At 58.8% G+C, this 48099-nt stretch carries 49 protein-coding genes and 4 pseudogenes (1 of these 53 only partly in view); 34 read left to right on the forward strand and 19 right to left on the reverse strand.

Annotation, left to right across the window (positions count from 1 at the left end; genetic code table 11):
- From HX790_RS25400 to HX790_RS25460, 13 genes are all read left to right on the forward strand, one after another.
- On the forward strand, positions 1-1266 hold the 3' portion of the coding sequence (locus HX790_RS25400) for a phage tail tape measure protein (protein ID WP_176992400.1). 2043 nt of this gene lie to the left of the window's left edge; the window shows 1266 of its 3309 coding nt (coding positions 2044-3309); its start codon lies beyond the left edge, outside the window; its stop codon occupies positions 1264-1266.
- Positions 1267-1268: 2 nt separating this feature from the next.
- Positions 1269-1607 (forward strand): phage tail protein, encoded by a 339-nt coding sequence (locus tag HX790_RS25405; protein ID WP_176992401.1) that lies wholly within the window; start codon positions 1269-1271, stop codon positions 1605-1607.
- 10 nt (positions 1608-1617) lie between these two features.
- Positions 1618-2367 carry a phage minor tail protein L gene (locus HX790_RS25410; RefSeq protein ID WP_176992402.1) on the forward strand — a complete coding sequence of 250 codons (750 nt, stop codon included), beginning with the start codon at positions 1618-1620 and terminating at the stop codon, positions 2365-2367.
- Positions 2368-2369: 2 nt separating this feature from the next.
- Entirely contained in the window at positions 2370-3125 is a 756-nt protein-coding gene (locus HX790_RS25415; RefSeq protein WP_176992403.1) for a C40 family peptidase, read from the forward strand.
- Positions 3122-3703: a tail assembly protein gene (locus HX790_RS25420; RefSeq protein WP_176992404.1), complete on the forward strand. Its 582-nt coding sequence runs from the start codon at positions 3122-3124 to the stop codon at positions 3701-3703. The genes HX790_RS25415 and HX790_RS25420 overlap by 4 nt, the downstream gene beginning before the upstream one ends.
- A gap of 57 nt (positions 3704-3760) precedes the next feature.
- Entirely contained in the window at positions 3761-7549 is a 3789-nt protein-coding gene (locus HX790_RS25425) for a DUF1983 domain-containing protein (protein ID WP_176992405.1), read from the forward strand.
- Positions 7550-7885: 336 nt separating this feature from the next.
- Positions 7886-8569, forward strand: coding sequence for a hypothetical protein (locus HX790_RS25430; protein WP_218174730.1), 684 nt, complete (start codon positions 7886-7888; stop codon positions 8567-8569).
- 22 nt (positions 8570-8591) lie between these two features.
- Positions 8592-9122 carry a hypothetical protein gene (locus HX790_RS25435; protein WP_176992407.1) on the forward strand — a complete coding sequence of 177 codons (531 nt, stop codon included), beginning with the start codon at positions 8592-8594 and terminating at the stop codon, positions 9120-9122.
- A complete protein-coding gene (locus tag HX790_RS25440; RefSeq protein ID WP_176992408.1) occupies positions 9122-9412 on the forward strand; it encodes a hypothetical protein in 291 nt (96 codons plus the stop codon). Before HX790_RS25435 ends, HX790_RS25440 begins: the two co-directional genes overlap by 1 nt.
- Positions 9409-9663, forward strand: a complete 255-nt coding sequence (locus HX790_RS25445; RefSeq protein ID WP_176992409.1) for a hypothetical protein — start codon at positions 9409-9411, stop codon at positions 9661-9663. Before HX790_RS25440 ends, HX790_RS25445 begins: the two co-directional genes overlap by 4 nt.
- A gap of 378 nt (positions 9664-10041) precedes the next feature.
- Positions 10042-10470, forward strand: a complete 429-nt coding sequence (locus tag HX790_RS25450) for a structural protein (protein ID WP_176992410.1) — start codon at positions 10042-10044, stop codon at positions 10468-10470.
- Positions 10467-11006 (forward strand): lysis system i-spanin subunit Rz, encoded by a 540-nt coding sequence (locus HX790_RS25455; protein ID WP_176992411.1) that lies wholly within the window; start codon positions 10467-10469, stop codon positions 11004-11006. Before HX790_RS25450 ends, HX790_RS25455 begins: the two co-directional genes overlap by 4 nt.
- Before the next feature lie 236 nt (positions 11007-11242).
- Entirely contained in the window at positions 11243-11416 is a 174-nt protein-coding gene (locus HX790_RS25460) for a hypothetical protein (protein WP_176992412.1), read from the forward strand.
- A 61-nt stretch (positions 11417-11477) separates the two neighbouring features.
- Here HX790_RS25460 and HX790_RS25465 read toward each other — a convergent pair whose 3' ends face one another.
- On the reverse strand, positions 11478-12557 hold the full coding sequence (locus HX790_RS25465) for an acyltransferase (RefSeq protein ID WP_176992413.1): 1080 nt from the start codon (positions 12555-12557) through the stop codon (positions 11478-11480).
- Positions 12558-12849: 292 nt separating this feature from the next.
- Between HX790_RS25465 and HX790_RS25470 the strand changes: the two genes are divergently transcribed.
- Together HX790_RS25470 and HX790_RS25475 are read left to right on the forward strand one after the other, a co-directional pair.
- Positions 12850-13389 (forward strand): glycoside hydrolase family 19 protein, encoded by a 540-nt coding sequence (locus HX790_RS25470; RefSeq protein WP_176992414.1) that lies wholly within the window; start codon positions 12850-12852, stop codon positions 13387-13389.
- Positions 13386-13916 (forward strand): lysis system i-spanin subunit Rz, encoded by a 531-nt coding sequence (locus HX790_RS25475; protein ID WP_176992415.1) that lies wholly within the window; start codon positions 13386-13388, stop codon positions 13914-13916. The genes HX790_RS25470 and HX790_RS25475 overlap by 4 nt, the downstream gene beginning before the upstream one ends.
- Here the strand turns inward: HX790_RS25475 and HX790_RS25480 are convergent.
- Positions 13897-14256 carry a hypothetical protein gene (locus HX790_RS25480; protein WP_176992416.1) on the reverse strand — a complete coding sequence of 120 codons (360 nt, stop codon included), beginning with the start codon at positions 14254-14256 and terminating at the stop codon, positions 13897-13899. The genes HX790_RS25475 and HX790_RS25480 overlap by 20 nt on opposite strands.
- A gap of 79 nt (positions 14257-14335) precedes the next feature.
- A complete protein-coding gene (locus HX790_RS25485; protein WP_099489483.1) occupies positions 14336-14545 on the reverse strand; it encodes a hypothetical protein in 210 nt (69 codons plus the stop codon).
- Positions 14546-14873: 328 nt separating this feature from the next.
- Between HX790_RS25485 and HX790_RS25490 the strand changes: the two genes are divergently transcribed.
- Complete coding sequence (locus tag HX790_RS25490) at positions 14874-15449, forward strand: hypothetical protein (protein ID WP_176992417.1); 576 nt, start codon at positions 14874-14876, stop codon at positions 15447-15449.
- Positions 15450-15561: 112 nt separating this feature from the next.
- On the opposite strand, the gene HX790_RS25495 is transcribed toward HX790_RS25490, so the two are convergent.
- The gene (locus HX790_RS25495; RefSeq protein WP_176992418.1) at positions 15562-16767 is read right to left on the reverse strand and encodes an integrase arm-type DNA-binding domain-containing protein; all 1206 of its coding nucleotides are present in this window, start codon (positions 16765-16767) and stop codon (positions 15562-15564) included.
- A 258-nt stretch (positions 16768-17025) separates the two neighbouring features.
- Positions 17026-18105, reverse strand: coding sequence for a patatin-like phospholipase family protein (locus HX790_RS25500; protein ID WP_176992419.1), 1080 nt, complete (start codon positions 18103-18105; stop codon positions 17026-17028).
- A gap of 171 nt (positions 18106-18276) precedes the next feature.
- Between HX790_RS25500 and HX790_RS25505 the strand changes: the two genes are divergently transcribed.
- From HX790_RS25505 to HX790_RS25515, 3 genes are read left to right on the forward strand one after another with little or no spacing between them, the layout of a single operon-like run.
- On the forward strand, positions 18277-18600 hold the full coding sequence (locus HX790_RS25505) for a PepSY domain-containing protein (RefSeq protein WP_017135294.1): 324 nt from the start codon (positions 18277-18279) through the stop codon (positions 18598-18600).
- Entirely contained in the window at positions 18600-19268 is a 669-nt protein-coding gene (locus HX790_RS25510; RefSeq protein ID WP_017135293.1) for a response regulator transcription factor, read from the forward strand. The genes HX790_RS25505 and HX790_RS25510 overlap by 1 nt, the downstream gene beginning before the upstream one ends.
- Complete coding sequence (locus HX790_RS25515) at positions 19265-20578, forward strand: sensor histidine kinase (RefSeq protein WP_099550064.1); 1314 nt, start codon at positions 19265-19267, stop codon at positions 20576-20578. The genes HX790_RS25510 and HX790_RS25515 overlap by 4 nt, the downstream gene beginning before the upstream one ends.
- 109 nt (positions 20579-20687) lie before the next feature.
- On the opposite strand, the pseudogene HX790_RS29935 reads toward HX790_RS25515, so the two are convergent.
- Positions 20688-21197 (reverse strand): annotated as a pseudogene (locus tag HX790_RS29935) (methyl-accepting chemotaxis protein); the annotation flags it as partial.
- A 348-nt stretch (positions 21198-21545) separates the two neighbouring features.
- A pseudogene (locus HX790_RS29940) lies at positions 21546-22835 on the reverse strand (HAMP domain-containing protein); the annotation flags it as partial.
- A gap of 308 nt (positions 22836-23143) precedes the next feature.
- Here HX790_RS29940 and HX790_RS25525 point away from each other — a divergent pair.
- The 3 genes and pseudogenes from HX790_RS25525 to HX790_RS29950 all read left to right on the forward strand — a co-directional run bounded on the left by HX790_RS25525 (position 23144) and on the right by HX790_RS29950 (position 26389).
- Entirely contained in the window at positions 23144-24463 is a 1320-nt protein-coding gene (locus HX790_RS25525) for a Na+/H+ antiporter family protein (RefSeq protein WP_169987274.1), read from the forward strand.
- A gap of 246 nt (positions 24464-24709) precedes the next feature.
- Positions 24710-25531: pseudogene (locus tag HX790_RS29945) on the forward strand (cache domain-containing protein); the annotation flags it as partial.
- Between the two features lie 102 nt (positions 25532-25633).
- The gene (locus HX790_RS29950; protein ID WP_371318509.1) at positions 25634-26389 is read left to right on the forward strand and encodes a methyl-accepting chemotaxis protein; all 756 of its coding nucleotides are present in this window, start codon (positions 25634-25636) and stop codon (positions 26387-26389) included.
- Between the two features lie 65 nt (positions 26390-26454).
- Here the strand turns inward: HX790_RS29950 and yegQ are convergent, their stop codons facing one another.
- A complete protein-coding gene (yegQ, locus tag HX790_RS25535) occupies positions 26455-27768 on the reverse strand; it encodes a tRNA 5-hydroxyuridine modification protein YegQ (protein WP_138454146.1) in 1314 nt (437 codons plus the stop codon).
- Between the two features lie 266 nt (positions 27769-28034).
- On the opposite strand from yegQ, the pseudogene HX790_RS25540 reads away from it, so the two are divergent.
- Both HX790_RS25540 and HX790_RS25545 read left to right on the forward strand, forming a co-directional pair.
- A pseudogene (locus HX790_RS25540) lies at positions 28035-28481 on the forward strand (thioredoxin family protein); the annotation flags it as partial.
- Between the two features lie 93 nt (positions 28482-28574).
- On the forward strand, positions 28575-29642 hold the full coding sequence (locus tag HX790_RS25545) for an AI-2E family transporter (RefSeq protein WP_017135286.1): 1068 nt from the start codon (positions 28575-28577) through the stop codon (positions 29640-29642).
- A 31-nt stretch (positions 29643-29673) separates the two neighbouring features.
- Here the strand turns inward: HX790_RS25545 and HX790_RS25550 are convergent, their stop codons facing one another.
- The 3 genes from HX790_RS25550 to HX790_RS25560 form a co-directional block, all read right to left on the reverse strand.
- Positions 29674-29856 (reverse strand): hypothetical protein, encoded by a 183-nt coding sequence (locus HX790_RS25550; RefSeq protein WP_017135285.1) that lies wholly within the window; start codon positions 29854-29856, stop codon positions 29674-29676.
- Positions 29857-29946: 90 nt separating this feature from the next.
- Positions 29947-30141 carry a hypothetical protein gene (locus tag HX790_RS25555; RefSeq protein ID WP_010211349.1) on the reverse strand — a complete coding sequence of 65 codons (195 nt, stop codon included), beginning with the start codon at positions 30139-30141 and terminating at the stop codon, positions 29947-29949.
- Between the two features lie 257 nt (positions 30142-30398).
- Positions 30399-30752 carry a hypothetical protein gene (locus HX790_RS25560; protein WP_017135284.1) on the reverse strand — a complete coding sequence of 118 codons (354 nt, stop codon included), beginning with the start codon at positions 30750-30752 and terminating at the stop codon, positions 30399-30401.
- Positions 30753-30908: 156 nt separating this feature from the next.
- On the opposite strand from HX790_RS25560, the gene HX790_RS25565 reads away from it, so the two are divergent.
- Positions 30909-31727: a shikimate 5-dehydrogenase gene (locus HX790_RS25565; RefSeq protein ID WP_017135283.1), complete on the forward strand. Its 819-nt coding sequence runs from the start codon at positions 30909-30911 to the stop codon at positions 31725-31727.
- 120 nt (positions 31728-31847) lie between these two features.
- On the opposite strand, the gene HX790_RS25570 is transcribed toward HX790_RS25565, so the two are convergent.
- Positions 31848-32498, reverse strand: coding sequence for a YceH family protein (locus HX790_RS25570; RefSeq protein ID WP_099550060.1), 651 nt, complete (start codon positions 32496-32498; stop codon positions 31848-31850).
- A 117-nt stretch (positions 32499-32615) separates the two neighbouring features.
- Between HX790_RS25570 and HX790_RS25575 the strand changes: the two genes are divergently transcribed.
- Positions 32616-33125: a DUF1993 family protein gene (locus tag HX790_RS25575; RefSeq protein ID WP_017134564.1), complete on the forward strand. Its 510-nt coding sequence runs from the start codon at positions 32616-32618 to the stop codon at positions 33123-33125.
- A gap of 68 nt (positions 33126-33193) precedes the next feature.
- Here the strand turns inward: HX790_RS25575 and sstT are convergent, their stop codons facing one another.
- A complete protein-coding gene (gene sstT / locus HX790_RS25580) occupies positions 33194-34414 on the reverse strand; it encodes a serine/threonine transporter SstT (protein ID WP_017134563.1) in 1221 nt (406 codons plus the stop codon).
- Positions 34415-34656: 242 nt separating this feature from the next.
- Here sstT and HX790_RS25585 point away from each other — a divergent pair, with 242 nt between their 5' ends.
- On the forward strand, positions 34657-35814 hold the full coding sequence (locus HX790_RS25585) for an MFS transporter (RefSeq protein ID WP_017134562.1): 1158 nt from the start codon (positions 34657-34659) through the stop codon (positions 35812-35814).
- 126 nt (positions 35815-35940) lie between these two features.
- Here the strand turns inward: HX790_RS25585 and nhaR are convergent, their stop codons facing one another.
- On the reverse strand, positions 35941-36843 hold the full coding sequence (gene nhaR, locus HX790_RS25590) for a transcriptional activator NhaR (RefSeq protein ID WP_017134561.1): 903 nt from the start codon (positions 36841-36843) through the stop codon (positions 35941-35943).
- Positions 36844-36977: 134 nt separating this feature from the next.
- On the opposite strand from nhaR, the gene HX790_RS25595 reads away from it, so the two are divergent.
- The 4 genes from HX790_RS25595 (at position 36978) to mnmH (ending at position 40238) form a co-directional block, all read left to right on the forward strand.
- Entirely contained in the window at positions 36978-37229 is a 252-nt protein-coding gene (locus tag HX790_RS25595; RefSeq protein ID WP_017134560.1) for a hypothetical protein, read from the forward strand.
- A 28-nt stretch (positions 37230-37257) separates the two neighbouring features.
- A complete protein-coding gene (locus HX790_RS25600) occupies positions 37258-38007 on the forward strand; it encodes a TerC family protein (RefSeq protein ID WP_017134559.1) in 750 nt (249 codons plus the stop codon).
- 93 nt (positions 38008-38100) lie between these two features.
- Complete coding sequence (selD, locus tag HX790_RS25605) at positions 38101-39135, forward strand: selenide, water dikinase SelD (RefSeq protein WP_176992420.1); 1035 nt, start codon at positions 38101-38103, stop codon at positions 39133-39135.
- Positions 39135-40238, forward strand: a complete 1104-nt coding sequence (mnmH, locus tag HX790_RS25610) for a tRNA 2-selenouridine(34) synthase MnmH (protein WP_176992421.1) — start codon at positions 39135-39137, stop codon at positions 40236-40238. Before selD ends, mnmH begins: the two co-directional genes overlap by 1 nt.
- Before the next feature lie 117 nt (positions 40239-40355).
- Here the strand turns inward: mnmH and HX790_RS25615 are convergent, their stop codons facing one another.
- On the reverse strand, positions 40356-41411 hold the full coding sequence (locus HX790_RS25615; RefSeq protein ID WP_169987056.1) for a permease: 1056 nt from the start codon (positions 41409-41411) through the stop codon (positions 40356-40358).
- Between the two features lie 199 nt (positions 41412-41610).
- A complete protein-coding gene (locus HX790_RS25620; protein WP_169987058.1) occupies positions 41611-42312 on the reverse strand; it encodes a histidine phosphatase family protein in 702 nt (233 codons plus the stop codon).
- Positions 42313-42563: 251 nt separating this feature from the next.
- On the opposite strand from HX790_RS25620, the gene HX790_RS25625 reads away from it, so the two are divergent.
- The 3 genes from HX790_RS25625 (at position 42564) to hemB (ending at position 45198) form a co-directional block, all read left to right on the forward strand.
- Positions 42564-43262, forward strand: coding sequence for a glutathione S-transferase N-terminal domain-containing protein (locus HX790_RS25625; protein WP_176992422.1), 699 nt, complete (start codon positions 42564-42566; stop codon positions 43260-43262).
- Positions 43263-43265: 3 nt separating this feature from the next.
- Positions 43266-44108: a PhzF family phenazine biosynthesis protein gene (locus HX790_RS25630; RefSeq protein WP_017137780.1), complete on the forward strand. Its 843-nt coding sequence runs from the start codon at positions 43266-43268 to the stop codon at positions 44106-44108.
- Positions 44109-44223: 115 nt separating this feature from the next.
- Complete coding sequence (gene hemB, locus HX790_RS25635) at positions 44224-45198, forward strand: porphobilinogen synthase (protein ID WP_017137781.1); 975 nt, start codon at positions 44224-44226, stop codon at positions 45196-45198.
- A 75-nt stretch (positions 45199-45273) separates the two neighbouring features.
- Here the strand turns inward: hemB and HX790_RS25640 are convergent, their stop codons facing one another.
- The 3 genes from HX790_RS25640 to HX790_RS25650 form a co-directional block, all read right to left on the reverse strand.
- A complete protein-coding gene (locus HX790_RS25640) occupies positions 45274-45687 on the reverse strand; it encodes a hypothetical protein (protein WP_176992423.1) in 414 nt (137 codons plus the stop codon).
- A 209-nt stretch (positions 45688-45896) separates the two neighbouring features.
- Entirely contained in the window at positions 45897-46277 is a 381-nt protein-coding gene (locus HX790_RS25645; protein WP_176992424.1) for a hypothetical protein, read from the reverse strand.
- Positions 46274-48099: RHS repeat-associated core domain-containing protein (locus HX790_RS25650; RefSeq protein WP_176992425.1), on the reverse strand; the 1826-nt coding region annotated here is incomplete at its 5' end. The genes HX790_RS25645 and HX790_RS25650, both read right to left, overlap by 4 nt.

Consider the following 48099-nt stretch of genomic DNA (forward strand, 5'->3'; position numbering starts at 1 on the left):
GACTATGCCAAGCAACGGTCGGTCCTGATCAATCAGGAAAAGGACGATGTTACCGCGGCGTACCAGGCTGAGATTGATGCCCTCGAGGCGGCGAAAGGTAAGAAGTCCACGACAGCGGCGCAAAGCATCCAGCTTGACCAGAAGATCGCCGATGCTCGCACTGGAATGGTTAAAGCTCAAAAGGATGCCGACAGTCAGCTGACGATCATTGCCACAAGCGAGAAGGGTCGCCTTGAGCAACTGACGGCCGCCTCGGAGGCGTACGTCAATCAGCTGGAGCGACAGCGGGCCGCACTGGAAGCGGCCGGCTCTCGCGCTGCAAATGGCTTGGGTCTCGGCGACCGCGAGGCGGGCCTGCAAGCCACCCTCGACGCGACCACTGACAAGTTCAACGACGAGCGCGCCAAGCTTCTGGATCGCCGCAAGACTGCGCCTGACAAGTACAGCCAGGAAGACTACTTACGGGACCTGTCCAGCCTGGAAGATGCGGAACGGAAGTACCGCGACACAGTGGTCGACAATTACGACCAGATGTCGGAGGCCCAGGGTGATTGGCGTAGCGGGGCCACCTCGGCTTTCCAGAACTACGTGCAGTCTGCCAACGATGTGGCCGGCCAGACTAAGAGCCTGTTCACGAATGCTTTTTCAAGCATGGAAGACGCGGTCGCGAATTTTGCCATCACCGGCAAACTTTCGTTTTCCGACTTCACCAAGTCGATCCTGGCGGACATGGCGCGCATCGCTACTCGGCAAGCGGCGTCCAGCATTTTTTCCAGCCTGGCGGGCAGTGCCCTAGGAGCTTATTTCGGTGGCGGCGGTGCTGCGGCAGGCGCTGGCAGTTTCGGTTCAAGCATCGGCAGCGCTATCACTGCCAACGCCAAGGGAGGCGTCTATGACTCGCCAAGCCTGTCGAGCTTCAGTAACCAGGTGCACGACAAGCCGCAGATGTTCGCTTTTGCAAAAGGCGCCGGCATCTTCGGCGAGGCCGGGCCGGAGGCGATCATGCCGCTGACCAGGACGGCGGGCGGCGAGCTTGGGGTTCGGGCGCTGGGTGGCGGTGGCGGCGGGGGAGGTGGTGGCAACACCTACAACTTCCCGGTCTCGGTTTCCGTGCAAACGACCGGCGACGGCGGCAACGCAACGCAGGAAGACACCACTCAACTGGGCAAGGGCATTCAGCAGGCAGCGAAGACCGAGGCGGAAACCGCAATTGCCAAGGGCCTTCAGCCTGGCGGCTCAATCTGGCGCGTAATCAACGGGAGGTAACCATGGCGATTGAGACATTCACCTGGGCCACCCAGAACGGGGAGGCACCCGATATTACCTATCGGGTGCGCACCTCGCAGTTCGGGGACGGCTACAAGCAAGAGGTCGGGGATGGGATCAACAACAAAGTCGATTCCTACCCGATCACCCACACGGGCGGACAGGCAAGAGCGCTGGAGATTATGGCGTTTTTCGATCGGCACCAGGGCGCCACGGCATTCCTGTGGACCACGCCATTGGGTCAGCTTGGCCTGTTCACCTGCAAGAACCCAACCCCTACGCCCATGGGCGGGGGCGTATTCAAAGTGACGGCGACATTCGAGCGCGCCTTCCACCCGTAAAGGTAAATCCATGTCGCTGATCAATGCTATCCAGACTCTTGAGCCTGGTAACGAAGTCATGCTGTTTGAACTGGACGGCAGCGATTACGGCGCCGATGTATTGCGCTTCCATGGCCACGCTATCCCACATTCACCTGCCGAACTGATCGCCGCCGGCGGTGACGCCGACCAGTTACCGGCTAAGTCGATCTGGTGGAAGGGTGAGGAGTATGGCGCCTGGCCCATGCAGTACGAGGGCAGCGAGGCGAATGGTGACGGCACCGCGGTACGTCCAAAGCTATCGGTAGGTAACGTAAATGGGCGAATCACCGCGCTTTGCCTGGCCTTCGAGGACTTGCTCGAGTTCAAGCTGACCATCCGCAATACGCTGGCCGAGTTCCTCGACGCGGTGAACTTCGAAGGTGGAAACCCGACGGCCGACCCTACCCAGGAATCGATCGAGGTCTGGTATGTCGACCAGAAGACCAATGAGGACGGCGAGACGGTCAGCTGGGACTTGGCCAGCCCGGGCGATGTCGGCGGCGAAACGATTGGCCGGCAGATGACCACGCTATGCCACTGGTGCCTCACCGGTGGCTACCGTGGCCCGAACTGCGGATACACGGGGCCATACGTTACAAAGGATGGCGTGGTAACCGATGACCCTGAGCAAGACGAGTGCGACGGCACTCTTGGCAAGGGCTGCGACCCGCGCTTCGGCGCGGACAACCCTTTGCCATTCGGCGGTTTCCCCGCTGTTTCCTTGATCGCCCGGAGCTGAATATGCGCAAAAACATTATTGCGGCCATCCAGGCGCACGCGGCGGCCGAGTACCCGAAAGAGTGCTGCGGGGTGGTTCTGGCCGTGGGCCGGGCGCAGAAGTACTTCCCGTGCCGGAACATCGCCACGGAGCCGAACGAAGAGTTCCGGCTTGAGCCAGAGGACTACGCCACGGCGGAAGACCAAGGCCAGGTGATTGGCATCGTCCACTCGCATCCTGACGCCACCAGCAGGCCGTCATCGCGCGACCTGGCGATGTGCGAGGCTACGGCCTTGCCTTGGCACATTCTGTCGTGGCCTGAGGGCGACCTCCGCACGATTACACCGACCGGCAGCACGCCGCTGCTCAAGCGCCCGTTTGTTCATGGTGCTTGGGATTGCTGGCAGGTCTGCGCTGATTGGTACCAGCGCGAATGGGGGCTTGAGTTTGAAGCTTTCCAGCGCGCCGATGGCTGGTGGGAGAGTGCGGAGAACGCCAGCCTGTACGAGCGGCACTACAAGGCCGCCGGGTTTGAGCAAGTCGACAGCCCACGGCGCGGCGACATGATCGTGATGGAGGTAGGCCGCACGGCTCACCCAAACCACGCAGGCATTTACCTAGGGACTGACCCGGCGCTGCCAGGCGAAGAGTCCGGTGTATTCGGCCCCGGGCCTTTCGCCCTGCACCACCTGTATGGCCGACCATCAGAGGTGATCGTCTACGGCGGTCCTTGGCTACAGCGCACACGTTTAATTCTTCGACACAAGGAGGCTCGATGAGCGCCATCGTTTATTCGCCGATGACCACTATCAAGCTGTCGGGCTCGCTGGCGCAGAAGTTCGGCCGTCTGCACCGACGCCAGGTTGGCTCCGGTGACACATGGGAGGTTTTCAGGGCGCTGAAGGCAACCATTGAGGGATTTGAGACTGAGATCCGGCGGCTTGATCGTCTGGGACTTCGATTCGCCATCTTCCGCAACCGGAAGAACGCCGGACCTGATCAGTTCGGCATGGGCGGCACCAAAGAAATTCGGATTGTGCCGGTGGTAGAGGGTGCAAAGCGCGCGGGCCTGCTCCAAACAATCATTGGTGTCGTGTTGATCGCCGCTTCGTATGTCACCGGCGGCTCGACGCTGGCTACGGGCATCGCGCTTGTGGCTGGCGGTGTTGTCCAGATGCTCAGCCCGCAAGCCGCCGGATTGAAGCAAAGCGCATCGCCCGAGAATCAGCCGAGCTACGCGTTCGGCAGCGCGAAGAACACCACAGCAAGCGGCAATCCCGTCCCGATCTGCATCGGTGAGCGGCGGTGGGGCGGGGCAATCATCTCGGCATCGATCTATGCCGAGGACAAAACGTAGGCACAACGCACCAAACAAGCCGGCCATGAGCCGGTTTTTTATTGCCTGGAGGAAAGCATGGGCGCAGCACACAAGCTGGATATTCACGGCGCCAAAGGTGGCGAGAGCAAGCCAAAGTCACCTGTAGAGTCACCCGACAGCCTGCGCTCGACCAACGTGGCCAAAATCCTGATCGCCGTGGGCGAGGGCGAATTCGACGGCACACCCACAGCGCGCGATATCTTCCTCGACAACACCCCAATCCAGGATGCCAGCGGCAACTACAACTTCACCAACGTGAAGTGGGACTGGCGGCCGGGTTCTGTCGAGCAGACCTACATCCCGGGTATTCCGTCTGTCGACAACGAGACTTCGCTGAACATCGAGCTGCGCAGCGGCACGCCGTGGGTTCAGTCGCTGACCAATCTACAACTGTCGGCAGCACGTATACGCCTGGCCACGCCGCGACTGGCGAGCCAGGACGAAGAAGGGAACATTGGTGGTTACAGCATCCAGTACGCGGTCGACGTGGCCACCGATGGTGGGGCCTATCAGGAGGTATTGGTTGGCGCTATTACAGGCAAAGCCACCACTCGCTACGAAAAGTCCATGCGTATCGATTTGCCGCCGGCCACCAGTGGATGGCTGATTCGCGTTCGCCGCATTACCCCAAACCAGAACACCGACAAGATTGCAGATAGCCTGTTCATCGCCGGCTACACCCAGGTGATCGATGCAAAGCTGCGCTACCCGAACACCGCGCTACTTTTTGTGCAATTCGACGCCGAGCAGTTCACCAACATCCCGGCGGTCACCGTGAAGTGCAAGGCCCGCCGCTGGCAGGTGCCGAGCAACTACGACCCGGTGGCCCGCACGTACTCTGGCGCCTGGGATGGCACCATGAAGGAGGCGTGGACGAATAACCCCGCCTGGGTCACATACGGCATCTGCACCCAGGACCGTTTTGGCCTTGGCCGCCGCATCAAGCCATGGATGGTGGACAAGTGGGAGCTGTACCGCATCGCGCAATACTGCGACCAGATGGTGCCGAACGGTGCTGACGGCGTTGAGCCGCGCTTCCTTTGTGATATGAACCTGCAGGGTAAGGCTGACGCATGGTCACTGCTGCGCGACATCGCCGGCATTTACCGCGGCATGACGTACTGGGCCCAGGGCCAACTGGTCATGCAGGCCGATATGCCTCGGGCGCAGGACATCGACTACGTTTTCACTCGCTCCAACGTCATCGACGGCAAAATCTCCTATGGCAGTGCTTCGGCCAAGACACGCTTCACGCGCTGCCTCGTCAGCTATGACAACCCGCTGAATAACTACGACACCGACGTCACGGTCTATTCAGATCTGCCGCTACAGCGCCGCCTGGGCGACAAGCCGACTGAAATCAGTGCCATCGGCTGCACTCGGGCATCTGAGGCTCAGCGTCGCGCCAAATGGCTGGTGCTGAGCAACAACCAAGACCGGACTATCAGTTTCAGGACCGGCATGGAAGGCCGCATCCCGCTGCCAGGCTTCATTATCCCCGTAGCCGACTCACTGCTGGCTGGTCGGGAGATCGGCGGGCGCATTGCGGCGGCGGCGGGGAAGGTCATTACCCTGGACCGCGACACACTGGCCAAGGCCGGTGACCGGCTGGTTATTAACCTTCCCGGCGGGCGAGCGGAAGGGCGTACCGTGGAAAGCGTGAGCGGCCGCAACGTAACTGTGACCGTTGCCTACAGCGAGGCACCAGCTGCACAACTTCAGTGGGCAATCGACGCTGACGACCTGGCAATCCCTCTTTATAGGGTGATGAGGACTGCAAGGACGCCAGAGGGCGATTACGACATCAGCGCCTTACAGTACGAGCCCGGCAAGTTCGCAAGCATCGACACCAGCGCACGCCTCGAAGAGCGTCCGATCAGCGTGATTCCGATCACGGTGGTTCCGGCTCCATCGAGCGTGACCATCACTTCGAACGTATCTATCGACCAGGGCTTGGCCATCAGCACCATGAACATCTCGTGGCCCGCCGTCGCTGGCGCAGTCGCCTATGACGTGGAGTGGCGCAAGGACAGCGGCAACTGGATCAAGGTGCAGCGTACCGGCTCGACGAGCGTGGACGTCACCGGCATCTATTCGGGCGCCTACCTGGCCCGTGTTCGTTCGGTGAGCGCCTTTGAGATTTCTTCGATCTGGAAAAGCTCCAACCTGACCAACCTCAAAGGTAAAGAAGGCTTGCCGCCGGCGGTGTCGTTCCTGACCACCACCAGCCTGGTCTACGGCATCGGCATCCAGTGGGGATTCCCGCCGGGCGCTGAGGACACTCAGCGGACTGAGCTTTGGTACAGCCAGTCGCCTGACCTGGGCGCCGCGACCAAGCTGAGCGACTTCAGCTACCCGCAGGCCAAACACGAAATGCAGAACATCTTGGCGGGTGCAAGCCTCTATTTCTGGGCGCGCCTGGTGGATCGCACCGGCAACGTCGGTCCGTTCTACCCGATCCCCGGCGCAGTGAATGGCCGGGCCAGTTCCGACCAGACCGAGTACGACAAGTACTTCGCTGAGAAGATCGGCAAGGGGGCGCTGTACCAGAGCTTGAGGGAAGAGATCGAGCTGATCACTGGCGATGGCCCCGGCTCTGTGAATGAGCGCCTTGAGGAGGCCAAGAAGGAGTTTAACGATCTCATCAACGAAATCGTTGACGCTCTGGAGTATGACCCGGCCAAGACCTACACCAAGGGCGAAATGGTCCGTGTTGGACAACATCTGTTCCAGGCGACTAAAGCGGTACCGGTCAATACCACTCCGCCGAACGCCAGCTACTGGTTCGACATGGGCACCATCGCCGAAACCAACGAAGCAATGGCCCTGGAGATCAGCAAGAACAAGTCGGCCATTGATAACGTGGACGGGAAGGTCACAGCCACTGCTGAAAAGCTGGACGGCGTTTACGCGACGATCAAGGCAGATTCGGCAGGGGACGAGTCCGGCAGTGCAGGGGACACCACTACATCCGTCGGTGCCTGGTCGCTGATGTCTGTGATTGCTGATCGGGACTTTGCACAATCGCAACGGACAGACGGCCTAGAGGCAAAGGTAGGCCAGAACTCGGCGAGCATCATCGACGTGGCCAGGGCATCGGCGAACGCTACCGAGGCTGTTGCATCTAGAGTTACAGCGATGGACGCCAAGGTCGAGAGTAATGCTGCGGCTTTCAAGCATGAAACAACCGTCTTGGCCGATGCTGATAAAGCACTGGGTGAAAAGATAGAGACGGTACGTGCTACAGCGGGCGCCAATGCCTCTGCAATTCAGGACACGAACAGGGTCATGGCTGATGCGGATAAAGCCCTGGGCGAGCAGATTAGAACTGTCCGTGCCACTTCGGGCGAGAATACGGCTGCAATTCAGGAGACCAATAAGGTTGTCGCCGCAACCGGTGACAAGGTGTCGGCAATGGTCACTCTCAAGGCTCAGACCATCGTTGGTGGTAAGGCGGTAACTTCCGGGTTTGCGTTTGGATCGGATGGTGAGCAGGCAGAGTTTCTGATCTTTGCTCAGCGATTTGCCGTGGTCGATGAAGTAAGTGGTGCTGTCGTACCGATGTTCGTGGTCCAGAACAATCAGGTGTTCATCAATCAAGCGATCATCAACAAAGCATTTATTCAGGAGATCATCCTGGGTATGACGTTGCGCTCTGAATCCGTCGACTCAAAAGGTCGCCCGCTGCTGGAAATCAATGTCAAGGCGGGGACATTCACGCTGCGCAGCTCTGGAGCTGGCGGGTCATCACTTCTCAATAACGACGGGCTGTCTGTATTCGACGCTGGCGGCGTTAAGAGGACTATGGTCGGGAGGCTTTCATAATGGACGAATACGGGCTTTGGACATGGGGGGCGTCCGGAGAATCGCAACTCTCCCCAACCGCATTTACTATGAGGGTGGCATACACTGCTGACATAAACCCAAGCACCTACCCAGCTGGAAAATACTTTGATATTTCTATTGAGGGGGTTAGCTCGAGTAACTCCGCTGCTTTTTGCATCCCGAAGAAATCAATAGATAGAAGCTCTGATAAGCAACTTGAGCCAGAAGTTATAAATGGCGGCGTCAGAGTGTGGCGTACTATACGGGGCGATCCATATGGCACATCTTCATATTCTATTACCGGAATGCGATTGGTCGTGGTGAGATTTAAATAAAATGACAGATTCGTATGGGTTGATGTTCCAAAATGCTGATGATAATCGGGTGATTCTAGACTCTGAATTTGTACGGTTATCTATTCTGTACTCTGGAACCTATGCGCCTAACGGTGCGAACGGTATAGCTCAAGTCTATTTTCCTAGTCCAATAACGACACAAGAACAGCCGTTTGTTTTCATAAGGCCAGATCCGGCTAATGGTCCGATTAGCATGCTTCCAGCCCTGTTTGGCTCCCCCGGAAATTGGACTGGTTTTGGTATTGGTAAGTACAGTTTGTATAATATAAATCCTGCTGGAAAGTGGTACGTTGCTGGATTCGGTGCAAAGCCTATAAGCGAATATGGCTTAAGGCTCTCTTCATCCTCAGGGGTGACATTGTTTGATAGTGGTACACCAAGTGCTCTTTTTGTAAGAAGTACTAATGCTTGGACTTATACTGGCTGGGACTATGACGCTCAAGGAGTTACTCGGTGTTATTTTAAGGCGCCATTTGTTTTGGGTGGCGGCGAATATGTATTAATAAATAACCTCGAGATGCCTCTTTGCGGTTCGGAATTTCGACCAAGGCAGCTATATTTTGTTTGGGATTATCCAAATAATCAAATTATTGCAATTACGTTAGGGGTAGGGAATACAACGTATTTAGGTATTCCCTTAATGATTGGCAAAATGGTTATGTGATATTTATTAGAGGAGTTATTAAATGGCAAGACAAGAAATCATCCTAGGAGCACCGCCCCAAGGTATTGGAGGCGATCCTCCGCGTACCGCAAGCACCAAGATCAATGCAATGACGCAGGAGATTTATGACCGCCTAACTAAGCTGGGAAGCGCATCGAACGCGGCCTTGGTTGGAACTGTGGCGCAGTCCGGTGGTGTGCCCACAGGGGCAATAATTGAGCGGGGGAGCAATGCCAACGGGCAATTCACAAAATACGCAGACGGGACGCTGATCTGTTGGGATGCAGTGGGCTTCTCCGCTGGCACCACTGTAGGAGCGGGCAGCATCTTTCAGTCGCCACCGGTTCCAGCAAGGTCATTCCCGGCCACCTTTGCATCGCCTCCGAAGATTTTCATTACCGCGAGCTGTGCGTTGGCTGTCTCTGTTTGTGCGATTAGCGGTGATGGCAACGCTCCAAGCTGGCCCCCGGCGGTGTGCCAGGGGCCGTACAACACCGGCTCAACTTTTTACCAGGGCATCATGAATTACTTGGCTATTGGGAGGTGGTACTGATGATTATCAAGCTTTCACCGCAGCGCAGGGATGACGAGCTTTCAGTCAGCAAGCGTAGCGACGTACTGACAATCAACGGTGAGCGCTTCGATTTTCGCGGCATCCCAGAAGGGGCGGTACTTCCGGCCTCGGCCGTGGAGTGCGATTTCGTGGTGGGCGATGTGACGAGGATCAGCGGAGAGCTGATTGTGACGCTGACACTGCCAGTAGGCGCCGAAGCGAATTATGCCGCCAGGTTCCCAGAGGACATCGTTAATCCACCGGACGGCAACTTGAGGCTTCCAGTATGAGTAACATCGATTTTGGCAAGATGAAAACCGCCGAGCAGCTACTCATCGAAGCTAAGCAGGCTGAGCTTGATTCCCTACTTAAGGCTCGGAAGGCTGCGTACGTTTCTGAGTCTGATCCGCTTCGGCTTGAGGCCGACTACGACGCGATGAGCCATGGCCTTGAGCCGGACTATGCGAAGTGGTTTGCGTCAGTTGCAGCCATTAAGGCGCGCTTCCCGCTACCCGCTGGCGATGACACCACCGAATCCTGATCACCAACCGAACACCACGGCCGCCTCGAGCGGTTTTTTTTCGCCTGTAGAAAGGATTCGGAACGCTGCAAGTGTTAAAGGCTGCTACCACGAATGAAAAAATGGCCAGGAAGCTTGGTCCACCAAGAAGGTGGCGGGGTATAACAGCCGGGCTGATTGGCAGGGGTTGCATTGCAACTGATCTGGAGTCCTCCTGCCTTAATGTCGGGGCCGTCTTGTCCGCCGTTGTACGTTTCACAGCCGCCAAGAGTAAAGACGGTTAAGAGAAGTATTCCGTATTTCAAGGGATCCATTCCTGTTCGCTCCGATAATTCACCGCAGTATATAGAAAGCGTATCGCCCGCCAAGTCGCGGGCTTTTTTTCGCCTGGAGAAAAGTATGCCGATCACTGAAACCCGTGGGGTACGCAACCGAAACCCCGGCAATATCGATTACAACCCGGCTAACCATTGGCAAGGACAGCTTGGCATGGAGGTCGGCGTACCGAGACCACGCTTCGCCCGTTTCGATACGCCCGAGAACGGCATTCGAGCCCTTGGCCGGGTTCTGCTGACCTATCAGCGCAAGCATGGGCTCAAGACCGTGAAGGCAATCATTGGCAGGTGGGCGCCGTCGGTAGAGAACGACACGGCGGCATACGTGCGCGCCGTGGAGGCGAACACCGGCACCAGGCCGGGTGCCGAGATCGACTTGAGCATGCCATCGCTCATGGCCGGTTTCGTCAGGGCGATAATCCATCATGAAAACGCGGGGTATGCCTACCCTGACGCAGTGCTGGCCGAAGGCGTGCGGCGGACGCTGGCATGACGCCGGTGCAGAAGCTGGCCGGGATGGTGCTGCTGATCCTGGTACTGATGGCGGTATCTGCTGGTGCTGCCTGGCAGGTGCAGGATTGGCGCCTGGGCAAGCAACTCGCCGAGCAGCTCACCGAGCAAGGTGCAGCGCATCAGAAAGACCTCGACGCAATCACCAGTGAGGCCTGGCGTCAGCAGCAGGCCGAGCAAGACAAGCGCTTGGCCACCGAGCATCAGCTCGCCACCCAGGACCAACAACACACAAAGGAATTATCCGATGCCCAGCGCAACCAGGCTCTGCTGCGTGACCGCCTTGCTACTGCTGATGTGCGGTTGTCAGTCCTCCTCGACGCCACGGATTCAGCCAGTGGCTGCGAAGTGCCTACCGCTCCCGGCGCCGCCGGCGTGGTTCATGCAGCCCGTCGAGCCCAACTTGACCCAGCGCATGCTCAACGAATTATCGCCATCACCGACGACGGGGATAACGCCTTAATCGCGCTGCGGGCGTGCCAAGCGTACGTAAGGGGAGTTAGCGGGGAGCCTAAATAAAAACCACCCGCCGAGCGTGGGTGGCTGTCAGATGTTACTTACCTTTTGGTGTGGCATTTCCCCTGCCGCCGCCAGATGGGTTACCTGTGGTGCTGGGAAGGTTTGGAACTGCTGGCGCTTCGCAAGGATATGCAACCATCTTCATTAACGGCGCCTCAAGAAAGATTCAGGTTTACGCAATGCCGTAACTACCGATTAAAAAATTTAACGCAATCACAATCTCAAGGACACACAAAATGCAAACTGTGAAGTTGGGACTTCCGCTGGAAAAAGTTCAAGTCGTAATGAACGCGCTATCTCAGCTTCCATGGATTACTGCAAATCCGGTTATTTCTGAAATCGATCAACAGGTAAAGCCACAGGTAAATGCCCAGCCACAGGGCGGCGTTACGGAACAGGCAGCGCAGTAAATTTTTATTTGTTTATGACCAAGGATAAAGGCGCCCATTGCGGGCGCCACGGTCTAAGGAGTTAACTGTTTGTTTTCACAGGGTCAAGCTTCCTGCCTTTGGTTGAAGATCTGAAATACCATTTCTCAAAGATCTGGTAGGACAGGTAGGAGGCGATCAGGGTTAGCACGAATGTGGTGATGAAGCAAAGGACCGCTCCACCAATCGACGCCGGCCATGGGGTCAGCTTGTAAAGCACTAGGGAGCCGATGACAGAGTGGTACAGGTAGATCGAATAAGACAGGGTGCCCAGCTTCCGAAATGCTGGCATCGACAGTATGTTTCCCAGCAATGATGGTCCCCACACCAAGCGTATAAACAACAATGACGCGCACGGTATGAACAGCCAGTAATAGGTGAGATAGGGTAGCTGCATGACTGCTTTCAATACTCCGCAACCGATGAAGGCTGGCAGCACGATTGCCATCGGCAGTTTGGCCGCAACGGATTTCAATGTGCTTTCGGAAAGCGTGCCGATGAGCGCACCGGCAAATAGCGCATTGAAACGAATCAGTGAGTCAGGAATAAGGAGCGCAGCAGAGAGCATAAGAATCGATGCCGCTACCCATGACGGAATCACCCGTGAGAACAGCGCCAGGACCGGGATCACAAAGTAAAAGGCGAACTCATAACCGAGTGACCAGGAAACGTGGTTATAGGGCATTACGCCAAATTGTGGGAACGCATTCAGAAATATCATATTGTAGGCAAAGTCGATAGGCTTCCATGGCCAGCCAAAGACATTTATTACTATGGCAGCAGTGATGACTAATGACGCAAGGAAAGCTGGGTAGATCCGCTTGAATCGTGCAGAAATAAAGGACTGATACGAAAAACTTTCTTTTGAAATTATCCTTGCCATTAAGAATCCGCTGATTATAAAAAATATATCAACGCCGTGGTTTCCGTCAGCGAGGTAATACAAAAATGAAAGACTTTGCGAATTAGATGAATAGCCGAATTCGCTGGCCGGGACCTTAAAGTACTCAAGCACTATTCCGGAAAGGATATGCTCAACGAACACGATGAAGGCGGCGTAGAACCTGATCCCATCGATAACTGGGTATGAAAGGTTCCTGATAAGCGTCTGGTTGGTTGTCATTTCCTATGGTCCAGGCAGGCGAAGCCGGGGAATGTATACGATTTAGGGTTGGTTGTAACGACCGTGAAGAATTTCTTCGGCGTGCTGATTGGCTGTTATTCGTCGGCAGGACGCCGGTGATGGAGTGGAGGACTGGTACAAATTCCCGTGCAATTCAATGGAGACTATCCCTCGACAAGTGCCAAACGCCCGTCAGCGACACACAGGACATACACAATAAATTTTCATTCGTAGTATTCGCCGAACGCCCATGCCCGCCAAGTCGCGGGCTTTTTTTCGCCTGGAGAAAAGTATGCCGATCACCGAGCAGCAACTGCTGCAGATCCTCCCGAACGCCGGCCGCAATGCCGGCGTTTTTGTTCCTGTGCTGAATACAGCCATGGGACGTTACGGCGTTGTCGGCAACCTGCGTGTGTCTGCGTTCATTGCCCAGGTCGGGCATGAGTCTGGCCAGTCGCGCTACGTGCGCGAGATCTGGGGGCCAACGGTGCAGCAACTCGGCTATGAAGGCCGTGCTGACCTGGGCAACACCGTGAAGGGTGATGGCTCCAAGTTCCGTGGCCGTGGCCGTGGCCTGATCCAGATCACTGGTCGAGCGAACTACGCGGCGTGCGGCGAAGCCCTGGGCCTGGACCTGATCAATCAACCGGAGCTGCTCGAGCAGCCACAGCACGCCGCGATGTCTGCCGCGTGGTTCTGGTCGACGCGCGGGCTGAACACCCTGGCAGACCAGAAGGACTTCGCGAAGATCACCAGGCGCATCAATGGCGGACTCACCGGCCAGGACGATCGCCTGGCGCTGTACGACAGGGCGCTGAAGGTGCTGGCATGACGCCGGTGCAGAAGTTGGGTGGGATGGTGCTGCTGGTACTGGTGCTGATGGCCGGTACAGCCGTCGCCACCTGGGAGGTGCAGGACTGGCGTCTGGGCAAGCAACTCGCCAAGCAACTCGCCGAGCAAGGTTCCGCGCACCAGAAAGACCTCGACGCAATCACCAGCGAGGCATGGCGTCAGCAGCAGGCCGAGCAAGACAAGCGCTTGGCCACCGAGCATCAGCTCGCCACCCAGGACCAACAGCACACCAAGGAATTATCCGATGCCCAGCGCAATCGGACTCGCGTGCGTGACCAGCTTGCTACTACTGAACTGCGGCTGTCAGTCCTTCTCGCCGCCACGGATTCAGCCAGTGGTTGCAACGTGCCTACCGCCCCCGGCGCCGCCGGCGTGGTTCATGCAGCCCGTCGAGCCCAACTTGACCCAGCGCATGCGCAACGAATTATCGCCATCACCGACGATGGGGATAACGCCGTGATCGCGCTGCGTGCGTGCCAGGCGTATGTCAGGGCTGTGGTCCCCTGAGCACGCTCAGCTCCAGCAATAGGCGCTGATTCTCCATGAGCAGCAGATCCCGCTGGCCGGAGACCGAATTGAGGGCACGGACCTCGCCTTCCAATTCCCACGCTTCATGATTCAGTCGGGCGATGTTGTCGAGTGCCTTCTTGAGTTCGGCCTCGGCCGAGGCCTTGCCGGTGGAAAGCAGGTCGCACATCTGCACCAGCCCGGCAATATTGCGGCGCGCCTCGGTCAGCCGCTTCTGGGTCGCGGTCAGCTCGTCCTCGAGCAGGGCGCACTGGTGTTGGTACATTTCCAGAGGCGTAGGGCATCCAAGCCACTCGCAGGTGTCTTTGTCGAGGTTCATGGTGAATTAATCCGAATGCTGTATGTGCATACAGTAATCGAGGTGTTGCTGGGGCGCGATTCGAGGCGACGAGAGGCAGTTAGTCTGGCGCCATGAGAACGGCCAGGGTCAGCTTGATGAACTCTTCGTTCTCATCGATGGTGTGCAAGGCGCCGCGCACATTCTCAGCCACGTCGGCGGAGCCGCGCTGCTCTACCCAGTTTGCTATTTCCACGATGGACGCCTCAAGGGCCAACTGGTTTTCGTAAAGCTTTGAGAGCAGTGAAGGGAGTAGGTCTGAGTTTGGCATTGGCGTTCCTCTGGTGGAGTGAACAGCTTAGCAGCCGGTGTTATTTGGGAGGGTAGTGATCGGTCGGCAGGACGCCGGGGAAGGGTGGCCACTGTAGGAATATACAACGCTAAATTATTGATTCTTATAGCGTGAATCGACGCTTTTTATACCTCTAGAAATAGGGAGATTTACCTTTTATATCAATAAGTTACGCTTATTTCTGGGGCGCCTTGGCATGATGGGAACAAGCCGGGTGGTTCCGCCTTTGTTGAGAGAGCCGCAAACGCAGAGCAGCTGGTATGATGGCGTATAGTCATCATTGTAGGATGAAAAATTGCATATGCGAATGTACGCCTTGTTGTTCACTGCTCTTTCCCTATCTGCCTGTTCTGGCCTTTCGCCCTATCGATCTGTTGGGCCAGTGGATGAGGCTCTTAAAGCATGCGGCCTGGGGTACTCGACAGAAATCAGTGCAGCATTCAAAGGTGCCTTCCAGTATGCAGACGCGAATAAGTCAAAAGGTATAGATTTCAGTGCATCTATGCAGGACTCCTTGAAAACCCAGCTTACGACCATGCTGGAATCCAAGGAAGTAGGTTCAAAGGAACGTGCAGAGATTATCTCTAGTACTCAGGCTTGCGTCATACGGCTGAGCGATGCTTACAGGCCCAAGGCAAGAAATGAACTCGTGAATGCCTGTATAAAAGATGTGCAGGGAAGATTGTCCGGCGCGGGCTCCACCCAGTCGACGGATACGGTCAGAGGTTGGGTTGTGGATGGCGAGGATCGGGTTGGCGGCATCGACCGGTTAAGGATAAAAGCAGCGCTTCATAGCTATGGCCGGGAAACTCAACCCGTAAGCTTCTATTGTCTGATCAAGGACGGCTCCTATGAAGATGTTGAAGCTGTAAAGGTCAACTGATAAGGGGGCGCAAAACCTCCCCTGTAGGCCGCGTGTTTTCGTTTGCGTAAGCACAAAAATACGGATGATTTGTCATGCTAAAAAATGTATTTTATACATATAAAACAGTAAGTTAGGAGTATAAAGCCCTCAGCATGGGGTGCTTGGGATTTGGCGTCACAAGGTCAGCCCACTCCTGCATCATGGATCTACGCTGCTCCAAGTATGCGGCGTGGTTGTATACGTCACGAATGAAGCTACTGTCTGCGTGCGCAAGCTGGCGCTCAATCCAATCCCGGTTATATCCGCGCCCGTTCATCTCAGTGGAGAAGAGGTGGCGGAATCCGTGGGGTGATTGTTTGCCAGTCAACCCGCACAGTTCCATGACGTTGTTGGCGTAGTTGGTTCCGATCGGTGCTGTAGGGTCGCTGCGATTAGTGAAGACATACCTAAGCCCGCCGGTTATGGGTAGCATGTCTTTCAGCAATTCGACGGCCTGAGTTGGCAGCGGTACCGCGTGCTCGCGCCGCGCCTTCATCTTCGCTGCCGGCGTTGTCCAGATCGCGGCATCAAGATCGATTTCAGACCATTCTGCGTGCCTGACCTCGCCCGGGCGTGATGCGGTGTAAATCATCAGCATGATCGCTGACCGCAACTGGTGGCCTGACACGCACTGCTGAATGCTGGCGATGGTCTTGGGTAGTTCGCTGAACGGCAAGAATGGATGAGGCCGGTTCTGCGCGCCTTTCTCGGTGACGGCGTGCATCTCAGCTGTAGGGTTCGATTCAATCAGTCCGGTGGCGATCGCATAGCTGAACACCTGGCCCATCCGCTGCCGAACCTTTACCGCCGTGACTACAGAGCCGCGCTTTTCGATGCGCCGTATCAGCCCGATCACGTCGGCGCGCTTGATGGCGTCGATCTGCCGCCCGCCAAATGTTGGAAGCACGTCCAGCTCCATCAAATTGCTGATGATCCGGTACGTGCCCGGCGATATGCTGCCCTTCCTGAATGCCAGCCACTCATCGTACACGCGGCGGAATGTGCGGCCGCCGGCCTCAATCAGTCCTGCCTTCTTCTCCTTCCTCGATTCGCGCGGATCTACGCCGCGCGCAATGTCTTCCCGCGCCTCATCTCTGCGAGAGCGCGCTTCCTTCAGGCCCGTTTCCGGGTATGTTCCAAAAGAAATCCTTGCCTGTTTTCCAAGCCATGTGAACCGAAAGTGCCAGCTTTTAATTCCACTGTTCGCCACGTAAAGCGAAAGACCCAGGGAGTCGGGGAGGGTGTATGCCTTTTCCTTTGGCTTGGCCTGTCTGGCCGCTGTGTCCGTGAGTGCCACTAGTACATCCTCTCAAAACCATTTTCAATGTACTGGATGATGTACTAACTAATTGCCATTGGGAAGGTATCGTGTGGTACGCGGTGATACTCAAATGCTTTTGTTTGTTGGGTTGTACGGAGGGAATTGGGAAGGGGTGGTTTCAGGCGGGAGGCTACCGTGGAATCTTTGAAGATTTCCACAGTATTTTCAGCTCGGTCAGGTATCTGGCAGGCGTCGAGTTTAACAGTTTGATCCTCTGCCGCGCATACCGCTGGGTTACAGCGCTTGCAGCCGCTCGCCCAGCCCACCATTGTCCGCCAGTTGCAGGAACTCATCCCCCAGCCGTCGGCTTTCGCTCATCGCGGTTTGCCAGTATTTGTTGCGGCTAGAGTCATCGCCCATAAAGCGCTTGAAGTCGCTGCGGTCCGGCAATTTCCCATGGGGCAGACGGGCCAGGTAGTCTTTGGAGGGCGCCAGTAGCAGCACATCCTGCAAGCCTTGTGGATTACTGCGTCGCCACGGCAGGCCCTTGTCGAACCAGCCGGGGATCACCCGGTCGGTGAAATGCGGGTACAGCACAATGTCGTCGCCGTGATAGGGCAGGTCGAGGTGATAGTCCAGCAGGCCACCGTCGCGGTAAGTGCCCGTGCCTGCGCCGGGCAGGTCGCGCACGCCTTGCATCACCATGGGGATGGAACCGGAGGCCAGCAGCGCCTGGCGCAGGTTGCCCAGCTGCAGGTCGAGGACGCGCGAGGGAAAGTCCGTCAGCGCATGCACCGGTGGCGCCTGGCGCGGGTCGTGGATGATCAACCGCTCAAAATGCCGCGACAGCCGCGCACGGCCACGCAGGTTGTCGGCAATCACCGACGACAGGCCCAGCCCCAGTCGCCCACGGTGGTCATCGGCGAGCAGGCCGTGGCTCTTGACCACCATGATATTCAGGCGGTAGTCGGGGTTGTCCAGCACCCGCGCATCGCGGCCGGCCAACAGGTCGTCGAGCATGCGCTGGCAGCTGTGGCTGACTTCGGCCATGGTCACGCCCTTGGCAAAGCGTTGTTCGTTGTACAAGCGGCCGAGGTCCAGCAAGCCTTGCACCGGGTCGGGCAGGCACGCACTGGCAAACCGCCAGGAGCCGATGGACGCGCCGATCAGTGCACGCTCACGCGGCGCGCGTGGCAGCCAATCGCCGAACAGCGCCAGGTCCAGGCCTTGAATGCCCAACGCCTTGGGGCCACCGGCCGCACCGGGTAGGATACCGACATCCGCCGGCGCAAGGCCTTGCTCGCGAATGCGTGTGAAAGCGCGTTTGCCGGCCTTGAGGGTCAGCGCGGGAAACTTGATGTGGATGGCAGTCATACAGGTCTCGGTTGCAGCGAACAGGCAATATAAGAGAATTCTTGCAGCGATGGGTAAGGTTGCCGATGGAAAATTGCCATGGTGGCAATTCAGTTTCAGTTAAGTTGTCACGGGTACCGTGGTGGCCCATGTCCCGCATCGGGCCGCCCTCAAGGAACATCAGGATACGTAATGAAGGTAAATCTACGCGCGGGCAGTCAGGTGGCGCTGGTATTGCTTCTGAGCAGCGCCAGCCTGTCAGCCCATGACCTTGGTCAGGATGAAGCCCTGCGATTGCGTCAGGAGGGCGTCATCGCGCCGCTGGAACAGTTGCTGGGGCCGGCGCTGGAGCGCTACCCGGGTGCCAAGCTGCTGGACGCCGAGCTTGAGGAGCACAAGGATCGCTCGGTGCGCTATATCTACGAAATCGAACTGTTGACCGTCGAAGGCGTGGTGCGCGAAATCGAGCTCGACGCCAGTACCGGTAAGCTGCTCAAAGATAAGGAAGACGACTGATGCGCCTGCTTCTGGTGGAAGACAACGTACCGCTGGCTGATGAACTGTTGGCCGGTCTGCAGCGCCAGGGCTACGCGGTCGACTGGCTGGCCGATGGGCGCGACGCCGCGTATCAAGGCCGCAGCGAACCCTATGACCTGATCATCCTCGACCTCGGCTTGCCGGGCCTGCCGGGCCTGGAGGTGCTCGCGCAATGGCGCGCCGCGGCCTTGGCCACGCCCGTGTTGGTGCTGACCGCGCGCGATTCCTGGGCCGAACGTATCGAAGGGCTCAAGGCCGGCGCCGACGATTACCTGAGCAAACCCTTTCACCCCGAAGAGCTCTACCTGCGCATCCAGGCGCTTCTGCGCCGTTCCCACGGCCAGGCCAACCAGCCGACGCTGCAAGCCGCCGGCCTGCACCTGGATGAAGGGCGCCAGTGTGTGCTGCGCGATGGCGACGAGATCCAGCTGACCGCCGCTGAATTCCGCCTGCTGCGCTACTTCATGCTGCACCCGGAGCAGATTCTGTCGAAAAGCCATCTGGCCGAACATTTGTATGACGGCGAAACCGAGCGCGACTCCAATGTGCTGGAAGTGCACGTCAACCACCTGCGCCGCAAATTGGGGCGCAGTGTGATTGAAACCCGGCGTGGCCAGGGTTACCGGTTTGGCGCCGCCCCGGCATGAGGTCGATTCAACGGCGTTTGAGCCTGGGTCTGATCAGCGTCATGGTGGTGGTGGGCGTGGTGCTGGCGCAAACCAGTTTGTGGTTGTTCGAGGCCGGTTTGCAGCGCTACCTGGAAGCCGGGCTGCGCAACGACAGCGAGAACCTGCTGGCAGCACTGGTGCGTGGGCCGGAGGGTGTTCATTTGGATGAGCAGCGTCTGTCACCGGCCTATCAGCGACCGTTTTCCGGGCATTATTTCCGCATCGATTTTGCCGACGTTCAATGGCGCTCCCGCTCGTTGTGGGACCAGGAACTGCCGCGCCTGACCGAGCCGGGGCTCAAGGGCAACCTGCAACTGGGGCCGGAACGCCAGCAACTGCTGGTGTTGCGTTCGGACTACAAGCGTTTCGGCCAGTCAATTTCCATCAGCGTGGCCCAGGACTACACGCCCGTGCGCGAAAGCTTTCGCCTGATGCGCCAGATCGGCCTGATCATCGGCTTGGCGGCGCTGTTACTGGTGCTGATCCTGCAACGGGTCACCGTGCGCCGCGCCTTGCGCCCGCTGGAGACGGCACGCAACCAGATTGCCCAACTGCAACAGGGCCGGCGCTCGCAACTTGATACCCAAGTGCCGCTGGAACTGGAGCCGTTGGTGGCGCAGATCAACCATCTGCTGGCCCATACCGAAGACAGCCTCAAGCGCTCACGCAATGCTTTGGGCAACCTCGGCCATGCGCTGAAAACCCCATTGGCGGTGCTACTGAGTGCAGCCTCCAGTGAAGCGCTCAAGGACCACCCCGAAATCGGCAAGCTGCTGCGCGAGCAGCTTGACCAGGTGCAACAACGTCTCAACCGCGAACTTAACCGCGCCCGCCTGGCCGGTGAAACCCTGCCCGGCGCGCTGTTTGACTGTGAAAAAGAACTGCCCGGCCTGCTGGCCACCTTGAGCATGATCCACGGTGAACACCTGGACTTGAGCTACCACGTCGACCCCGGCCTGCAATTGCCCTGGGACCGCGAAGATCTGCTGGAACTGCTCGGCAACCTGCTGGATAACGCCTGCAAATGGGCGGATGCCGACGTGCGCTTGACGGTCAGCGAAACCCCGCGCAGCTTTCTGCTGGCAGTCGAAGACGACGGCCCCGGCATCCCGCCGGCTCAGCGTGAGCAAGTGCTCAGCCGGGGCGCGCGTCTGGATGAGCAGATTGACGGCCATGGCCTGGGGCTGGGGATCGTGCGAGATATTGTCGAGGTGTGGGGTGGTACGTTGCGGTTGCAGGACAGCGAGCTGGGCGGGCTCAAGGTGCTGATCGAATTACCCAAGCGTTGAGATCGTTCCCACGCTCTGCGTGGTAACGCCGCCTTGGACGCTCGGCGTCCCGCTGTCGACGGGCGACGCGGAGCGTCACAGGAGGCGCGCCCACGCGTGGGAACGATCATTACACCCGAAACTGATCCATCAACCCCTGCTGCTGATTCGCCAGGCTGTTCAACGCCTGGCTCACCCGCGCCGATTCATTCGCCTGCTCCGACAGCGATTCAGTCACATCCCGTATCGTCGCCACATTGCTGTTGATCTCTTCGGCCACGGCGCTTTGCTGTTCGGCGGCGCTGGCGATTTGCAGGTTCATGTCGCTGATCACCGTGACCGCCTCACCAATCTGACGCAGGGCGGTGACCGCCTGGCCGACCTGTTCGACACTGCCTTGGGCCTGCCGATAGCTATTGCCCATGGAGCCAACCACGTCGGTGGTGCCGCTTTGCAGGTGCTCGATCACCAGGCGGGTTTCTTCTACCGACTCCTGGGTGCGCTGCGCCAGGTTGCGTACTTCGTCGGCGACCACCGCAAAACCACGCCCAGCCTCACCGGCGCGGGCGGCTTCGATGGCGGCGTTGAGTGCCAGCAGGTTGGTTTGCTCGGCGATGCCGCGAATCACTTCCAGCACCGAACCGATCTTCTCGCTATTGGCCGCCAAGCCTTCGACCTGGGCCATGGCGGTGCTCATATCCGCCGCCAGGTTGCCGATATTGGTGGTGGTGCGGTCGATCACACTCAAGCCGTCGCGTGTGGCCTGGTCGGCATCGCGTGCGGCGTGTGCCGCCTGGGCAGCACTGCGGGCGACGTCCTGGGCGGTGGCGCTCATTTCGTGGGAGGCGGTGGCCACTTGGTCGACCTGACGGTATTGCTGCTCCATGCCGGCGCTGGTTTGCGTGGCGATTTCGGCGGACTGGTCGGCAGTGCCACGGGCGTCCTGCACGGAGCGTTTCACTTGGGCAATGATCGGTTGCAGCTTGTCGAGGAAGCGGTTGAACCAGCCGGCCAGTTGGCCCAGTTCATCCTGTTTGTCGTAGGCCAGGCGGCGGGTGAGGTCACCTTCGCCGCTGGCGATGTCTTCGAGCATGCGTGCCACGCCGAGGATCGGCCGGGTCACGCTGCGGGCCATCAGCCACACAAGCACTAAGCCAACCACGGCCGCCAGCAGGCCCAGGCTCAGTTCCAGCAGCGTGCCACGGGCGTTGTCCGCGTCCAACTGCGCCTTGAGTGTTTCGGCGGGGCCGACCAGGACTTTTTCCGGCACATCCAGCAACACGCCCCACGGCTTGCCGCCGGGAATCGGCGCGAAGGGCGCCAGCACCTTGAGTTGATGGTCGGTACGCAGGCTGCTGGTCTGAGGGTTACTGGCCAGTACGCTGATCAGTTGCGCGCCGCTGGCGCTGTCGACCTGATCCAGACGCTGGCTGAGTTTGCCGGCGTCCGGGCTGTAGCCTGCGAGCAAACCGGTGGGGCTGAGGATGCTGACCTGGGTCTGGCCGTCATACAGCTTCTGGCTGGCCTGTTGGCTCACGGCCTGCAGGCTGTTGAGGTTGATGTCCACCGACAGCGAGGCAATAACTTTGCCGTTGACCATCAACGGGAAGACGATGCTGGTCATCAGCACGTTTTGCCCGTCGATCACATAAAAGTACGGTTCGATCACGCAGGGTTTCAGCGTAGTGCGTGGGCAGGTGAACCAGGCGTTAGCCTTTTCGCCGCTGGGGCCGACGCTGATGTCGGCCATGTCGCTTTCGGGTAGTGACATGGAGGTGAGTTTGCCGGGTGTGGGCTGCGACCAGTAGAGGGCGAAGCGGCCTTTGTCGTTGCTGCCCAGTTCTGCCTGATTGGCGAACAACTCGTCCTTGCCGTCCAGCGCATTGGCCTCAAACACCAACGACAGGCCGAGCAGATCGGGGTTGGCTTGCAGGGCGGCCTTGACTTGGCGGGTCAGGTCTTCGCGGGTATCGAAGGCGTCGAGGAAGCGTTTTTCCGCCTGCTCACGCAAAAACAACACTTGGCGCGAAAAACCATGGCCGTACTGGTAGGCGTCCATGAATTGCTGGCGAATGCCCAGCGCCTGCACTTCACCTTGGGCCTCGATGCGCGCCTGGGCGGACGCGTCGAGCATCTGCATGCTGGACGCTTTGACCTGCTGTGAACTCTGCTCCATGCGAAAAAGCGACAGACCCACCAGCAGGGTCACGATCCCCAGCAGGCACAGGCCCGCGAGCAGGGTGATTTTCCATTGAATGGAGAGCTGTCTAAGCGACATCTAGGAGCATCCTTAACCTGAAAACACAGAGAGCCTTTGTATCGGCTGCCTTTCACGCTTCTTTATTCTGTGGCGAGGGAGCTTGCTCCCGCTGGCGCTCCAGTGCGCAGCGCTCCTGTTTTTTTGGGGCTGCTGCGCAGCCCAGCGGGAGCAAGCTCCCTCGCCACAGTTTTTGACATGACGGCCCGCCTGCGGCAAAGTGCGCGCCCTCTAATAAGACCTCTTAAAGCCTGCACACGGACGCCACTTGATGGCCGCCCGGTCGCGGGCCTGTCTGTTTTTTATGTTTTTTGCTTGAGGTAACCATGATTAACGCAGTCATCGCCGCGGTCGGCACCATGCTGGTGCTCAGTTTGTCCCGTGTGCATGTGGTCATCGCCATCATCGTCGGCGCCCTGGTCGGTGGCTTGACCGGCGGGTTGGGCATCGAGGCCACGCTCAAGGCCTTTAACGGCGGCTTGGGCGGCGGCGCGACCGTGGCGTTGTCCTACGCCTTGCTCGGCGCTTTCGCGGTGGCGATTGCCAAGTCCGGCCTGGCGCATGCCTTGGCGGACAAGGCGCTGCTGTTGGTCGATCGCCAGGAAGCCACCGGCGGAAGTCATGTCAAATGGCTGCTGATTGGTCTGTTGTGGGTGGTGGCGATTGCTTCGCAGAATATTCTGCCGATCCATATTGCGTTTATCCCGCTGCTGGTGCCGCCACTGCTTTACGTGCTGACCAAGCTGCAACTGGACCGCCGGCTGATCGCCTGCGTGATGACCTTCGGCCTGATCACGCCCTACATGTTCCTGCCGGTGGGCTTCGGCAATATCTTCCTTAATCAGATCCTGTTGGCCAACGTGGCCAAGAGCGGCGTGGACATCAGCCAGGTCAACGTCACTCACGCGATGGGTTTGCCGGCGTTGGGCATGGTGGTGGGCCTGCTGGTGGCGGTGTTTATCAGCTACCGCAAAAAGCGTGTGTATGACCTGGAAAAAATCGAGCGCGTCGAGCAAGTAGCCGTGCAGTACAACCCGCTGACCCTGCTGGTGGCCGGGCTGGCAATTGCCTCGGCGTTTATCATTCAGCTGTGGCTGGATTCGATGATCATCGGCGCCCTGGCTGGGTTTCTGATCTTTTCGGTGTCGGGCATTGTGCGCTGGCGCGAGACCGACGACCTGTTCACCGAAGGCATGAAGATGATGGCGATGATCGGCTTCATCATGATCGCCTCATCGGGGTTTGCCGAAGTGCTCAAGGCTACCGGTGACGTGCGCTCACTGGTGGAAGCCTCGGCGGCATTCATTGGTCACAGCCGTGGTGTGGGCGCGCTGCTGATGTTGCTGGTGGGGCTGTTGGTGACCATGGGCATTGGTTCGTCATTTTCTACGGTGCCGATTCTGGCGGCGATTTTTGTGCCGTTGTGTGTGCAGCTGGGCTTCAGTCCGTTGGCGATTGTGTGCATCGTGGGTACGGCGGGGGCGCTGGGCGATGCCGGTTCGCCAGCGTCGGACTCCACGCTCGGCCCGACTTCCGGCCTGAATATTGACGGCCAGCATCACCATATCTGGGACACCGTGGTGCCGACCTTCCTGCACTACAACATTCCGTTGCTGGCGTTTGGCTGGTTTGCCGCGATGACCCTCTAGTATCTGGAACAGGTTCAATTGTGGCGAGCAGGCTTGCCCTGCGTTGGAGCGCGAAGCGGTCCTGCATCCAGACACCTCGATCTACCTGGCGTGTTACGGCGCCTGAAAAGGGGGCTGCTACGCAGCCCAACGCAGGGCAAGCCTGTTCGCCACAACAGTCCAGTCGCCACTCAGCCAAGGTGTCCTACAGATATTTCGCCACTGGCCGTTAACCTCTCAAGTCGCCACGAATAAGAGAGAAAAGCCATGCGTCTGAGTTTGAAGGCCAAAGTCCTGTCCCTGGCCGTCGTGCCTGTGTTGTTGTTTGCCGTGGTCATCAGCCTGACCACGGTGTGGATCCTGCAGGGCCAGGCGCGCAATGAGGTGGATGAAACCCGCCAGCGCCTGCTCAATGACGCCAAGGCCACGCTGCAAAGTTATGTGGAAGTGGCGATGACCACCATCAAGCCGCTCTACGACGCGGCCGCCCCCGGCGACACGGCGGCGCGGGCGCAGGTAGTCAAACTGTTGTCCAACACCACCTACGGCAAGGACGGCTACTTCTTCGGCTACGACTCCGAGACCATCCGCCTGTTCAAGGGCAACAGCCCGGACGGCGTAGGCAAGAGCTTCAAGGACAACCGTGACCCCAACGGTGTCTACGTCAACCGCGACCTGGTCAAGGTCGGCAAGGACGGCACCCACTACCTGCAATACAGCTCGACCCAGCCCGGCCAGACCGAACTGGTGCCCAAGCTTGGCTACACCGAATACTTGCCCAAGTGGGACATGGTGATTGGTACGTCGGTGAACCTCGATGGCATCGAAGCCCAGGTGGCGGTGGTCGAGGCCAAGGTCGAAAAACGCATGGAAGGCGTGCTGCTGAGCATCCTTGGCGTGGCGGTGGTGGTGCTGCTGGTGATTGCTGCAGTGGGCATGTTGGTGGCCAATACCATCTTGCGCCCACTGAGCCTGATGAAAGCCAACCTCGACGATATCGCCGCGGGCGAGGGCGACTTGACCCGCCGCTTGGCCATCACCAGCCAGGATGAGTTGGGGGACTTGGCCGGCGCGTTCAACCGCTTTGTCGACAAGATCCACGGCCTGGTGCGCCAGATCACCGAGATGACCGCGCAACTCACCGGGCTGGTCAGCCAGGTGTCCGATCAGGCCCAGCGCTCGGAAACCGCCATGGAACGCCAGCGCCACGAGACCGATCAGGTGGCCACCGCGATCAACCAAATGTCCTCGGCGGCCCACGAAGTGGCGCGCAGTGCCCAAGGCGCTGCGGTGGCCGCGCAACAGACCGATGCCGAAGGCCAGGCCGCCAAGCGGGTAGTGGATGGCAGCATCGCGCAGATCCATGCGCTGGTGAACGACATCCGCAGCAGCGGCGTGTCCCTCGACAGCTTGCAGCAGGACGTGTCGTCGATCGTCAGCGTGCTCGGCGTGATCCGCTCGATTGCCGAGCAGACCAACCTGCTGGCGCTCAACGCCGCCATCGAAGCCGCACGGGCAGGCGAGGCTGGTCGCGGGTTTGCCGTGGTCGCCGACGAGGTGCGTGCGCTGGCCAGTCGCACGCAAACCAGCACCCAGGAAATCCAGGGCATGATCGACCGCCTGCAAAAAGGCACCGTCGCCGCCGTGGATGCCATGCGCCGCTCCAGCGATGCCGGTGATGGCACTTCGGCCCAGGCCAACCAAGCCGGCGCGTCGCTGGACACCATGGCGCAGTTGATCGGCACCATTAACTCGATGAACGCGCAAATCGCCAGCGCCGCCGAAGAGCAGACCGCCGTGGCCGAAGAGATCAACCGCAGCGTGCATCAGATTGCCGTGGCGGTGGACAGCGTGGCGGATGAAACCCAATTGGGCGCGCAAACCTCGCGCAGCCTGGCGGACCTGGGCCAGCGCCTGGGGCAGTTGGTGGGGCAGTTCAGGATCTGATCAACCCTGGCCTCAGCGTATGTTTGCCCGGCGCTGATACAAATAGGCCTGTCACCGCCCCTGTGTTAGACGTCACGCATCAGCAGGCCGAAGCGCAGGTCCATGTCGCTCGGCAGTGGCACATACACCGTGTGCCCATCCCCCGGCGCCACGTCTATGGCCTCGCCCTTGGCGTTGTGCAGGTTGGTCAGGTCAAAGTGAAAGTTGCCGGCCGGTGTCATCAATTCCAGATGATTACCCACGGCAAAGCGGTTTTTCACCTTGACCTCGGCCAGCTCGCCCCGGCGCTCGCCGGTCAATTCGCCGACAAACTGCTGGCGCTCCGACACCGAGCTGCCGTTCTGGTAGTTCTGGTATTCGTCGTGCACATGGCGGCGCAGGAAACCTTCGGTGTAGCCGCGTTGGGCCAGGGACTCAAGATCAGTCATCAGGTTGCGGTCAAACGCACGGCCAGCCACCGCATCGTCAATGGCCTGGCGATACACCTGGGTGGTGCGCGCGCAATAGAAGTGGGACTTGGTGCGCCCTTCGATCTTCAGCGAATGCACGCCCATGTGCGCCAGGCGCTCCACATGCTGCACGGCGCGCAGGTCCTTGGCGTTCATGATGTAGGTGCCGTGTTCGTCTTCGAAGGCGGGCATCTGCTCATCCGGGCGGTTGGCTTCCTGCAGCAGGAACACCTGATCGGTCGGCGCGCCGATACCCAAGGTCGGTTCACACTGCTGGACGATATCGCCCGTGGCGTTCTCCACCGCCGGCGTGGCCGAGTATTTCCAGCGGCACGCGTTGGTGCAGGTGCCTTGGTTGGCATCGCGCTTGTTCATATAGCCGGACAACAAACAGCGCCCGGAATAGGCCATGCACAGGGCGCCGTGCACAAACACTTCCAGCTCCATGGCCGGCACCTGTTGGCGGATTTCGCCGATTTCTTCCAGTGACAATTCCCGCGACAGAATTACCCGGCAGATACCTTGCTGTTGCCAGAACTCGACGCTGGCCCAATTCACCGTATTGGCCTGTACCGACAAGTGAATCGGCACGCACGGGAAGTGACGGCGTACCAGCATGATCAAGCCTGGGTCGGACATGATCAACGCGTCCGGCCCCATGGCGATCACCGGGGCCAAATCCTTGAGGAAGGTCTTGAGCTTGGCGTTGTGCGGGGCAATGTTGACCACCACGTAGAAACGCTTGCCCAGTGCATGCGCCTCCTGGATGCCGAGTGCGAGGTTGGCGTGGTCGAACTCGTTATTGCGCACCCGCAGGCTGTAGCGCGGCTGGCCGGCGTAGACCGCATCGGCGCCGTAGGCGAAGGCATAGCGCATGTTTTTCAGGGTGCCGGCGGGGGCGAGTAGTTCGGGGGCAATCACGGGGGGCATGGGCTCGGGTCGCAAAAGGTCGCGAGCGTAAAGGAGCTGGCACACGCATTTATTGATCCAGGTCGGGCTTTTGCGGGTTTTGTATCGCTGTGTATCGGCGGGTGCCGTTCGACACAGGCGTGATACCTCAGAGGGTTTCAATAGGCACTCTGCGACTCGACAAGGTAATCACCATGCGACCTATCACATTCCTGTTTACCAGCCTGCTGCTGGCTTTCGCTCTGACCGCAAGCTGGATGGCCAGTGGCGAGAGCAAGCAACCTGCGGGTGCCACGCCGTCGCTGGCGGGAGCGGTCGAATGGCTCAACTCACCGCCTCTGAGCCTTGAAGCGCTCAAAGGCAAAGTAGTGCTGGTGGATTTCTGGACCTATGACTGCATCAACTGCCGGCGTGCGCTGCCCTACGTCAATACCTGGGCCAAACGCTACGAAAAAGACGGTTTGGTGGTGATTGGCGTACACACGCCCGAATACGCGTTTGAGCACATCCCGGCCAACGTCAAGGAACAGGTGCGCAAGCTGGGCATCGGTTATCCGGTGGCTATCGACAATAACTACGCGATCTGGCGCAGCTTCGATAACCAATATTGGCCGGCCCACTACCTGATCGATGCCAAGGGGCACGTGCGTTACAGCCACTTCGGTGAGGGACGCTACGAGGCTCAGGAACAGGTGATTGAAGTACTGTTGAATGAGGCCAGGGCGATTCAATGAGGCGGTCTACGCTTGAAGGGCACTCCCAGGTTCTGCCGCGGACTAAGCAACAGGGCCGCTGAAGGCCCTCTGCTTTTCTGACATGGACCGGACATGAACCAAACCAACCTTCAATTCAAAACCCTGCTGTTATTGCTGGCCCTGGTGACCATCGCCTTTATCTGGATATTGCTGCCGTTCTATGGCGCGGTGTTCTGGGCGGTCATCCTTGGCATCATCTTCGCCCCGATGCAGCGGCGCCTGCAGCAACGCTTCAGCTGGAACCGCAACCTGACGTCCCTGGCCACCCTTACGGTATGCCTGGTGATCGCAATTTTGCCGGTGATCATCACCAGCGTGCTGCTGGTGCAAGAGGGCGCCACCCTCTATAAAAATATCGAAAGCGGCAAATTGGACGTGGCGGGGTATATCGAACAGTTCAAGAACATCCTGCCGCCTTATTTCCAGCATCTGCTCGACCGCTTCGGCATGGGTAACCTGGAGGGGCTGCGGGAAAAGATCGTCAAGAGCGCCATGCAAGGCAGCCAGTTCTTTGCCACCCAGGCGTTCAGCTTCGGCCAGGGCACGTTTGATTTCCTGGTGAGCTTTTTCATCATGCTGTACCTGCTGTTTTTCCTGCTGCGTGACGGCCCGGAACTGGTGCGCAAAGTACGTACGGCGGTGCCGTTGGCCGAGCCGCAAAAGCGCCGGTTGCAACTCAAGTTCAATCGGGTGGTACGTGCGACCGTCAAGGGCAACGTGTTGGTCGCCGTGACCCAGGGTGCGCTGGGCGGTTTGATCTTCTGGTTTCTGGACATTCCCAGCGCGTTGCTCTGGGCGGTGTTGATGGCGTTTCTGTCGTTGCTGCCAGCCGTCGGCGCTGGGATCGTGTGGGGGCCGGTGGCCGCCTACTTCCTGTTGAGCGGTTCGATCTGGCAGGGCGTGGTACTGGGCTTGTTCGGCGTGTTCGTGATCGGGCTGGTGGACAATGTATTGCGCCCGATCCTGGTGGGCAAAGACACCAAGATGCCGGATTACCTGATCCTGATCTCGACCTTGGGCGGCCTGTCGGTGTTTGGCTTGAATGGCTTTGTGATCGGGCCGTTGGTGGCGGCGCTGTTTATGTCCAGTTGGGCGTTGTTTGTCGAAAGCAAGCCGCGGGTCAAACTGCCATTGCCCTAGTTCTCAGGCGTGAGTTTTCAGGCCAGAGGCTTCAGGCATGGAGCCTGAAGTTCGACACCTGCTGTTGCTGTTGTTGCGCAGCGGACAGCGAGGTGAGCGGGCCGCTGATGGTTTCGCCATCGCGTACCACATACCAGCAGGCCAGCAACCCGAGCTCCCGGAGTGGGGCGGGGACGGCACTGCCGACAACGGACATGATTTGAACAGTAGGCATAGGCACCTCCAAAGGTATGGGGGTCACCTTACGGGCTGATGGCGCGTAGGAAAAATCACCCTTCTCGATAGTCAACATTAACGCCAGGCGTCAATCCACTACTTGATCGAGCATGTTCACCACTTCCTGCTCGCTGAGCAGGCCTTTGCGCACCAGGTTTTCTGCCAGCAGCGCGAGAAATTTTGCGCTGCGGTGGCCCTCAAGGTGCTTGAGTTCGGTAAGTGCGCTGTAGACCTTGCTGGAAGTGCACAGGCCAGCGGTGCGGTGCGGGTTTTGCGTGGGCATGGTCAGTCGTCCTTAATTGTTATTGGGTGGACCGCTCGATAGTGAGACCGTTGAGTGACGTAAACATGACAGCGCAGGCCCAGGTCAAGCAAGTGGACATTTGACCGTCATGATGTGGGATTGCGGCTCGGGCATTGTCCTCATAGCGACCTTGGCATGATAAAACCGGGCTTTTCAGGCAAAACCCAGGCAAAACTCAGGTAAAAAAAAGACCCCGCGTGTGGGCGAGGCCTGTTCATTTCTAACCTGACTGCGTGTTACCAGCCGCGGCCATAATAACCGTGGGGAGGGCCATAGTAGCCGCGTGGTGGGCCGTAATAGACCGGCGCCGGGCGGTAGTAAACCCGCTGTTGCACATACACCGGCGGTGGCGGTGCGTAGTAGACCGGCGGCGGCGCGGCATACACCGGTTGCGGCTGGACATACACCGGTTGCTGCACGTAAACCGGCTGGGATTGGCTGGCAACTACGGAGCCAACAACGGCTGCGCCGATCAAACCACCCAATATGGCCGGGCCACCCCAACCACCACCGTGGGCGGAGGCTTGGCCTGCCATAGCGAGTGCGCCGATAAGCAAGGCGATTTTGGGGATTTTACGAATCATGGTCATTCCTCGGTTAGCCCCTGCGCTTGTGGTCTGCAATCAATAGACTCAAGGATTGTCGCGGGGATACTTTTAAGACAACGTATTTCTGAAAAACAGCACCGCCGCTAGGTAAAGGTTGTGTAAGGTCTGTACCGATTTGCTTACTCAAAGGAGTTTTCCATGCAGATGCACCCCAACAAGGACACCCAACTGTGCATGTCATTGTCGGCGCGTCCCGGGAATTTTGGCTTGCGATTTCACAACCATCTGTACGAACAGCTGGGGCTGAACTTCTACTATAAAGCCTTCAGCAGCCAGGATTTGCCCGGCGCGATCGGCGGCATTCGGGCGCTGGGCATCCGTGGTTGCGGGGTGTCCATGCCGTTCAAGGAAGCTGCCATTGCCCTGGTCGATGAGTTGGATGCCTCGGTCAAGGCCATTACTTCGCTCAACACCATCGTTAATACCGACGGCCATCTCAAGGCCTACAACACCGACTACATTGCCGTGGAACAATTGCTGAAAAAGCACGCGGTGCCCAAGGATTCGACCTTCGCGCTGCGTGGCAGCGGCGGCATGGGCAAGGCGGTGGCCAGTGCCCTGCGTGACGGCGGTTATGCCAACGGCGTGATTGTGGCACGCAACGAAGCGGCGGGCCGGGCGTTGGCGCAGAGCCTGGGGTATGAGTGGCAAGCAGAGCTGGGCGAGTTGCGCCCACAGATGCTGGTCAACGTGACGCCGATCGGCATGACCGGCGGTGCAGAAGCGGACCAGTTGGCCTTTGCGGCCGATGCTGTGGACGCTGCTGACACGGTGTTCGATGTGGTGGCGATCCCCGCCGAAACGCCGTTGATCGAGCGCGGGCGTGCCCAGGGCAAACGGGTGATTACCGGGTTGGAAGTGATCGCAATCCAGGCGTTGGAGCAGTTTGTGCTGTACACCGGTGTGCGGCCGACGGATGAACAGTTCCAGGCGGCAGTGGCTTTCGCTCGAAATTAAAGCACTGCGCAGATCCAAATGTGGGAGCGGGCTTGCCCGCGATGAGGGCGTGTCAGCCGCCTTATACATCACTGACCCACCGCAATCGCGGGCAAGCCCGCTCCCACATTTTTAATCGGGTTAAGCCTGTTCCAACTGGGCCAGGCGCTCTTCCAACGCTGCGATCCTGGCTTCAAGCTCCTCAATACGCTCCACCGAAACCCCACCCGGCGAGCGCTCCACCGGGCTCCCGCGTGCCGCGATGATCGCCTCAATATCCGCCGGATCCCCCAACGCATGGGTATAACGATCTTCCCGTTGCCCTGCCTGGCGGGGCACCAATACTGCCAGCCCGCGCGCAATCAGGCGTTCAAGCTGGTGCACGACCTGTTCGGCATCTTCAAAGTCATGCATGCGCCCGCTGCGGGTCAGCAGTTCGTTGACGGTCTGCGGCCCGCGCAGAAACAGCAGCCCGATCAGGATTACCTGAGCCGGCACCAGCTCCAGTGCCTTGTCCACCCGATGCTCCCAGCGGTCGGCGCGGCTGCCCATCACCAGGCGGGTAAAGCCTTGGCCCTCGAGCACCCGCAGGCTCTGGCCGACCTGGCCCTGGCTCAAGTTGGTCACCGGTTCCCGGCTGGTCTTCTGGTTGCAGGCCAGCACCAGCGCATTGAGTGTGAGCGGGTAGGTTTCCGGGTTGGTCGCCTGTTTTTCGATCAGGCAGCCCAGGATGCGGATTTCCGTGCTGTTCAGGCGCGGCTCAGGGGTGTCGGTGTCGTGCTCGGCGGTCATCGCGCTTTCCCTATGCAGTGAAGCTCACTAGCCTAATCCTGAAAAAATAAAAGACAAGCCGCAGGCATGGCTATAATCGCCGCTGGTTCCAAACCCTGCCATCACCGTGAGACTGTCATGACTATTTCCCTGTACGCCGCCTCCATCCCGGTCTTCAAGCAAATGCTCAACGCGCTGAGCGACGTGCTGAACAAAGCCGAAGCCCACGCCACCGCCAAGAACATCGAACCCAATGCCTTGCTGCAAGCGCGTCTGTTCCCGGACATGTTCCCGCTGGTGCGCCAAGTGCAGATCGCCGTCGACTTCGCCAAGGGCGTTTCCGCGCGCCTGGCCGAGATCGAAGTGCCGAAGTACGAAGACAGCGAAGTGACCTTCGCCGATCTGCAAGCACTGATCGCCAAGGTGCTGGCATTTGTCGACACCATCAAGCCTGAGCAAATCGACGGCAAGGAAGGCATCGAGATCATCACCCGCCCAGGCACGCCGAAAGAGAAGCGCTTCAGCGGTCAGTCTTACCTGCTGACCTATGGCCTGCCGCAGTTCTTCTTCCACGTCACCACCGCTTACGCTTTGCTGCGTCACAACGGTGTGGAAGTGGGCAAGCGCGATTACATGGGCGCTTTCTAAGCATCCAGATACAAAAAAGCCCGGGATCGTTGCTGTCGAACGCCCCGGGCTTTTTTACGCCTGGATAGTTAAGCCGTTTGCTCTTCCTTGCCCAGGCAGGCGGCTGCCGTGAACAGCACATCGGTGGACGAGTTGAGCGCGGTTTCCGCCGAGTCCTGCAGCACACCGATGATGAAGCCTACGGCCACCACCTGCATGGCGATCTCGCTGGGAATGCCGAACAGGCTGCACGCCAGGGGAATCAGCAGCAACGAGCCACCGGCCACACCCGACGCGCCGCAGGCACATACCGCCGCGACCACGCTGAGCAGCACGGCGGTTGGCAGGTCCACGGCAATACCGAGCGTGTGCACGGCGGCCAGGGTCAACACGGTGATGGTAATCGCCGCGCCGGCCATATTGATGGTGGCGCCCAGCGGGATCGACACCGAGTAAGTGTCTTCATGCAGGCCCAGGCGTTTGCTCAGCGCCAGGTTCACCGGAATATTCGCCGCCGAACTGCGCGTGAAGAATGCGGTGATGCCGCTTTCGCGCAAGCACATCAGCACCAGCGGATAAGGGTTGCGGCGCAGTTTCCAGAACACGATGGCGGGGTTGATCACCAGCGCGACAAACAGCATGCAGCCGATCAGCACCACCAGCAGGTGGGCATAGCCGAGCAGGGCGCCGAAACCGGAGGTGGCCAGGGTCGAGGCCACCAGGCCGAAGATACCCAGCGGCGCAAAGCGGATGACGACGCGCACGATCAGGGTGACGCCATTGGACAGGTCATCGAGCACCGTGCGAGTGGTAACACCTGCATGGCGAATCGCGATGCCCATGCCGATGGCCCAGGCCAGGATGCCGATAAAGTTGGCATTCATCAGCGCGCTCACCGGGTTATCCACCACGCTCAGCAGCAGGCTTTGCAGCACTTCGCCGATACCGCCGGGGGCGCTGACGGTGGCGTCATGGGTAGCCAGCACCAAAGGCGACGGGAACAGCATGCTGGCAACCACTGCGACGACGGCAGCGGCAAAGGTGCCGAGCAGGTACAGGAACAGGATTGGCTTGATATGGGTTTCCTGGCCATGTTTATGGTTGGCGATAGACGCCATGACCAAGACAAACACCAGAATCGGCGCAACGGCCTTCAGCGCGGTGACAAACACCTTGCCGATAAAACCAGTGGCTCGCGCAGCCTCGGGCAACAGCAAGGCCAGTAAGATACCGGCCACCAGGCCGATGACAATTTGGGTGACCAGGCTGACGCGCATCAGTCGTTGCAGCAGGGAAGGGGCAGCAGTCATAAACAGTTGTCTCTAGTTTTTTTAGTAGGACGCAGCATTGCAGGCACATAGCGACGTAGGAAGCAGGCCCAAAGTCTAACATGCTGTAGGAAGCGTCCCGTTTCGGTGCGGCATTCCGTCACCCTCAACTGTAGGGTTTGGCCAGGCCAAGGCCTATTCTGTTAAGATTGCGGCCTCTCATCTTTCCTCTCCCTCAGCGAGCCCTTCGGGCTGTCGTTGATGTCGTCGTTTCTGGAGTTTTCATGTTGTTCCCTATCCTGCTGCTGTCGGCCGCCGGTTTTACCGTGCTGACCACAGAATTCATCATTGTCGGGCTGCTGCCGTCGATCGCCCGCGACCTGAACGTCAGCGTGTCCCAGGCCGGGCTGCTGGTGACGTTGTTCGCGTTTACCGTGGCGGCATTCGGGCCGTTCCTGACCGCATACTTCGCGCGGTTCCAGCGCAAGCGCCTGTTTATCTGCATCCTGATCATGTTTGCGCTGGCTAATACCGTGGCGGCATTGGCGCCGAACATCTGGGTCATGGCCTTGGCGCGCTTGATTCCGGCGTTGGGGTTGCCAGTGTTTTGGGCCTTGGCGAGTGAAACAGCGGTGGATATCGTCGGGCCGGAGTTTGCCGGCCGGGCCATTGAAAAGATCGGTTTCGGGATTGTCTGCGCCACGGTGTTCGGCATTCCGGTTGGCACCTTGATCTCCGATATGTTCGGCTGGCGCACAGCGTTTGCGATTCTCGCCGTGGTGGCGTTGGCCAAGGCCTTGCTGCTGTTTATCTACCTGCCGGTGACCACACCCAAGAACGATCAGGTGAGCCTGCGCTCGCAGTTCAAGCTCCTGCGCAACCCGTTGATGCAGGGCCATATCCTGCTGTCGATCCTGGTCTTCAGCGGCATGTTTACCGCTTACACCTACCTGGCAGACATCCTTGAGCGCCTGGCCGGCTTCGACGGCACGCTGGTGGGCTGGTGCCTGATGGGTTTTGGCGCAGTGGGCCTGATCGGCAACGCCCTCGGCGGGCGTGCGGTGGATCGTCACCCGCTGATTGCGTCCATGGTGTTTTGCGGGTTCATGATCGCCGGCATGGTCGCGGTGGTCCCGGCGATTCACTCCACCCTCGGCCTGGCAGCGGCGATGGCAGTGTGGGGCGTGACCCAAGCGGCGATGTTTCTGGTCAGCCATGTGCGCCTGATGAAAGCCGCGCCCCACGCCCCGGCGTTTGCGGCGTCGCTGAATATCGCTGGCGCCAACTTGGGTATTGGCCTGGGGGCAATGGTGGGTGGGCATGTGATCGACACCCTTGGCCTTGCCAGCCTGGGGTTTGCGGCGTCCGGATTTATCCTCGTATCGATCCTGCTGGCGCTGTGGTTGATGACCGCCGAGCAGCCGATGGCGTCCAGCGCCTGAGTCAGCCTGGCTGGGACGGGATCAGGCTTATGTGGGAGCCGGGCTTGCCCGCGATGCAGGCACCTCGGTGTATCAGTAAGACCGAGGTGATGCTATCGCAGGCAAGCCAGCTCCCACACCTTGCCGTCAGGGCAGGGCGGTAAACAGCTCGCGCCGCGCCCCTTCGGTAATCGCCACGATGCCGGGGTGCTTGATCTTGCGTTCCACCGAGATCGCGTAGAACGACTCGGTGACCGCATCGGTCTGGCCGATCAGCGCCACGCCATATTGGCGCACCACCTCATCGGCGATCACGCTGGGGGCGATAAATATCCCGCTGCCCGACTGCCCAAACGCCTGCATCAACGCGCTGTCGTCGAACTCGCCGATGATCTTCGGCTGGATCTGCTGCTCGGCAAACCAGCGCTGCAAGCGGCTGCGCACCACCGTCTCCGCACCCGGAATCAATAACGGCGCGCCCTGCAGGCAGTGTGGGAAATCGCCGCCGTATTGGTCCGCCAATGCCTGGGTGGCGAAAAAGCTGATGCCGCACTCCCCGAGTTTCTGACTGTAGCCTTTGATGTCCAGATGCGTGGGCATAGGGCTGTCGGAGATCACCAGGTCCAGGCGCTGGATCGCCAGGTCGGCCAATAACCGTTCGAGTTTGTCTTCGCGGCAGGTGATGCGCATCGGCTCGCTCAACTCCATGGTCGGCGCGATCAGCCGATAAACGATGGATTTTGGCACCACATCCGCGACCCCGACCCGAAACAGGATCTGCTGTTCGTCGGGTGCTGCGCGCAACATGGCTTCCAGCTCGTTACCGGTCTGGAACATCTGCTCGGCATAGGGCAAGGCCCGTCGCCCGGCTTCGGTGAGTTCCAATTGGCGACCGACACGCTGAAACAGGGCGATACCAAAGGTCTGCTCCAGCAGGCTGATCTGGCCGCTGATGGTCTGCGGCGTGAGGTTCAGTTGCTCACAGGCGCGCACAATACTGCCGGTCTTGGCCACCACCCAGAAGTAATGCAATTGTCGATAATTGAGCATGGCGGTCTACACTTCGTAAAAATCGAAGTATACGTGAGAAAAATACGAATTTTACTGAACTGTTCAGCTGCATAGAATGCCTCGCTATCGAGGGGCCACTATTTGGACCCAATGGTTCTAACGAGGAATACATGATGAAACTCAATTCCCTGGGCGCGGCGTCCGTACTTGCGCTTTCATTGGTGATGATCAGCGGCTGTGATCAAGTCGAAAAGAGCGCGCAGCAGGTGCTGGGCAAAGCCACCGAATCGGCCAAACAAGCCATCGATGACACCCACAAGGCCGCCGAGCAGGCATTGAGTGAAGCGACCCAAGGTTTGATCAAACCTGAAAAAGACGCTGAGCAGGCCGAAAAAGAATCTGAAACCCAGCGTAAAGAAGCTTAATTTCCCAGCACAACGTCAGGACTGACCTATGGACTACCTTTTACAACTGGCCGCCAGCCCGACCGCCTGGGTTGCACTGGCCACCTTGATCGTCATGGAAATCGTGCTGGGCATCGACAACCTGATCTTCATCTCGATCCTCACCAACAAGCTGCCCGAAAAACACCGGGCCAAAGCGCGACGTATAGGCATCAGCATGGCGTTGATCCTGCGTCTGGGCCTGTTGAGTACCATCGCGTTTATCGTGCAGCTGACCGCGCCGGTGTTCGAAATTTTCGGCCAGGCGTTTTCCTGGAAGGACATGATCCTGATCGCCGGTGGCCTGTTCCTGGTGTGGAAGGCCACCACCGAGATCCACCACAGCATGGACCCGGAGCCCGAGGAGAAAGCCAGCGTCAGCAACACCGTGGCCATCGGCTTTGCCGCCGCGATTGGGCAGATCCTGTTGCTCGACCTGGTGTTCTCCATCGACAGCATCATTACCGCCGTGGGCATGACCGAGCACCTGCCGATCATGATCATCGCCGTGGTGGTCTCGGTGATCGTGATGCTGGTGGCGGCCGAGCCGTTGGCCAAGTTCATCAACGACAACCCGACCGTGGTGATGCTGGCCCTGGGCTTCTTGATCATGATCGGCATGACGCTGATCGCCGAAGGTTTCGGCGCCCATGTGCCAAAAGGCTATGTGTATGCGGCCATGGCGTTCTCGGCGGTGATCGAATGCCTGAACATTGCCCGCCGTAACCGTCACAAACGCTTGCTGGCAGCCCGCCCGTAAGCGCTGAAGCAAAAAGCCGGCTGTGCTCACAAGAGCCCAGCCGGCTTTTTGCTGTCTGTTAGAATCGGCCCACTTGTTACCTTGAGGTCCACCATGAACGAGCCGATTCGCCTCACCCAGTACAGCCACGGCGCGGGTTGCGGCTGCAAGATTTCGCCCCAGGTGCTGGAAGTGATCCTCGCCGGCAGCGGCGCACAGAACCTCTACCCCAACCTGTGGGTGGGCAACGCCTCGCGTGACGATGCGGCGGTGTACGCCATCGACGACGAACGCGGCGTGGTCTCCACCACCGACTTTTTCATGCCGATTGTCGATGATCCGTTCGACTTCGGCCGTATTGCCGCCACCAACGCGATCAGCGATATCTACGCCATGGGCGGCGACCCGTTGATGGCCATTGCGATTCTGGGCTGGCCAGTGAATGTGCTGGCGCCGGAAGTAGCCCGCGAAGTGATCCGTGGCGGCCGCTCGGTGTGCGACGCCGCCGGTATTCCGCTGGCCGGCGGGCACTCTATCGACGCGCCGGAGCCGATCTTCGGCCTGGCCGTGACCGGCATCGTGCAAAAGCGCCATATGAAGCGCAACGACACCGCCACCGCGGGTTGCAAGCTGTACCTGACCAAACCGCTGGGCATCGGCATCCTTACCACCGCCGAGAAGAAGGGCAAATTGCGCAAGGCGGACATCGGCCTGGCCCGTGACTGGATGTGCACGCTCAACAAGCCTGGCAGCCGTTTTGGCAAGTTGGCCGGCGTAACGGCAATGACCGATGTCACCGGTTTCGGCCTGTTGGGTCATCTGGTGGAAATGGCCGACGGCAGTGGTCTCACCGCCCGTATCGAATACGCCAAAGTCCCACGCCTCGCCGGGATCGAGGACTACTTGGACCAAGGCTGCATGCCCGGTGGCACCTTGCGTAATTTCGACAGCTATTCAAGCAAGCTGGGGCGTCTGCAGGAACTGCACAAGCGCGTGCTGTGCGACCCACAGACCAGCGGCGGCTTGTTGATCGCCGTTACCCCGGAGGGCGACGCCGAGTTTCACTCTGTGGCCGCAGAACTGGGCCTGAGCCTTGAGCCAATCGGCGCACTGGTTGAGCGACAGACCCACGCGGTAGAGGTGTCTTGATGGCAACTGACATCACCAACTACCGCGACATCTTCCTCAACGACCGGCCGATGATGGATACCCGCGCGCCGATCGAGTTCACCAAGGGCGCGTTTCCCGGCGTGGTCAACCTGCCGCTGATGACCGACGACGAACGCCAGCGGGTCGGCACCTGCTACAAACAGCAGGGCCAGCAAGCGGCCATCGTGCTGGGGCATGAGTTGGTGTCCGGGGCAATCAAGGCCGAGCGCATCGAGCATTGGGCGCAATTCGCCCAGGCCAACCCCGACGGTTACCTGTACTGCTTTCGCGGTGGGCTGCGGTCGCAGATCGTGCAGCAATGGTTGAAGACCGAAGCGGGTATCGAGTATCCCCGCGTCGGTGGTGGTTACAAGGCCATGCGCACCTTTCTGCTGGAAACCCTGGAGCAAGCGACGGCCGAGTGTGATTTCGTCTTGCTCGGCGGCATGACCGGGACCGGCAAGACCGAGGTGTTGAGCCAGTTGCGCAATGCCTTGGACCTTGAAGGGCACGCCAACCATCGCGGCTCCAGCTTCGGCAAGCGCGCCACGGCGCAACCGTCCAACATCGACTTTGAGAACCGCCTGGCGGTGGACCTGCTGAAGAAACGCGCGGGCGGTATCGAACAGTTTGTGGTCGAGGACGAAAGCCGCATGATCGGCAGCTGTGCACTGCCGTTGCCGTTGCATAAGGGCATGCAGACCTTCCCGATGGTGTGGCTGCAAGACAGTGTTGAAGGCCGCGTCGAACGGATTCTGCGCGATTACGTGGTTGATCTTTGCGCCGAATTTATCGCGGTGTTTGGCGAAGGCGGGCAGGCGTTGTTTGCCGAGCGCTTGACCCAGAGCCTGGCCAACATCCACAAGCGCCTGGGTGGCGAACGCTTCCAGCGCTTGCAGGCCATTTTGCAAGATGCCCTGGCAGAGCAGGCGCGCAGCGGTGCTGTGGATTTACACCGGGTGTGGATCGAAGGCCTGTTGCGCGAGTATTACGACCCGATGTATGCGTTCCAGCGTGAAAGCAAAGGCGCGCGAATCGAGTTTGCCGGGGAGCAGGGCGCGGTGGTGGCGTACTTGCGCGAGCGGGTTGCCAGGCGGGGGTGATGCGGTGGGTTTGAGGGCCTCATCGCAGGCAAGCCAGCTCCCACATTTGACTGCATTCACAGATCAACATGTGGGAGCTGGCTTGCCTGCGATTAGGCCCTAAGCCCACAACAAAGCCTAAAGAATCACCGCCCCGATCAACCCACACACCACCCCCACCAGCATGGTCAGCCCGGCCACCGTCACCAGCACCCGCGCGTCGAAGTCCTTGCGCAGCATCAACAGCGACGGCAGGCTCACGCTGGGCAAGGTCATCAGCAACGCCACGGCCGGGCCGGTGCCCATGCCCAATGTCATCATGGTTTGTACGATAGGAATCTCGGCTGCCGTAGGAATGACGAACAGCGTGCCGACGATGGCCAGCGGTATCAGCCACACCAGGCTATTGGCCATGGCCCCGTCGACATGGGGAAACAGCCACACCCGCGCGGCGCCCAGAATCAGCACGGCGACGATATAGATCGGGATCGTGCTCCAGAACAACTGCCACAGAGTCCGCAGCCACCGGCTCAAAAATGGCTGCGACTCGGTCTGACTCGCGTCAGCCACTGCGTCCAGTGCCGCTTCCGGCACATGGTCGGGACGGGCAATGCGTTGTGCGACCAGCGACACGCCCACCACCAGCACAATCCCCGCCACCAGGCGTAACGCGGTAAAGCCCCAACCCAGCACAAAGCCCATGAACACTAAGGTTGCCGGGTTCAGCACCGGGTTGGCGATCCAGAAGGCCAGCGCCGCGCCCACCGACACCTGCTGACGGCGCATGCCCGCTGCCACCGGGGCCGCGCAGCAACTGCACATCATCCCCGGCAAGGCGAACAGCCCGCCACGCAGGGTCGAACCCAGCCCGGCGCGGCCAAACAGGCGCAATAGCCAGTCGCGGGGGATCAACACTTGCAGCAGTGACCCCAGAATCACCGCCAATACGGCAGCTTTCCAGATCGCCAGGAAATACACCTGGGCATAGGCCAATGCCGCGGCCAAAGGCGCGCTTTGCTGATCGTTGAGAATCGAGGCGCCGATGCTGTGGTTATCCGCAGCGACAAAGGCCTTGAGGTAGTAGGGCGACCACTTCACGTAATAGAGGCCGATGCAGGCCACCAATATGAACAGCGCTGGTTTCCACCAGAACGACCAGCCCCGGTTGGGCTGGGTGGAGATGAGGTTGGGCATGGTGCAGGTCCGCAGATGATTCAATAGCGGGGCATCATACGCGCCTACCACCGATCGTTCCCACGCTCCTGCGTGGGAATGCAGGCTGAGACGCTCTGCGTCGAGACGCTGGCCCCAGCACCTGAACCTCGCGCAGGGTGAAAGTTGAGCGTTACGGAGTGAATTCCTACGCGGGAGCGTGGGCTCTATCTGCAGGGCTTCAGATATCCGCGCTCACTTGGGTTGCTGCCGGGCATGTCTGCTCGCCGTTATCCAGGCCTTGCTTGTAGTTGCGGCTCAGCAGCGAAGCCTTGCCGTTGTGCCAGGTCAGTGTCAGTACATAGAGCGTGTCGTAATCGCCGCCCGACCAATCGTCCGTGATGGTGTGTTTTTCACCCGAGGCTTCACTGGCCACCCGGTTGATCAGCTCCGGCAAATAACCGTGTGACCAGGCGGTGTAGATGATGGAATTGTGGTACTTGTCTTCCACCAGCTCATCGGCGAGGTCGTGGGTGTCATTGGCGGAGAACTTGATGTTCACCGGCAGGCCGAGCTTGATGGCGCTGGGGCTGATGGTCATCAGGGGTCGAATGTAGCTGTAGGAATTATCGTGCTCGCCTTCCTCGACATTGCGCGTCGGGTTGGGCGCAAACACGTAGTTGGCCTTGCCGAATTTTTCCGGCAGCACGGTGGCCAGGTTCATCGCGCGGTTCAAACCCTGGCAATTGAGCTGGCCGAGGCCGCCGACGGGTTTTTCGCCGTGGCGCAGGAACACCAGGGTTTGCACACCGTCCACCGGCGCGGCGCGGCTGATTCGCGACTCCAGGGTCAGGCCGATGGCGCCGCCCACCAGCAACAGCGGCAACATGATGTAGGCATAACGTTTAAGACGTTGCGCAAGGCACAGAGGCTTGATTGTCATTGTAGGTTCGAGTCTTCAGTGCGGCGATTAAGGCGGGCAAGCCTGGCCCCAGCGACGCATCCGGCGTGCTGCGGTTTAACCTGTGATTGTTACGGCGTATCTCCTTTCACCGTCATGGCGCAGTTAAGAGTATGAATCGGCTCTTTGGTTCGCCTGCGCGCACCATAGCGCGGTTATGTTGCGCAATGATGACCCATGCAGGACGGCGTGCAGGTGGCTATTATGGGGACTTTGAGCCTGGGGACTTCCCGATGAACGCACTTGCCGCTTTCCCGATCAACAGCAAATGGCCCGCCCAGCACCCGGAGCGCTTGCAGCTGTATTCGCTGCCCACGCCCAATGGGGTCAAAGTGTCGATCATGCTGGAGGAACTGGGCCTGCCTTATGAAGCACATAAGGTCAGTTTCGAGACCCAGGACCAGTTGTCGCCAGAGTTCATGTCCCTGAACCCCAACAATAAAATCCCGGCGATCATCGACCCCAATGGCCCGAGTGGTCAGCCGCTGGCGTTGTTCGAGTCCGGGGCGATCCTGATTTACCTGGCGGAAAAAGCCAGCCAGTTGCTCTCCGAAGACCCGGCCACCCGTTACGAAACCCTGCAGTGGCTGATGTTCCAGATGGCCGGTATCGGCCCGATGTTTGGTCAGGTCGGGTTCTTCAACAAGTTTGCCGGCAAAGCATACGAAGACAAACGCCCACGTGATCGCTACGCCGCCGAATCTCGGCGTTTGCTCGGCGTGCTGGAAAAACACTTGCTGGGCCGCACCTGGATCATGGGTGATGAATACAGCATCGCCGACATTGCCACCTTCCCGTGGATCCGCAACTTGATCGGTTTCTACGAGTCCGGCGACTTGGTTGGCATTGCTGATTTCCCAAATGTGTTGCGTGCACTGGACGGTTTTGTCGCCCGCCCGGCGGTGATTCGTGGCCTGAGTATTCCGAGCTAAGACATGCCGACTTTCGATTTCAAGCAACTGGATGTGTTCAGCCGGGTTTCGCTCAAGGGCAACCCCTTGGCGGTCGTGCTCGGCGCCGATAGCCTCACGGACCAGCAAATGGCCGACTTCGCCAACTGGACCAACCTCAGCGAGACCACGTTTTTGCTGACGCCGCGTGACCCTCGGGCGGATTATCGGGTAAGAATTTTTACCACGCTTAAAGAGCTGCCGTTCGCCGGGCACCCGACCCTGGGTAGTTGCCATGCGTGGCTGCAGGCAGGCGGCGTGCCCAAGGGTGAGGAGATTATCCAGGAGTGCGAAATCGGCCTGGTGCGTGTCCGTCGCCAAGGTGATGAACTGGCGTTTATTGCACCGCCGTTGTTGCGCACAGGGCCGGTGGAAGCGCCCCTGCTGGAGCGCGTGCGCCTGGGGTTGGGCCTGGCACCTGAGGCCATTGTGCGCAGCCAGTGGGTGGATAACGGCGCGGACTGGCTGGCGGTGATGCTGGCCGACCGCGAGCAGGTGTTGGCCTTGCAGCCCGATTACGCGCAATTGCACGGCCTGGCCATTGGCGTCATCGCGCCCTGTGACCCGGCGCGTGACGAGGTGGACAGCCACTTTGAAGTGCGCGCTTTTATCGCCGGTGACGGCGCCCAGGAAGACCCGGCCACCGGCAGTTTGAATGCCGGTGTTGCCCAATGGTTGCTGGCCGAAGGCCTCGCGCCCGAGCGGTATGTGGTCAGCCAGGGCACCGCGATTGGGCGTGCCGGGCGAATTCACGTGGAGCGCCAAGGTGATGAAATCTGGGTGGGCGGCGCAGTGGCGGCGTGCATCGAAGGGCGAGTCCAGCTCTAGATCAATATATTGTTACGGCCCACGCAATACACTATTGGCCCCTGGGCGTTTGTGCTGCGGGGGCCAAGGGGCATAAGCTTTTGCCCCAACTATTCTGCCGCTATCCAGGAAAGCCATGACCAGCCAGTTCCCCCAAGCCCGTCCTCGCCGCCTGCGCCGCTCCCCGGAGCTGCGTGGCCTGTTCCAGGAAACCGAATTCACCCTCAACGACCTGGTACTGCCGATTTTTGTCGAAGAAGAAATCGACGACTTTGTGCCGATTACCAGCATGCCGGGCGTGGTGCGTATTCCTGAGAAAAAACTGGCCGGTGAAATCGAGCGTTATGCCCGTGCCGGGATCAAGTCGGTGATGACCTTCGGCGTGTCCCACCACCTGGACGCCAACGGCAGCGACACCTGGAAAGAGCGCGGCCTGGTCTCGCGCATGTCCTCGATCATCAAGGACGCCGTGCCGGACATGATCGTGATGTCTGACACCTGCTTCTGCGAATACACCGACCACGGCCACTGCGGCGTGATGCACGGTGCCCACGTCGACAACGACGCGACCCTGGTCAACCTCGGCAAACAAGCCGTGGCCGCCGCCCGCGCCGGTGCCGATGTCATCGCACCGTCGGCCGCCATGGACGGCCAGGTCCAGGCCATTCGCCGTGCCTTGGACGACGCGGGCTTCACCCATATCCCGATCATGGCCTACTCCACCAAATTTGCCTCGGCCCTCTACGGCCCATTCCGCGAAGCCGGCGGCAGCGCCCTCAAGGGCGACCGCAAAAGCTACCAGATGAACCCAATGAACCGCCGCGAAGCCGTACGCGAGTCCCTGCTCGACGAACAGGAAGGCGCCGATGCGCTGATGGTCAAACCGGCTGGCGCCTACCTCGACATCATCCGCGACATTCGCGAAACCTCACGCTTGCCGGTGGCGGCGTATCAAGTGAGTGGCGAATACGCGATGATCAAGTTTGGCGCCCAGGCAGGCGCAATTGATGAGGCCCGAGTGGTGCGCGAGACGTTGGGGTCGATCAAGCGGGCTGGCGCGGATTTGATTTTTACGTATTTTGCGATGGATTTGGCGTTGGCTGGGATTTGAATTTGGGTTGTGGGCCTGTGGCGAGTGAGGTTGCTCGTCACAGGTGTAGTACTCTTTGAAGTTTTGCGATCACGCTCAGTTGAATTTTTCATAGTCTTGGGCACCCAATGATGCCAGCCATTTTTTAAAGAAGTCGATTTGTTCTTTTGGGTCGTTCGTTAGATTCTCTTCTTCATAATCAAAGATGTGAACTATATCTTTTCTAGTTGCTTGTTTGCCTAAGGTTATTTCGTAAGCAACAAGTCCTGCACTCATTTGAGATGCCATTCTTGAAGGCATTACATTTAATTTTGCGCCTTTGCATAAGAAGGTCATATGGGGGAAGTCGGCTCTGACTTTTGCGAGGCAAACGTAAATGTCCCTTCCTTCATAAATTTTCTTGAAGTTTTCTGCTTCTGAAAATTTCATGATGAGTTTTCTTTTGTCAAACTTTACTGTTGTTTCTATTTTTTTATCGTTTACTAGTATTTTTATTTTTTTCGTTTCCATGTTTTTTCTGCTTGGAAGTTGGGTTTAATGGCCTGCATGGCTTTCGTTGGGTTTTTATTGGCGTGGTAACTAGAGTGTCCGCTGTATATATTTTGTGGTGACGGGTAATTTCTTTTTATTTTGGCGAGGTGTTCTGATCATCACGTTCCGAGGTGAGATCGCTGCGCTGTGGTGAAAGAGATTGCTCGTCACATGTCTTCACTCAGCACCTACAGCGATTCAGACCATTTTGTGCGGTACGCAATCTGTTCGTTGATGTCGTTTGTTAGTTCATTTTCCTCATAATCGAATATACGAACAAGCTTTGCGTCCGGATCACCTAGTTTTGTTTCGTAAGCCACCACTCCACTAGACATTTGTGATGCCATCGCTGAAGGATACACATTGACTTTTGCCCCTTTGCAGAGAAATTTTATCTCGCTAAAGTCTTTTCTCATTAAGCCGAAACATATATAGATGTCAATGTCGGTGTAAGATTTTTTTACGCCGTCAGCGAATATTATCGAGAGTGTTGCTGTTCTTCTGTCGCATTCGATAGTCGCATTTTCGCGAATTGAATTTTTTATTATGGTTATCTCTAATTTTTTCATTTTTTAGCTCTATTGGGGTTAATTAATGAGTAGCCTTTATGTGTGCCGTCATCGTGTAGGGGGGTGGCCCCTAAAATGTCTTTTGTGTCTATTCGACCAGGTATAGCAATTTCACGTTCTTTTTGGTAGTCGGATAAAATTCCGAGCTCTTTGTTGACATCTCGGCCTGGAATTTTTTTCAAGATGTAAAGATAGCCATCTTCTAGCCCGTAAGTCGTTGCGAACATCACACCTTGCAATCTAGATACTGATGTACTCACAAAATTGCTTGGGGGATTCGCATTATTTTGTGAGTGCAGATAGAGATCTGTGCTTTTGCCTCTACTTTCAAAGCCTCCCTCAAAAATCTCATCTGGATGCCTTGAGTCTCCACGATACAGATATTCTCGTTTTTGATCGGAAGTGGGTAGTGAGGGGCTTCGATCATCAACATTTGGTTGTTTGCCCGTGCTTTCTGTATTTGTAGTTGGTTTGCACCCATCCCCACCCGGGCAATTACTCAGGCCTAGCGGATCCACCCACCCTGTTGGATTGGGCACATACCGGTACGCGTTAATCCCACCCGCCAGCTTCACCGGATCCGGCGTCAGGTAACGACCAATATCTGGATTGTAGTAGCGATGGCGGTTGTAGTGCAGCCCGCTTTCCGCATCGAAATATTGGCCCTGGAAGCGCAGCGGGTTATCGATTTTTCCGACGTCGAGGCGGGCGATTTCCCCGTAGGCGCGGTAGTGCGCGGACCAGGCGATTTCGCCTTCGGGGTTTGTCAGTTCCTGCGGCGTGCCCAGGTGGTCGAGTTGGTAGTGGAAGGGTTTGGTGTCTTGAGGGCCAAAGCCTTCCAGCAGTACCAACGGGCGAAAACTGTCTGGCTCGTAGAGGTAGCTGCGATGCCGATCCGCGTGGTGTTCTGCCACCAGCTTGTCGCCTTGCCAGAAAAACTCCGTGGTTATGTCGTTAACGGTTTTGCTGATCCGCCGACCAAACGGGTCGTAGCGGTAGTTGGCGGTTTGCCCGTTGGGTTGGGTAATGCCAATCAACCGATGCTGGCAGTCGTAGCGGTACTCGGTGACGAGCTGATGACCCTTGCCACGTCGCTGTCGGATCAAATTACCGAAGGCGTCGTAGTCATAGTGATGATCGCCCTGAATCATCAACCGGTTCCCCGCCACGATGTCCGGGCCTGGGCGGTCTTGCATGAGCAGGTTGCCAGCCGGGTCGTGGCCGAAGCGTTCCTGCACGTCTTGCGAGTGGTCGGCGCGGGTCAGGCGGGCGAGGGGGTCGTAGTGGTAGTGGTGTTCGCCTTTGCGGGTGTCGAGCAGGCGGGTGAGGTTGCCGGTTTTGTCGTAGTCGTATTGGCGTTGGTATAGCGTGTGTTGCTGTTGGCTGACCGCGTGGGCGTGCAGGCGGTTTTGGTCGTCGTAGTGGTAGTGGCTGAGGAGTTGGCCTTGTTGGCGTTGGTGTTCGCGGCCGGTTTTGAACAGGTGCGAGGTGAGGGTTTCGCCGTTCAGTTCGACGGTGGAAAGGTGGCCGCCTTTGTCGTGGTTGAACACCAGCCGGTTATTGTCCGGGAGGCGCAGGTTTTTAAGTTGGCCGCAGGCGTCGTAGCCGTAACGCAAGGTGCCCCAGCCCTGGTGTTCGGCGGTGAGGCGGTTTTGTGGATCGTACTCGTAGGCCAGCGCCCAGTGGCCGTCGTCGACGCTGAGGAGGTTGCCTTGGCGGTCGTAGGCATAGTCGACAACATTGCCGTCTGGCAGGGTTTTTCTTACGAGGCGCCCGGCGTGGTCTCGCTTGTAACGGGTAACGAGCTGACTGCCGTCGTCGC

This window comes from Pseudomonas sp. IPO3747 (assembly GCF_013385245.1).
Lineage (GTDB): Bacteria > Pseudomonadota > Gammaproteobacteria > Pseudomonadales > Pseudomonadaceae > Aquipseudomonas > Aquipseudomonas edaphica.

Coding starts and splice junctions, on each gene's coding strand:
- HX790_RS25545 (WP_017135286.1), top strand. CDS start 28,575: ATGAACCAAACCAACCTTCAATTCAAAACCCTGCTGTTATTGCTGGCC.
- HX790_RS25430 (WP_218174730.1), top strand. CDS start 7,886: ATGACAGATTCGTATGGGTTGATGTTCCAAAATGCTGATGATAATCGG.
- HX790_RS25595 (WP_017134560.1), top strand. CDS start 36,978: ATGAAACTCAATTCCCTGGGCGCGGCGTCCGTACTTGCGCTTTCATTG.
- HX790_RS25485 (WP_099489483.1), bottom strand. CDS start 14,545: ATGCCAAACTCAGACCTACTCCCTTCACTGCTCTCAAAGCTTTACGAA.
- HX790_RS25500 (WP_176992419.1), bottom strand. CDS start 18,105: ATGACTGCCATCCACATCAAGTTTCCCGCGCTGACCCTCAAGGCCGGC.
- HX790_RS25415 (WP_176992403.1), top strand. CDS start 2,370: ATGCGCAAAAACATTATTGCGGCCATCCAGGCGCACGCGGCGGCCGAG.
- HX790_RS25465 (WP_176992413.1), bottom strand. CDS start 12,557: ATGACAACCAACCAGACGCTTATCAGGAACCTTTCATACCCAGTTATC.
- HX790_RS29950 (WP_371318509.1), top strand. CDS start 25,634: ATGGAACGCCAGCGCCACGAGACCGATCAGGTGGCCACCGCGATCAAC.
- HX790_RS25475 (WP_176992415.1), top strand. CDS start 13,386: ATGACGCCGGTGCAGAAGTTGGGTGGGATGGTGCTGCTGGTACTGGTG.
- HX790_RS25640 (WP_176992423.1), bottom strand. CDS start 45,687: ATGGAAACGAAAAAAATAAAAATACTAGTAAACGATAAAAAAATAGAA.
- HX790_RS25615 (WP_169987056.1), bottom strand. CDS start 41,411: ATGCCCAACCTCATCTCCACCCAGCCCAACCGGGGCTGGTCGTTCTGG.
- HX790_RS25425 (WP_176992405.1), top strand. CDS start 3,761: ATGGGCGCAGCACACAAGCTGGATATTCACGGCGCCAAAGGTGGCGAG.
- HX790_RS25470 (WP_176992414.1), top strand. CDS start 12,850: ATGCCGATCACCGAGCAGCAACTGCTGCAGATCCTCCCGAACGCCGGC.
- HX790_RS25405 (WP_176992401.1), top strand. CDS start 1,269: ATGGCGATTGAGACATTCACCTGGGCCACCCAGAACGGGGAGGCACCC.
- yegQ (WP_138454146.1), bottom strand. CDS start 27,768: ATGCCCCCCGTGATTGCCCCCGAACTACTCGCCCCCGCCGGCACCCTG.
- HX790_RS25570 (WP_099550060.1), bottom strand. CDS start 32,498: ATGACCGCCGAGCACGACACCGACACCCCTGAGCCGCGCCTGAACAGC.
- HX790_RS25600 (WP_017134559.1), top strand. CDS start 37,258: ATGGACTACCTTTTACAACTGGCCGCCAGCCCGACCGCCTGGGTTGCA.
- HX790_RS25515 (WP_099550064.1), top strand. CDS start 19,265: ATGAGGTCGATTCAACGGCGTTTGAGCCTGGGTCTGATCAGCGTCATG.
- mnmH (WP_176992421.1), top strand. CDS start 39,135: ATGGCAACTGACATCACCAACTACCGCGACATCTTCCTCAACGACCGG.
- HX790_RS25420 (WP_176992404.1), top strand. CDS start 3,122: ATGAGCGCCATCGTTTATTCGCCGATGACCACTATCAAGCTGTCGGGC.
- selD (WP_176992420.1), top strand. CDS start 38,101: ATGAACGAGCCGATTCGCCTCACCCAGTACAGCCACGGCGCGGGTTGC.
- HX790_RS25565 (WP_017135283.1), top strand. CDS start 30,909: ATGCAGATGCACCCCAACAAGGACACCCAACTGTGCATGTCATTGTCG.
- HX790_RS25460 (WP_176992412.1), top strand. CDS start 11,243: ATGCAAACTGTGAAGTTGGGACTTCCGCTGGAAAAAGTTCAAGTCGTA.
- HX790_RS25505 (WP_017135294.1), top strand. CDS start 18,277: ATGAAGGTAAATCTACGCGCGGGCAGTCAGGTGGCGCTGGTATTGCTT.
- HX790_RS25440 (WP_176992408.1), top strand. CDS start 9,122: ATGATTATCAAGCTTTCACCGCAGCGCAGGGATGACGAGCTTTCAGTC.
- HX790_RS25510 (WP_017135293.1), top strand. CDS start 18,600: ATGCGCCTGCTTCTGGTGGAAGACAACGTACCGCTGGCTGATGAACTG.
- HX790_RS25455 (WP_176992411.1), top strand. CDS start 10,467: ATGACGCCGGTGCAGAAGCTGGCCGGGATGGTGCTGCTGATCCTGGTA.
- HX790_RS25645 (WP_176992424.1), bottom strand. CDS start 46,277: ATGAAAAAATTAGAGATAACCATAATAAAAAATTCAATTCGCGAAAAT.
- HX790_RS25630 (WP_017137780.1), top strand. CDS start 43,266: ATGCCGACTTTCGATTTCAAGCAACTGGATGTGTTCAGCCGGGTTTCG.
- HX790_RS25555 (WP_010211349.1), bottom strand. CDS start 30,141: ATGCCCACGCAAAACCCGCACCGCACCGCTGGCCTGTGCACTTCCAGC.
- HX790_RS25625 (WP_176992422.1), top strand. CDS start 42,564: ATGAACGCACTTGCCGCTTTCCCGATCAACAGCAAATGGCCCGCCCAG.
- HX790_RS25575 (WP_017134564.1), top strand. CDS start 32,616: ATGACTATTTCCCTGTACGCCGCCTCCATCCCGGTCTTCAAGCAAATG.
- HX790_RS25445 (WP_176992409.1), top strand. CDS start 9,409: ATGAGTAACATCGATTTTGGCAAGATGAAAACCGCCGAGCAGCTACTC.
- HX790_RS25480 (WP_176992416.1), bottom strand. CDS start 14,256: ATGAACCTCGACAAAGACACCTGCGAGTGGCTTGGATGCCCTACGCCT.
- nhaR (WP_017134561.1), bottom strand. CDS start 36,843: ATGCTCAATTATCGACAATTGCATTACTTCTGGGTGGTGGCCAAGACC.
- HX790_RS25560 (WP_017135284.1), bottom strand. CDS start 30,752: ATGACCATGATTCGTAAAATCCCCAAAATCGCCTTGCTTATCGGCGCA.
- HX790_RS25550 (WP_017135285.1), bottom strand. CDS start 29,856: ATGCCTACTGTTCAAATCATGTCCGTTGTCGGCAGTGCCGTCCCCGCC.
- HX790_RS25490 (WP_176992417.1), top strand. CDS start 14,874: ATGTACGCCTTGTTGTTCACTGCTCTTTCCCTATCTGCCTGTTCTGGC.
- HX790_RS25450 (WP_176992410.1), top strand. CDS start 10,042: ATGCCGATCACTGAAACCCGTGGGGTACGCAACCGAAACCCCGGCAAT.
- HX790_RS25585 (WP_017134562.1), top strand. CDS start 34,657: ATGTTGTTCCCTATCCTGCTGCTGTCGGCCGCCGGTTTTACCGTGCTG.
- HX790_RS25620 (WP_169987058.1), bottom strand. CDS start 42,312: ATGACAATCAAGCCTCTGTGCCTTGCGCAACGTCTTAAACGTTATGCC.
- sstT (WP_017134563.1), bottom strand. CDS start 34,414: ATGACTGCTGCCCCTTCCCTGCTGCAACGACTGATGCGCGTCAGCCTG.
- HX790_RS25410 (WP_176992402.1), top strand. CDS start 1,618: ATGTCGCTGATCAATGCTATCCAGACTCTTGAGCCTGGTAACGAAGTC.
- HX790_RS25435 (WP_176992407.1), top strand. CDS start 8,592: ATGGCAAGACAAGAAATCATCCTAGGAGCACCGCCCCAAGGTATTGGA.
- hemB (WP_017137781.1), top strand. CDS start 44,224: ATGACCAGCCAGTTCCCCCAAGCCCGTCCTCGCCGCCTGCGCCGCTCC.